The sequence below is a fragment of the Paraburkholderia humisilvae genome (assembly GCF_902859855.1).
GTDB classification, from domain to species: domain Bacteria; phylum Pseudomonadota; class Gammaproteobacteria; order Burkholderiales; family Burkholderiaceae; genus Paraburkholderia; species Paraburkholderia humisilvae.
Map to the genome: position 1 here is coordinate 57,184 of NZ_CADIKH010000002.1, position 57,671 is coordinate 114,854.

Annotated in this window: 46 protein-coding genes and 1 tRNA gene (1 of these 47 running past the window's edge); 30 read left to right on the forward strand and 17 right to left on the reverse strand. The window is 62.6% G+C overall.

Translation table 11 applies throughout. From position 1 onward, the window contains the following. The first annotated feature begins 329 nt into the window (after window positions 1-329). Complete coding sequence (locus HV796_RS01980) at window positions 330-539, forward strand: hypothetical protein (protein ID WP_217477832.1); 210 nt, start codon at window positions 330-332, stop codon at window positions 537-539. Window positions 540-576: 37 nt separating this feature from the next. Here the strand turns inward: HV796_RS01980 and HV796_RS01985 are convergent, their stop codons facing one another. Together HV796_RS01985 and argA are read right to left on the reverse strand one after the other, a co-directional pair. Next, window positions 577-852, reverse strand: coding sequence for an oxidative damage protection protein (locus HV796_RS01985; protein WP_134195193.1), 276 nt, complete (start codon window positions 850-852; stop codon window positions 577-579). 43 nt (window positions 853-895) lie between these two features. Then, the gene (gene argA, locus HV796_RS01990) at window positions 896-2,275 is read right to left on the reverse strand and encodes an amino-acid N-acetyltransferase (RefSeq protein WP_175224661.1); all 1,380 of its coding nucleotides are present in this window, start codon (window positions 2,273-2,275) and stop codon (window positions 896-898) included. A 23-nt stretch (window positions 2,276-2,298) separates the two neighbouring features. Between argA and hrpA the strand changes: the two genes are divergently transcribed. Further along, a complete protein-coding gene (hrpA, locus tag HV796_RS01995) occupies window positions 2,299-6,474 on the forward strand; it encodes an ATP-dependent RNA helicase HrpA (protein WP_175224663.1) in 4,176 nt (1,391 codons plus the stop codon). Window positions 6,475-6,710: 236 nt separating this feature from the next. Here hrpA and HV796_RS45350 read toward each other — a convergent pair whose 3' ends face one another. Beyond that, window positions 6,711-8,303 carry a YadA family autotransporter adhesin gene (locus HV796_RS45350; RefSeq protein WP_175224665.1) on the reverse strand — a complete coding sequence of 531 codons (1,593 nt, stop codon included), beginning with the start codon at window positions 8,301-8,303 and terminating at the stop codon, window positions 6,711-6,713. Between the two features lie 560 nt (window positions 8,304-8,863). On the opposite strand from HV796_RS45350, the gene HV796_RS02005 reads away from it, so the two are divergent. The 4 genes from HV796_RS02005 (at window position 8,864) to HV796_RS02020 (ending at window position 12,858) form a co-directional block, all read left to right on the forward strand. After that, the gene (locus HV796_RS02005; protein ID WP_175224667.1) at window positions 8,864-9,877 is read left to right on the forward strand and encodes a YVTN family beta-propeller repeat protein; all 1,014 of its coding nucleotides are present in this window, start codon (window positions 8,864-8,866) and stop codon (window positions 9,875-9,877) included. Between the two features lie 77 nt (window positions 9,878-9,954). After that, window positions 9,955-10,953 carry a sterol desaturase family protein gene (locus tag HV796_RS02010; RefSeq protein WP_175224669.1) on the forward strand — a complete coding sequence of 333 codons (999 nt, stop codon included), beginning with the start codon at window positions 9,955-9,957 and terminating at the stop codon, window positions 10,951-10,953. 198 nt (window positions 10,954-11,151) lie between these two features. Further along, on the forward strand, window positions 11,152-11,982 hold the full coding sequence (locus HV796_RS02015) for an EI24 domain-containing protein (protein ID WP_175224671.1): 831 nt from the start codon (window positions 11,152-11,154) through the stop codon (window positions 11,980-11,982). Between the two features lie 42 nt (window positions 11,983-12,024). Further along, window positions 12,025-12,858, forward strand: a complete 834-nt coding sequence (locus tag HV796_RS02020) for a competence/damage-inducible protein A (protein WP_175224673.1) — start codon at window positions 12,025-12,027, stop codon at window positions 12,856-12,858. Window positions 12,859-12,998: 140 nt separating this feature from the next. On the opposite strand, the gene HV796_RS02025 is transcribed toward HV796_RS02020, so the two are convergent. Continuing rightward, on the reverse strand, window positions 12,999-13,463 hold the full coding sequence (locus HV796_RS02025) for a rhodanese-like domain-containing protein (protein ID WP_175224675.1): 465 nt from the start codon (window positions 13,461-13,463) through the stop codon (window positions 12,999-13,001). 98 nt (window positions 13,464-13,561) lie between these two features. Here HV796_RS02025 and HV796_RS43335 point away from each other — a divergent pair, with 98 nt between their 5' ends. The 4 genes from HV796_RS43335 (at window position 13,562) to ntrC (ending at window position 18,234) form a co-directional block, all read left to right on the forward strand. Beyond that, on the forward strand, window positions 13,562-13,750 hold the full coding sequence (locus tag HV796_RS43335; protein WP_217477834.1) for a hypothetical protein: 189 nt from the start codon (window positions 13,562-13,564) through the stop codon (window positions 13,748-13,750). A gap of 147 nt (window positions 13,751-13,897) precedes the next feature. After that, on the forward strand, window positions 13,898-15,313 hold the full coding sequence (gene glnA, locus HV796_RS02030; protein ID WP_175224677.1) for a type I glutamate--ammonia ligase: 1,416 nt from the start codon (window positions 13,898-13,900) through the stop codon (window positions 15,311-15,313). Window positions 15,314-15,477: 164 nt separating this feature from the next. Next, entirely contained in the window at window positions 15,478-16,626 is a 1,149-nt protein-coding gene (glnL, locus tag HV796_RS02035; RefSeq protein ID WP_175224679.1) for a nitrogen regulation protein NR(II), read from the forward strand. An 81-nt stretch (window positions 16,627-16,707) separates the two neighbouring features. Beyond that, complete coding sequence (gene ntrC / locus HV796_RS02040) at window positions 16,708-18,234, forward strand: nitrogen regulation protein NR(I) (RefSeq protein ID WP_175224681.1); 1,527 nt, start codon at window positions 16,708-16,710, stop codon at window positions 18,232-18,234. Between the two features lie 60 nt (window positions 18,235-18,294). On the opposite strand, the gene xth is transcribed toward ntrC, so the two are convergent. After that, complete coding sequence (xth, locus tag HV796_RS02045) at window positions 18,295-19,071, reverse strand: exodeoxyribonuclease III (protein WP_175224683.1); 777 nt, start codon at window positions 19,069-19,071, stop codon at window positions 18,295-18,297. A gap of 230 nt (window positions 19,072-19,301) precedes the next feature. Between xth and HV796_RS02050 the strand changes: the two genes are divergently transcribed. Beyond that, window positions 19,302-19,375 (forward strand) — tRNA-Met (locus HV796_RS02050). A 1,329-nt stretch (window positions 19,376-20,704) separates the two neighbouring features. Further along, the gene (locus HV796_RS02060) at window positions 20,705-23,143 is read left to right on the forward strand and encodes an aminotransferase class V-fold PLP-dependent enzyme (protein WP_175225009.1); all 2,439 of its coding nucleotides are present in this window, start codon (window positions 20,705-20,707) and stop codon (window positions 23,141-23,143) included. Between the two features lie 227 nt (window positions 23,144-23,370). On the opposite strand, the gene HV796_RS02065 is transcribed toward HV796_RS02060, so the two are convergent. Further along, a complete protein-coding gene (locus tag HV796_RS02065) occupies window positions 23,371-24,222 on the reverse strand; it encodes a LysR substrate-binding domain-containing protein (protein ID WP_175224685.1) in 852 nt (283 codons plus the stop codon). A gap of 110 nt (window positions 24,223-24,332) precedes the next feature. Between HV796_RS02065 and HV796_RS02070 the strand changes: the two genes are divergently transcribed. Further along, window positions 24,333-24,977, forward strand: a complete 645-nt coding sequence (locus tag HV796_RS02070; protein ID WP_175224687.1) for a LysE family translocator — start codon at window positions 24,333-24,335, stop codon at window positions 24,975-24,977. Window positions 24,978-24,986: 9 nt separating this feature from the next. Here HV796_RS02070 and HV796_RS02075 read toward each other — a convergent pair whose 3' ends face one another. Both HV796_RS02075 and HV796_RS02080 read right to left on the reverse strand, forming a co-directional pair. Beyond that, window positions 24,987-25,361 (reverse strand): hypothetical protein, encoded by a 375-nt coding sequence (locus HV796_RS02075; RefSeq protein WP_175224689.1) that lies wholly within the window; start codon window positions 25,359-25,361, stop codon window positions 24,987-24,989. Between the two features lie 139 nt (window positions 25,362-25,500). Further along, on the reverse strand, window positions 25,501-26,199 hold the full coding sequence (locus HV796_RS02080; RefSeq protein ID WP_175225010.1) for an aspartate/glutamate racemase family protein: 699 nt from the start codon (window positions 26,197-26,199) through the stop codon (window positions 25,501-25,503). Window positions 26,200-26,402: 203 nt separating this feature from the next. On the opposite strand from HV796_RS02080, the gene dinB reads away from it, so the two are divergent. Together dinB and HV796_RS02090 are read left to right on the forward strand one after the other, a co-directional pair. After that, on the forward strand, window positions 26,403-27,650 hold the full coding sequence (gene dinB, locus HV796_RS02085) for a DNA polymerase IV (RefSeq protein ID WP_246355642.1): 1,248 nt from the start codon (window positions 26,403-26,405) through the stop codon (window positions 27,648-27,650). Between the two features lie 77 nt (window positions 27,651-27,727). Continuing rightward, window positions 27,728-29,017 carry an amidohydrolase family protein gene (locus HV796_RS02090; RefSeq protein WP_175224693.1) on the forward strand — a complete coding sequence of 430 codons (1,290 nt, stop codon included), beginning with the start codon at window positions 27,728-27,730 and terminating at the stop codon, window positions 29,015-29,017. 77 nt (window positions 29,018-29,094) lie between these two features. Here HV796_RS02090 and HV796_RS02095 read toward each other — a convergent pair whose 3' ends face one another. The 4 genes from HV796_RS02095 to HV796_RS02110 form a co-directional block, all read right to left on the reverse strand. Next, window positions 29,095-31,197 (reverse strand): M3 family metallopeptidase, encoded by a 2,103-nt coding sequence (locus HV796_RS02095; protein ID WP_175224695.1) that lies wholly within the window; start codon window positions 31,195-31,197, stop codon window positions 29,095-29,097. 371 nt (window positions 31,198-31,568) lie between these two features. Next, window positions 31,569-32,426: a bifunctional methylenetetrahydrofolate dehydrogenase/methenyltetrahydrofolate cyclohydrolase FolD gene (gene folD / locus HV796_RS02100; protein WP_175224696.1), complete on the reverse strand. Its 858-nt coding sequence runs from the start codon at window positions 32,424-32,426 to the stop codon at window positions 31,569-31,571. A gap of 394 nt (window positions 32,427-32,820) precedes the next feature. After that, window positions 32,821-33,798 carry a DUF2950 domain-containing protein gene (locus HV796_RS02105; RefSeq protein WP_175224698.1) on the reverse strand — a complete coding sequence of 326 codons (978 nt, stop codon included), beginning with the start codon at window positions 33,796-33,798 and terminating at the stop codon, window positions 32,821-32,823. 21 nt (window positions 33,799-33,819) lie between these two features. After that, the gene (locus tag HV796_RS02110) at window positions 33,820-35,124 is read right to left on the reverse strand and encodes a DUF3300 domain-containing protein (RefSeq protein WP_175224700.1); all 1,305 of its coding nucleotides are present in this window, start codon (window positions 35,122-35,124) and stop codon (window positions 33,820-33,822) included. Between HV796_RS02110 and HV796_RS02115 the strand changes: the two genes are divergently transcribed. Next, complete coding sequence (locus tag HV796_RS02115) at window positions 35,123-35,263, forward strand: hypothetical protein (protein WP_175224702.1); 141 nt, start codon at window positions 35,123-35,125, stop codon at window positions 35,261-35,263. The two genes, HV796_RS02110 and HV796_RS02115, sit on opposite strands and share 2 nt — an antisense overlap. A 384-nt stretch (window positions 35,264-35,647) precedes the next feature. Here HV796_RS02115 and fixJ read toward each other — a convergent pair whose 3' ends face one another. Both fixJ and fixL read right to left on the reverse strand, forming a co-directional pair. Then, complete coding sequence (gene fixJ / locus HV796_RS02120) at window positions 35,648-36,292, reverse strand: oxygen response regulator transcription factor FixJ (RefSeq protein ID WP_175224705.1); 645 nt, start codon at window positions 36,290-36,292, stop codon at window positions 35,648-35,650. Next, entirely contained in the window at window positions 36,289-38,805 is a 2,517-nt protein-coding gene (gene fixL, locus HV796_RS02125; protein WP_217477836.1) for an oxygen sensor histidine kinase FixL, read from the reverse strand. Before fixL ends, fixJ begins: the two co-directional genes overlap by 4 nt. A 274-nt stretch (window positions 38,806-39,079) precedes the next feature. Between fixL and aceE the strand changes: the two genes are divergently transcribed. The 3 genes from aceE (at window position 39,080) to lpdA (ending at window position 45,532) form a co-directional block, all read left to right on the forward strand. Then, window positions 39,080-41,791: a pyruvate dehydrogenase (acetyl-transferring), homodimeric type gene (aceE, locus tag HV796_RS02130; protein ID WP_175224708.1), complete on the forward strand. Its 2,712-nt coding sequence runs from the start codon at window positions 39,080-39,082 to the stop codon at window positions 41,789-41,791. 81 nt (window positions 41,792-41,872) lie between these two features. Beyond that, a complete protein-coding gene (gene aceF, locus HV796_RS02135) occupies window positions 41,873-43,531 on the forward strand; it encodes a dihydrolipoyllysine-residue acetyltransferase (protein ID WP_175224710.1) in 1,659 nt (552 codons plus the stop codon). 210 nt (window positions 43,532-43,741) lie between these two features. After that, complete coding sequence (gene lpdA, locus HV796_RS02140) at window positions 43,742-45,532, forward strand: dihydrolipoyl dehydrogenase (RefSeq protein ID WP_175224712.1); 1,791 nt, start codon at window positions 43,742-43,744, stop codon at window positions 45,530-45,532. Between the two features lie 383 nt (window positions 45,533-45,915). On the opposite strand, the gene HV796_RS02145 is transcribed toward lpdA, so the two are convergent. Beyond that, on the reverse strand, window positions 45,916-46,503 hold the full coding sequence (locus HV796_RS02145; RefSeq protein ID WP_175224714.1) for a phasin family protein: 588 nt from the start codon (window positions 46,501-46,503) through the stop codon (window positions 45,916-45,918). Between the two features lie 803 nt (window positions 46,504-47,306). Between HV796_RS02145 and pbpG the strand changes: the two genes are divergently transcribed. Further along, entirely contained in the window at window positions 47,307-48,500 is a 1,194-nt protein-coding gene (pbpG, locus tag HV796_RS02150; RefSeq protein WP_175224716.1) for a D-alanyl-D-alanine endopeptidase, read from the forward strand. Between the two features lie 105 nt (window positions 48,501-48,605). Here pbpG and HV796_RS02155 read toward each other — a convergent pair whose 3' ends face one another. Beyond that, entirely contained in the window at window positions 48,606-49,412 is an 807-nt protein-coding gene (locus tag HV796_RS02155) for an IclR family transcriptional regulator (RefSeq protein ID WP_175224718.1), read from the reverse strand. A 190-nt stretch (window positions 49,413-49,602) separates the two neighbouring features. Between HV796_RS02155 and HV796_RS02160 the strand changes: the two genes are divergently transcribed. Both HV796_RS02160 and HV796_RS02165 read left to right on the forward strand, forming a co-directional pair. Then, on the forward strand, window positions 49,603-50,325 hold the full coding sequence (locus HV796_RS02160) for a (Fe-S)-binding protein (protein ID WP_175224720.1): 723 nt from the start codon (window positions 49,603-49,605) through the stop codon (window positions 50,323-50,325). Window positions 50,326-50,414: 89 nt separating this feature from the next. Continuing rightward, the gene (locus tag HV796_RS02165; RefSeq protein ID WP_175224722.1) at window positions 50,415-51,827 is read left to right on the forward strand and encodes a LutB/LldF family L-lactate oxidation iron-sulfur protein; all 1,413 of its coding nucleotides are present in this window, start codon (window positions 50,415-50,417) and stop codon (window positions 51,825-51,827) included. 23 nt (window positions 51,828-51,850) lie between these two features. Here the strand turns inward: HV796_RS02165 and HV796_RS02170 are convergent, their stop codons facing one another. Beyond that, complete coding sequence (locus tag HV796_RS02170) at window positions 51,851-52,318, reverse strand: hypothetical protein (RefSeq protein ID WP_175224724.1); 468 nt, start codon at window positions 52,316-52,318, stop codon at window positions 51,851-51,853. A gap of 274 nt (window positions 52,319-52,592) precedes the next feature. On the opposite strand from HV796_RS02170, the gene HV796_RS02175 reads away from it, so the two are divergent. From HV796_RS02175 to hscA, 8 genes are all read left to right on the forward strand, one after another. Next, window positions 52,593-52,829, forward strand: coding sequence for a hypothetical protein (locus HV796_RS02175; RefSeq protein WP_175224726.1), 237 nt, complete (start codon window positions 52,593-52,595; stop codon window positions 52,827-52,829). A gap of 139 nt (window positions 52,830-52,968) precedes the next feature. Beyond that, complete coding sequence (locus tag HV796_RS02180; protein WP_175224728.1) at window positions 52,969-53,454, forward strand: low molecular weight protein-tyrosine-phosphatase; 486 nt, start codon at window positions 52,969-52,971, stop codon at window positions 53,452-53,454. A 144-nt stretch (window positions 53,455-53,598) separates the two neighbouring features. After that, the gene (iscR, locus tag HV796_RS02185; protein WP_175224730.1) at window positions 53,599-54,132 is read left to right on the forward strand and encodes a Fe-S cluster assembly transcriptional regulator IscR; all 534 of its coding nucleotides are present in this window, start codon (window positions 53,599-53,601) and stop codon (window positions 54,130-54,132) included. Between the two features lie 94 nt (window positions 54,133-54,226). Then, complete coding sequence (locus HV796_RS02190) at window positions 54,227-55,450, forward strand: IscS subfamily cysteine desulfurase (protein ID WP_175224732.1); 1,224 nt, start codon at window positions 54,227-54,229, stop codon at window positions 55,448-55,450. Between the two features lie 70 nt (window positions 55,451-55,520). Beyond that, a complete protein-coding gene (iscU, locus tag HV796_RS02195; protein ID WP_175224734.1) occupies window positions 55,521-55,940 on the forward strand; it encodes a Fe-S cluster assembly scaffold IscU in 420 nt (139 codons plus the stop codon). 231 nt (window positions 55,941-56,171) lie between these two features. Next, complete coding sequence (gene iscA / locus HV796_RS02200; RefSeq protein WP_175224736.1) at window positions 56,172-56,495, forward strand: iron-sulfur cluster assembly protein IscA; 324 nt, start codon at window positions 56,172-56,174, stop codon at window positions 56,493-56,495. Window positions 56,496-56,653: 158 nt separating this feature from the next. Next, window positions 56,654-57,181 (forward strand): Fe-S protein assembly co-chaperone HscB, encoded by a 528-nt coding sequence (gene hscB, locus HV796_RS02205; RefSeq protein ID WP_175224737.1) that lies wholly within the window; start codon window positions 56,654-56,656, stop codon window positions 57,179-57,181. Between the two features lie 120 nt (window positions 57,182-57,301). Then, on the forward strand, window positions 57,302-57,671 hold the beginning of the coding sequence (hscA, locus tag HV796_RS02210; RefSeq protein ID WP_175224739.1) for a Fe-S protein assembly chaperone HscA. The gene runs 1,502 nt beyond the window's last position; 370 of the gene's 1,872 nt are visible here — the first part of the coding sequence; its start codon is at window positions 57,302-57,304; the stop codon falls past the right edge of the window.

Here is a 57,671-nt window from a genome sequence, read left to right on the forward strand (position 1 = left end):
ATGGCGCGTGCAAAACGGCGGGTTGCCGGAATTGCTGTGCGCCCGTTTTGAAGGGCTTGAAAAAGACCGCTAAACGGACCGCTTAGCGAACCGGCGCGGACCGGTTACGACGCGCACGGACGGTGACGTCCGGCGCAAAGGCCGACAAGCCCTCTGGTTGAAAACGATTCGATACCGGAAGCGGGCAATGCGGCGAGCGGGCGCGCAAAGGACGCGCCGATTCCGGGGCGAACGGCGAAATGCAGGTGACTTACTGTTAGAACGATGAACATGTTAGCACGATGGCAGAGGATCGTGCAAACCCCTTGTCCGACAAGGCTCGGCCGGGAATGCTGTATCCTTTGCTGGGCGGGGATGCAGCGGAATTGCAAGGCCGTGGCGCGAACCAGACCAGCTTAGGCGGTTCGGCATTAAAAAATAAAAAAAATCCGCGCATGGCGCGCGGATTCGATCGGCTTTGGGTTGGCGTCGAGTGGCGGTTTGATCGCCTGTTCAGGGCGCCATTGGCAGGCAGCGGCTACCGGGCTAACGACGACTAGCGGTCGCCAGCGCCAGTAAGCCTCAGCGCCACCCGGCTTAGCCTTGGGACGGCGGCACGTACCCCGACGCCTGATCGGCGCCTTCGCCGAAGAAGAATTTTTCGGTCTGCTTCATCAGGTACTGGCGCGCGCGCGGGTCGGCCATGTTCAGGCGGTTCTCGTTGATCAGCATCGTTTGCTGCTTGAGCCACGCCTGCCAGGCTTCCTTCGACACGCTTTCATAAATCCGCTTGCCGAGTTCGCCCGGCAGCGGCGGGAAATCGAGGCCTTCGGCTTCCTTGCCGAGCTTCGTGCATTGAACCATGCGAGCCATGCTGTGCTTCTCCTGATAGATAGGGGGGCGATCGCGGTGACGCTCACAGCTGCTTCATCAGCACGAGCGATTTGCGTTGCCAGTTGTAGAGGCGGCGGCGGTCTTCCGGCAGGTCGTCGACCGTTGCCTTCACGAAGCCGCGTTTGAGAAACCAGTGTTCGGTGCGCGTCGTCAGCACGAAGATGCGGTTCAGGCCGCGTGCCCGCGCGCGTTGCTCGATCCGCCGCAGAAGCCGTTCGCCGTCGCCGGAATTCTGCGCTTCCGGCGCGACCGTCAGGCACGCCATCTCGCCGATCTTTTCCTGCGTATACGGGTAGAGCGCCGCGCAGCCGAACAGCACGCCATCGTGCTCGATCACCGAGAAGTGGTCGATATCGCGCTCGATCTGATGCCGCCCGCGGCGCACCAGTGTGCCATCGGTTTCGAGCGGCTCGATCAGCGTCAGAATGCCGCCGACGTCGTCCGGTGTCGCTTCGCGCAGGCTCTCGAGGTTCTCGTAAGAGATCATCGTGCCGACGCCATCGTGCAGGAACAGCTCGAGCAGCAGACTGCCGTCGAGCGCGTAAGGAATGATGTGCGCACGCGCCACGCCGCCGCGGCACGCACGGATAGAGTGCTTCAGATAGAACGCCGCGTCGCCTTGCACCTGGCCGCTTTCCTGCAGCTTGTAGGCGTCGTCGAGCGACATTTCACGGACCAGCTCGCCGCCTTCGACCAGCCCGTCGGTCTCGGTCAGAAACACGAGCTTGTCCGCGCGCAGCGCAATCGCCGCGGCCGATGCGACGTCTTCCATCGCCAGATTGAACGCTTCGCCGGTCGGCGAAAAGCCAAGCGGCGACAGCAGCACCAGCTTGCGGCTCGCGAGCGAGTGGCGGATCGACTCGGCATCGATCTTGCGCACCACGCCGGTATGCTGGAAATCGACCCCGTCGAGAATACCGACCGGCCGCGCGGTCACGAAGTTGCCCGACACGACGCTGATGTGCGCGTGCGCCATCGGCGTGTTCGGCAAACCTTGGCTGATCGCGGCCTCGATATCGAGACGCACTTCGCCGGCCGCTTCCTTCGCCGATTCGAGTGCGCGCGCATCGGTAATGCGCATGCCCTGCGAGAATTCGGATTGCACGCCGTGCAGGCTCATCTGTTCTTCGACCTGCGGGCGCGAGCCATGCACCAGAACGATCTGAATGCCCATCGCCTGAAGCAGCGCGATATCGGACACCAACGCGTTGAGGAGCCCCTCATGCACCACTTCGCCGCCGAACCCGACGACAAACGTCTTGTTGTTGAACGCGTGGATGTACGGAGCGACCGAGCGCATCCAGTCGACGAATTGCGCATGTTGCGCGGGACTTGCGATCGCGCCGCCGGCAGGGGCCGGGGCGCTCGCGGATGCGGAGTGAAGGTCGGTTTGGGAATTCATGCCCGGGATTATAATGCGCCCCCATGTCGAATGTACCCAAAAGTCCCGTCGCTTCTGACGTGAAAACCACGCCCGAGCGAGGACCCGAAGAGTCGCGTGACGTGCGCGACGACGCACGACCGCCCCCGCAGCGCTCGCCCGGGCAGGCGCGTGCCCCGCAAGGTCGACGCGACGCACAAGCGGGTCCACGCAACGCGCAAGGTTCACGAGAGGCGCATACGCCGCGCGCGGCCGCACCGAATCCGATCCCGCCGATTACGTTCCCCGAAGCGTTACCGGTGTCTGGTCGGCGCGACGAGATCGCGCGCGCGATTGCCGGCCATCAGGTCGTTATCGTGAGCGGCGAAACCGGTTCGGGCAAGACGACGCAGCTGCCGAAAATCTGCCTGTCGCTCGGGCGCGGTCTCGGCGCCGGCGGCAGCGGGCTGATCGGTCACACGCAGCCGCGCCGGATCGCCGCGTCCGCAACGGGCCGGCGCATTGCCGATGAACTGGGCACGCCGTTCGGCGAAGTGGTCGGCTACAAGGTGCGCTTCACCGACAATCTCGCGCCGGGTGCGTCGGTCAAGCTGATGACGGACGGCATTCTGCTTGCCGAGACGCAAACCGACCCGCTGCTCAAAGCGTACGACACGCTGATCATCGACGAAGCGCATGAGCGCAGCCTCAATATCGACTTTCTGCTCGGCTATCTGAAGGAAATCCTGCCGAGGCGGCCGGACCTGAAGCTGATCGTCACATCCGCGACCATCGATGCGGAGCGCTTTGCGCGACATTTCGCGAGCGGGGACCAGCCCGCGCCGGTGATCGAGGTGAGCGGGCGGTTGTATCCGGTCGAACTGCGTTATCGGCCGGTCGCCGAGGAGAGCGCGGCGGTCAAGTCCGCGCAAGGCACGCTGTCACGCGAGCGCGCGGAGCGCCAGAAATCGCAGCGCGAGACCGACCGCGACCTGATCGACGCGATCGTCGATGCCGCCGACGAGCTGTGCCGCGAAGGCGCGGGCGACGTGCTCGTGTTTCTGCCCGGCGAGCGCGAGATTCGCGACGCCGCGGAAGCGCTGCGCAAGCATCATCCGCCGCACACCGAGATCCTGCCGCTGTTTGCGCGGCTCTCCGCGGCCGAGCAGGAGCGCGTGTTCCGGCCGTCGAACGCACGCCGCATCGTGCTCGCGACGAACGTCGCGGAAACGTCGCTGACGGTGCCGGGTATTCGCTATGTGATCGATACGGGTCTGGCCCGCGTGAAGCGCTATTCGTATCGCAACAAGGTTGAGCAGCTGCAGGTCGAGCCGATTTCACAAGCGTCGGCGAACCAGCGCGCGGGCCGCTGCGGGCGCGTTGCCGATGGCATTTGCATTCGTCTGTACGACGAAGCCGATTTCGCCGCGCGGGCGCGCTTCACCGACCCCGAAATTCTTCGTTCGTCGCTCGCTGCGGTTATTTTGCGGATGAAGTCGCTGCATCTGACGGAGATCGAGACCTTTCCGTTTATCGAGCCGCCGCCTGGCCGCGCGATCGCGGACGGCTATCAGCTGCTCAACGAGCTGGGCGCGGTCGACGACGACAATGCGTTGACACCGCTAGGGCGCGAGCTGGCGCGGCTGCCGCTCGATCCGCGCGTGGGGCGGATGATCCTCGCCGCGCGCGACCAGCAGGCGCTGCGTGAAGTGCTGATCATCGCGAGCGCGCTGTCGGTGCAGGACCCGCGCGATCGGCCGAGCGAAGCGCAGGAGCAGGCCGACCAGGCGCATCGGCGTTTTGCCGACGAGCGCTCCGAATTTCTACAGTGGCCGAAGATCTGGGCGTGGTTCGAAGAAGCGATTGCGCATAAGAAGTCGAACCGGCAGCTCACCGACGCGTGCCGCGCGACCTTTCTGTCGCATCTGCGGCTGCGCGAATGGCGCGATGTGCACTCGCAGTTGCTGACTGTCGTGCGCGAGCACGGCTGGCGGCTCAATGAGTCCGACGCGACCTTCGAGCAGATCCATCTCGCGCTGTTGACCGGGCTGCTCGGCAACCTCGGTCTCAAAGCGGACGACGAACCGTATTTCCTCGGGGCGCGCGGCATCAAGTTCTATCTGTGGCCGGGCTCGGCGCTCGCGAAGAAAGCCGGGCGCTGGGTGATGGCCGCGGAACTCGTCGAAACGAGCCGGCTGTACGCGCGCGGCATCGCGAAGATCGAGCCGGAGTGGGTCGAAAAGGTCGGCGCGCATCTGCTGAAGAAGTCGCTGTCCGAACCGCATTGGGAAAAGCGCGCGGCGCAGGTGAGCGCGTACGAGCGCGCGATGTTGTATGGCCTGCCGATCTATCACCGGCGGCGCGTCAGTTTCGGCAAGCAGGACCCGGCGCGCGCGCGGGCGCTGTTTATTCGCGGTGCGCTGGTCGAAGGCGAATTCGACACGAAGCTTGCGTTCTTCGCGCACAACCGCAAGCTGCTCGCGGAGATCGAACAGCTCGAGCACAAGTCGCGCCGCCAGGACGTGCTGGTCGACGACGAATTGATCTTCGCGTTCTACGATAAGGCGATTCCACCGGGCATCCACACCGGCGCCGCCTTCGAGCGCTGGTATCGCGATGAGCTGAAGAAGAGCAGCCAGCCGGAGGACAAGTCGCGCTTGCTGTATCTGTCGCGTGACGACCTGATGCGCCACGAAGCGGCGGGCGTGACCACGGACCTGTTCCCGAAGCGGTTGACGATGGCGGGCAACGAGATGGCGCTCACGTATCACTTCGAGCCCGGCTCGCCGCGCGACGGCGTGACGCTCGCGGTGCCGCTCTATGCGCTCAATCAGATCGATGCGCGGCGCACCGAGTGGCTCGTGCCCGGCATGCTGAAGGAGAAGGCGCAACTCCTGCTGAAGTCGTTGCCGCAGAAGCTGCGCCGGCACGTCGTGCCGCTGCCGCAATACGCGGCGGGGTTCGCGGAACGTACGAGCGACGGCGCGCGCTTCGGCGCGGGCAGCCTCGTCGATGCGCTGATTGCAGACGTGCGCGGCGAGACGCAGGTCGCGCTCAAGCAATCGGACTTCAAGCTCGAAACCCTGCCCGCGCACCTGTTCATGAACTTCAAGGTGATCGACGAACACGGGCGGCAGCTCGCGATGGGGCGCAATCTTGCGCAGTTGCGCGCGGAGCTCGGCGGCGAAGCGCAGCAGCAGTTCCAGAAGCTGGCGGCGAGCGCGACGCTCGTCGATCAGGCCGGCGATGCGTTGAGCCGCGCAGTGGCTGGCACGGGTGCGGCGGGGGCGTTGAACACATCCAGGGCGTCGGACGCGGCGCGCAGCGCCGGTGGCACGCCCGTTCCGCATACGGCGCCGCAAGACACGGGCGCCGCGCCCGCCACGGCGCTCTATGAAAACCTGACGACGTGGAACTTCGGCAAGCTGCCCGAACTGCTTGAAATTCGCCGGCGCGGGCAAACGCTGTACGGCTATCCGGCGCTTGTCGATCGCGGCACGCATTGCGATGTCGAAGTGTTCGATGCGCCGGACGAAGCGGCGCGAATTCATCGCGCCGGGCTGCGGCGGCTGTTCGCGCTGCAATTGCGCGAGCCGATCAAATACCTCGAAAAGAATCTGCCGGGCGTGCGCGAAATGGCGATGCAGTTCATGGCGCGCGCGACCCAGGAAGAGCTGCGCGATCAGCTGATCGACACTGCGCTCGACCGCGCGTGCCTGCAAGACCCGCTGCCCGACGACGACGCGGCCTTTCACGCGCGGCGCGACGAAGGCCGCAGCCGGTTGACGTTGCTTGCCCAGGAAATCGCACGGCTTGTCGGACAGATTCTTAACGAGTACGCGACGGTGCTGAAAAAGCTTGCGCAGGCGAAGCCGTTCGCGGCGGCGTATGCGGATCTGCAGAGTCAGCTCGATGCGCTAGTCGGTAAGCGCTTCGTCGTCGATACTCCGTATGCGCAGTTGACGCATTTCCCGCGCTATCTGAAAGCGATCGGCTTGCGTATCGACAAGCTGAAAGCCGATCCGGCGCGCGATGCACGGCAATTCGCGGAGTTTCATCCGCTGCTGCAGCACTATCAGCGTGCGCTGGCGCAGCGAGGTGGCGTTGCCGATGCGCGGCTTGCCGAGTTTCGCTGGCTGCTCGAAGAACTGCGCGTGTCGCTATTCGCTCAGGAACTGCGCACGCCGATGCCGGTTTCGGTGAAGCGGCTGTATAAGGTCTGGGAATCGTTGCAGCGCTGATCCGCGTGGTTAGACTGCGCGTCGCGTGGGGTCGGGCGCAGGGCGGCGGCCGGCGCGATCGCGCGCGAAGCGAAACCTCGAAGCGACGTGAGGATGCGACGCGCGCAGCCTCCAAAAAAGGACGCGATGCCGTCAGACGAGGAAGCCGGCATCGCGCCAAAAAGATGCAGGCACATGGGGGCATGCCTGCATCCGTCCCGCCAATCCCTCCCAGGCTTTGGCGGGGGCAGACGCGCTTACCAGTGCGTGCCGGCGCCAAGCGCCACGCCCGCTTCGCCGCGCGAGCTCGCGGTGCCTTGCACCCGGTACGCCCACGTGCCGGTTTCCGACAGTTGCGACACGCCGAACGCCAACGCCGACTGTCCGCCGTAGGTTCCGCCCGCGATCGCGATCATCCCGCGGCCCGGTATAGCCGCCTGCGGCAGCGCGGCGACCGCGAGTGCGGCAGCCGTGCCGCCGTATGCGTCGCGGCGTACCGAACGGACCTTGTCGTCGGTATAGCGGTTGGCGGCGCCGAGCGTGCCGCTCATCGTTTGAGTCAGCTGATTCAGGTTGACCGCATCGGTTCCCTCGATGGCTGGCGCGACATGCGTGATGTGCCGTTCGTTGCCCGTCGTGCCGAGCGACACGCTGTTTGCGCGGTCCGCGTTTGAGCCGTAACCGAGCGCGACCGAATTGTCCGCGCTCGCATTCGTTGCTGCGCCAAGCGCGAGCGAGTTGCTGCCGCTTGCGCGTGCGTCGGCGCCGATCGCGATGGCATTCGTGCCGTTTGCGCGCGCATGGGCGCCGATTGCGACGGCACTCGGCCCGTCCGCCTGGGCGTTCGCGCCGAATGCGACCGCCTGCGCGCCGGCTGCCCGCGCGCTTGCGCCGGCGGCGATCGAGTGCGCGCCGCTCGCGAGCGCAGCTTCAGCCGCCGGATCTCCGGCGGCACCGAACAATGGGTTCGCGCCGGTGCTCGCGCCATTGCCGACCGCGCCGGCGAGCATCGTCGAAAGCTGTCCGAGGTTGACCGCATCGTGCGCATCGTGCGCGTCAGCGACGTTGTGAATCTGCGTGCCGCCGCTGTCCGGGTCGCCGGTAAGCACGATGCTGTTGCGGTTGACTGAGCCGTCCGCATTCGACTCGTAGCCCAATGTGTCGGCAAGCCGCGCCGCGGCGGCGTCGATCTTGCTGTCGAGCGCTCTCAGTTGCGCGACGTTGACCGCATCCTGGTCCGCCGCGCCGGCCGCGACACCGCTGACCGTGCGTTGACCGACGTTGACTTCGCCGAGCGACGTTTGCGCTGCCGACAGGCCGTACGCGAGATAGCCGGCGCGCGCGCCGACCTGCGTCGCCGAACCTGCGCCGAGCGCGACGCTGTTGTCGTGCGCGGCGAGCGCGTTCTGGCCGAGCGCAAGCGCCGCTCGACCGCCTGCGCCCGAGTACGCGCCGAATGCAGACGACATGTCGCCGGTGGCGGCGGAGTATGCGCCGATGGCCGTCGCGAGCAGGTTCGCGCGCGCATTGACGCCGCCGGCGAACGCACCGGTCGCGGTGCCGAGCGCTTGCTCGCCGATGGCGACGCCGTCGTAGCCGGCGACGCTCGCGCCGCTGCCGACCGCGATGCCCGCCCAGTTGCTGACTGCCGCGCCCCAGCCAATCGCTATTCCCCGGCTGGCGAGCGCGTGTGCGCCCGCACCCACGGCGAGCGCCTTACTGCCTGGCAGGATCGTGACGCCGTCGCTGCCGTCTTGCAGTCCGTCGGCATCGAAATATTGCTGCGCGGCCGGAATGCTCGCGTGCGCGGGCCGTGCCGCGCCAATCGCGAGCAGACCCGCGAGCGCCATTTGCACAACGATCAGATTGCGCGGTTGAGTTAGCCTGATTCCCGCCGCTAAACATGCGGGCTGCCGAATTTTAATCGTGCGATTCGAATGACTTCTATTGATAGCGTTCATGCGTCAAAGCCTCCGGGGTGTGCTCAGGCCGCGCGCTGCCGGGCAAGCGGGCGCGTGTGCGGGCTGAATAGGCGGGTGATCGGGAGAGGCGATTTTCCGGCGCCGACGCGTGCGTGCGATATGAGTAAACTCTTAAAATGGGTTTAGCCAATCGTAATAGGATGGTTCTTTTAATTCGAAAATTTCGACATCGATTTTCAGATGATTATCTGATTAACCGGAGCACGATAAAGAGAATCCGATTTGAATCAACAAAATCACTATTCGGTCACGGGCATCCGATCGGAACAATCGGAAATCACCGCGATAGGCGTTACTGCTTCTGATATCCACGCGCCGCGGCCAAGGTGTTGCGGCGACGCGCCGCGCTTGGGAAATTCCTGCGCGCCGTCAACCGTTTGGCGCCGCAAACGTTCTACAATGGCGGCTGTCTTCGGTTGTGAGTCTTCATGCGCAAATTTTCCCTCCCCGGCTTGGCCAGCACGTTTTCGGCAGGCGCGGCGCTCGCCGCGGCAGCGGTCCTGTTCTCCCCGGCAGTCCACGCGAACAATGTGATCGTGCTCAATTCCGGCGAAGCGACGCTGAGCCTGATCGACGAGGCGACGCGGCAAGTGGTCGACACCGTGCCGACCGGCAAGGAACCGCACCACCTGATGGCGACGCCGGACAATTCGTCACTGATCGTCGCGAATTCCGTGTCGAACAATCTGCTGTTCGTCGACCCGAAGACCGGCAAGGTGCAACGCTGGATCGAAGGCATCGAGGATCCTTACCAGATCGGTTTTTCGCCAGATCGCAAATGGCTGGTCACAACCGGTCTGCGGCTGGACCGGCTCGACATCTATCACTATGACGGCCACAATCTCGCGCTCGCGCAGCGCCTGCCGCTCGCGGTGATGCCAAGCCATATGGCGTTCTCCGCGGATAGCAAAACGGTGTTTGTCACGCTGCAGGTGTCCGGCGAACTCGCGGCGGTCGATCTGCCGACGCAGACGGTGAAGTGGAAAATGAAGGTCGGCAAGGTGCCGGCGGGCCTGTGGATGACGCCTGGCGAAAAATATCTGCTGGTCGGCATGACCGGCGCCGATTACGTCGCGGTGGTCGACTGGAAGAACCAGAAAATCGTGAAGACGATCCCGACCGGCAAGGGCGCGCACAATTTCCGCTCGCTGGCGGACGGCCGGCACGTCGCGGTGTCCAACCGTGTCGCGAACACGATCAGCATCATCGACGAAGAGACGCTGACCAACGTCGGCGACATCACCGGCCTGATGCCCGGCCCCGACGACATGGAACTTTCCGCGGACAAACGCTATCTGTGGGTAACGTTCCGCTTCGCGAAGCACATCGGCATCATCGATCTGTCGCAGCGCAAGCTGATCCAGACCATTGCGGTCGGACGTTCTCCGCATGGCATCTATTTTTACGACCGCGCGCCGGTCACCGCACCGAACGGCGCCTGATGCAGGTGGATCAGGCGGGCGGTTGAATCAGGCGACACGGCACGACCACACAACGGTTTAGACGAACAGCGAGCATCATGTTCCATCTGATCTTCTCCACGCTCGATAGCGCCGTGTCGGCGCTGCAAACCGCGTTGTACGAGAGCGTCGTGCAACCGTTGCTGTTTCACTTCGGCCTGATGGACTACGACGAAGACACGTACGACAGCCTTTACTGGGTGATCGTCGGCGTGTTCGAAGTGCTCGCGATGTATGCGATCTTGCGGCCGCTCGAAGCGCTGCGTCCAGTCGAGAAGTGGCAGGACCGCAAGGCGGTGCGCGTCGACGTGCTGTACACGTGGATTGCGAAGCTCGGCATTCTGAACCTGTTCTTCTTCTTCGCGCTGCAGCCGTTTTTCGACGCCGTGCAAGGCTGGCTGCGGCTGCACAATATCGCGAACCTCGAAATCGACAATCTGTGGCCCGGCGTCACGACCATCCCGGTCGTGACGTTTGTGATCTATCTGCTGGTTCTCGACTTCGCCGGCTATTGGTATCACCGATGGGAACATCGCTTCGGCGTCTGGTGGGAGCTGCATGCGGTGCATCACAGCCAGCGGCAGATGTCGCTGTGGTCCGACGATCGCAATCACCTGCTCGACGATCTGTTGCAGGCGTGCTTTTTCGCGCTGATCGCGCTCTTTATTGGTGTGCCGCCTTCGCAGTTCGTCGTGCTGGTCGCGATCACGAACCTTGCGCAAAGCGTGCAGCACGCGAATATACGTCTGTATTACGGTTGGCTCGGCGAGCGCCTGCTGGTCAGCCCGACGTTCCATCGTCGTCATCATGCGATCGGCTACGGTCACGAAGGGCTCAAGTACGGCTGCAATTTCGGCGTCCTGTTTCCATGGTGGGACATGCTCTTCGGCAGTGTGTCGTGGAGTCGCGAGATGGAGCCGACCGGCATTCGCGACCAGCTCGATGGCCACCGCTACGGTGACGGCTTCCTCGCGCAGCATTGGCTCGCGTTCGTACGCATCGCACGGCGCGTCGTGCCGAAGCGCCGCGCACCGGGCAATGACGCCGCAGCGCTCTGACCGCGCGTTTCGTTTGGCGAAGCCCGCGGTAGTCTCGGGGGCTAGCACGCAAGCGCTCGCCTGATCCGGCTTGACCCCTCCCAGCGCTGCTTTCCGCGTTCCGGCACCGTCAGTTACCGTTGACGTACCGCGTGGTTTATCCTTTCCACGTTCGTACGGTTCCTTTTCCCAACGTTTCTTTCACCGGCACCCGCTCGCATGAATGACCTGTTGCGCTCGTTCGGACGCGCGCTCGCCAGCGTGCTCCACCCGCGCATGCTCTGGCTGACGTTTATGCCGTTCCTCGCGGCGGTGGTGGTGTGGGGCGCGATTCTGTGGTTTTCATGGCAGACGCTGATCGGCGCGACGCGCACGTGGCTTGACGGCTGGTCGTTTACGACCACGCTCTACCATCTGTTCGACTGGCTCGGATTTTCGTCGCTGCACGCGGCGGTTGCGCCGTTTATCGTGATTGCGATCGCGATCCCGCTGATCGTCGTGTCAGTGCTCCTGCTGATCGCGACGCTGTCGATGCCTGCGGTCATCAAGCACTTGTCCGCGCGGCAGTTCGCCAGCCTTGAAATGCGGCATGGCGGCACCTGGTACGGCAGCCTCGCGCATTCGCTGTGGACGACATTCGTGTGTCTGGTCTTGCTCGTGATTACGCTGCCGCTGTGGCTGATTCCACCGTTCTTCGCGCTTATTCCGCCGCTGCTGTGGGGCTGGCTCACCTATCGCGTGATGACCTATGATGCGCTCGCGCTGCACGCGAGCAGCGACGAGCGGCGCATTCTCGTGCGGCGGCACCGGTTGCCGCTGCTGCTGATCGGCGTGGCGAGCGGTTTGCTCGGTTCGCTGCCGACGCTGCTATGGGCATCGTCGGTGTGGCTGATCGTGCTGTTTCCCGTGATGACCGCGGCGACTATCTGGATTTACGCGTTCATCCTCGTTTTTTCGGCGCTCTGGTTCGGCTACTACTGTCTGCGCGCGCTGCAGCGTCTGCGCGCGGAACAGCAAGGGCCGCATGGCACGGCGCCGGTTCCCTACTGATCCTGCTATTCAATTCGGGCATCCCACTTTCGCGAGGCGGCAATGGCATTTGGCGTGATCATCATCGGCGACGAAATCCTCTCGGGCAGACGGGTCGACAAGCATCTGCCGAAGGTCATCGAACTTCTGAAGGCGCGCGGCCTGTCGCTTGGCTGGGCCGACTATATCGGCGACGAGCCGGAGCGAATCACCGCGACGCTGCGCCGAACCTTCGCGAGCGGCGACATCGTGTTTTCGACCGGCGGGATCGGCGCGACACCCGACGATCACACGCGCCAATGCGCGGCCGCTGCGCTCGCGGTGCCGCTGGAACTGCACCCGGAAGCCGCGGTGTTGATCCGCGAGCGGATTCGCGAGATGCATCCGGCCGATGCGCCCAAGCCCGTCGACTACAACTCGCCCGACAATCTGCACCGGCTCAATATGGGCACCTATCCGCGCGGCGCATCGATCATTCCGAACGGCTACAACAAGATTCCGGGCTTTTCGATCAACCATCATCATTTCGTGCCGGGCTTTCCGGTGATGGCGTGGCCGATGATCGAATGGGTGCTGGATACCAGGTACGCACACCTGCACCATGCGACGCCGCACGCGGAAAAATCGTTGCTGGTATTTGAGTTGCCGGAGTCGACGGTGACGCCGTTGATGGAGAAGATCGAGCGCGATTTCCCGGGGGTGCGCGTGTTCAGCTTGCCGAGTGTCGGCGATGCGGAGCGGGGCGGCATTTACGCACGGCGCCACATTGACCTGGGCGTGAAGGGCGAACCCGAAGCGGTCGCGGCCGCGTTCGTCAAGCTGCGCGAAGGCGTGCACCTGCTTGGCGGCGATATCGTCGAAATAGATGCGGCCGCGCCGCCGAAGCCGCGCGGGTGAGCGTCGCCGGGAATTGCGGGATATCGCCGGGTATTGCTGGGTATCGCTGAGCGGAGTGTTGCTGGAATCGCGGGTGCGTGTCGCAGGCGCGCGAGGCAAGCGGCTTCACGCGCCCGTTGGGCGTTCTGTCAGGTTCGCTGTCAGGCGCCGATCCATGGCAAGCCGCGGAAGCACCAGCCCGACACGGTCTTCCTGTGTCCCTGGCTGTCCTTGTCGCCTTCGAACCCTTCGAGCAGATCCATCATTTTCGTGAACCCGGCCTGCGCGGCGGCGACGGCCGCGAGCTTCGAACGCGCGGCGCTGCGGCATAGCAGCAGCACCGGCGTGTCCGGCTTGGCGACCTGGCGCAACTGATCGATAAACTCGGCGTTCGGCACACCGCCCGGATAGCGGGTCCATTCGATATGCGCATACTGGCCGTCGCCAACGAGCGGGCGGCCGACCCAATCGAGTTCAGCGCGCGTACGCACGTCGATCAGCCGCACGCGCGGATCCAGTTCGAGAAGCTCGAATGCCTCAGCGGGGGACAATGCGCCCGCATAGGGAAGCTGATTGTCGACGCGGCGCTTTTCGGCCTGTGCGTATAACTGTTCGAGCGTGGTCATGACAGCGTGTCTCCTTTGAACCAAAAGACCATTCTAGCGCGCCGCGCATCGCAAGCGCGCCCGCACCGGTCGCCTTATATCATTCAGAGCGAAGCACGATGACTGCCCCGGAAAAGTGCAAAATAAGGACTCTGCACCAAAGTGAGGATTTAAACGGTCACGCACATTTTTTCCGCACATTGGTGGTGCGTATGCTTGCACGTCGCGATTTCGCGAGTCGCGCAAAACGTGCGACGATTCACGGCAACGGCGCGCCGTTCAATCCGACGCGCGTTGTTGGCGCATGATTGGCACGGAAGCTGCTTTAATCCGTGCCGTTCGATTCGACCCGCGTCGGTAAATTAAAGCTTCGGAACCCTGTAGACGCGCGGGAACGGGTCAGCTAGATTGGGCGGCGGCTAAAACCGCCGAAATCGTTAATCAGGAGATAGGTTATGAGTAAATCCGTGGCCGACGTCATGCAGCTCGTCAAGGACGAGGACGTCAAGTTTGTCGACTTCCGTTTCACCGACACGCGCGGTAAGGAACAGCACGTTTCGGTGCCGGTGTCGGCATTCGATGACGACAAGTTCGAAAGCGGCCATGCGTTCGACGGTTCCTCGATCGCCGGCTGGAAGGGCATCGAAGCGTCGGACATGCTGCTCGTGCCGGATCCGGACACCGCCTTCGTCGACCCGTTCTACGAAGAATCGACGCTCGTGCTGACCTGCGACGTGATCGAGCCGTCGGACGGCAAGGGGTACGAACGTGATCCGCGCTCGCTGGCAAAGCGCGCCGAAGCGTACCTGAAGAGCACCGGTCTGGGCGACACCGCATTCTTCGGTCCGGAACCCGAGTTCTTTATTTTCGACTCGGTGCAATGGAGCAGCGATATGTCGGGCTGCTTCGTGAAGATCGGCTCGGAGGAAGCACCGTGGTCGTCGGCGAAGGAATTCGAAGGCGGCAACACCGGCCACCGTCCGGGTCCGAAGGGCGGCTACTTCCCGGTTGCTCCGGTCGATACGTTCCAGGACATGCGTTCGGAAATGTGTCTGCTGCTCGAGCAGATCGGCATTCCGGTCGAAGTGCACCACCACGAAGTGGCGGGCCAGGGCCAGAATGAAATCGGCACGAAGTTCTCGACGCTCGTGCAGCGCGCGGACTGGACGCAGAACCTGAAGTACATCGTGCACAACGTCGCGCACACGTACGGCAAGACGGCGACCTTCATGCCGAAGCCGGTGGTCGGCGATAACGGCTCGGGCATGCACGTGCACCAGTCGATCTGGAAGGATGGCCAGAACCTGTTCGCAGGCAACGGCTATGCTGGCCTGTCGGAATTCGCGCTGTACTACATCGGCGGCATCATCAAGCACGCTCGCGCGTTGAACGCGATCTCGAACCCGACGACGAACTCGTACAAGCGTCTCGTGCCGCACTTCGAAGCGCCGGTGAAGCTCGCCTACTCGGCGCGCAACCGTTCGGCATCGATCCGTATTCCGCACGTGAGCAATCCGAAGGGCCGCCGTATCGAAACGCGCTTCCCGGACCCGATGGCGAACCCGTACCTGCTGTTCTCGGCGCTGATGATGGCGGGTCTCGATGGCGTGCAGAACAAGATTCATCCGGGCGAAGCCGCTGACAAGAACCTGTACGACCTGCCGCCGGAAGAGGATGCCAAGATCCCGACCGTGTGTGCCGGCCTCGATCAGGCGCTCGAAGCGCTCGACAAGGACCGCGAGTTCCTGACGCGCGGCGGCGTGTTCACCGACGGCATGCTCGACGCCTACCTCGAACTGAAGGAAGCGGAACTGCAGCGCGTTCGCATGACCACGCACCCGGTCGAATTCGAACTGTACTACTCGCTGTAAGCGGCGATGCGCTTCGCCGCAGGTCGGCGAAGCGCGCGTCCCACGCTCGCGATTAGAAGGACCCAAGGGACGGCGCTGCCGTCCCTTTTTGTTGGGCCACGCGCAACGTTTGCGGCGCACGAGGCGTGCGCTTCTTCATCGTCTGATCCACGCCGGACTGCAAGATGGTACTGAAGAATCTGATCAAGGCTAGAAAAGGGCACGGCCACGGCGAGCCGTTGTCGGAAGACGTGCAACTGGTCGAGTCCGGGTTGCTGCCGGGCTTCGAAGCGTTGCCGACGGTGGTGCTGGTACTGGAAAAGCGTACGCTGCGCGTGGCGTTTGCGAATCCTTCGGCCGAATCGATGCTCGAATTATCACGCCGGCAGCTTACGCAGATGGCATGGCACGACGTGTTTTCGAATGCCGATGAATTGATGGAGACGATTGCCGCTATCGCCGATCATCGATTCAACGCGACGCATCTCGACGCGGTGCTCGAACGACCGGGTCATGAGCCGTTGCACGTGCATGCGGTCGTCGGCTTTCTCGAAAGCGCGCAGGACTACGTGCTGCTCGAACTGTTCGAAAACGAACGGCATCTGCGCACCGACCGCGAGGAGCGGATTCATGATCTGACCGCGGTTAACAAGCAACTGATCCGCAATCTCGCGCACGAGATCAAGAACCCGCTAGGCGGCATCCGCGGCGCCGCGCAGTTGCTGGAGTTCGAACTCGGCGTGCGCGAGCGCGACGAGCTGCGCGAGTACACGCAGGTGGTGATCAAGGAGTCGGACCGGTTGCAGACGCTGGTCGATCGTCTGCTCGAACCGCACCGTCATCCGCATATCGTCGGCGACGTGAATATTCACGAGGTCTGCGAACGCGTGCGCGCGGTGATTCTCGCGGAGTTTCCGCGCGGGCTCACGGTCGTGCGCGACTACGACGTGAGCGTGCCGGACTTGCGCGGCGACAAGGAGCAATTGATCCAGGCGGTGCTGAATATCGTGCGCAATGCGGCGGAAGCGTTGCGCGAGAGGATCTCGCAGGGCGATGCGCGCATTGAATTGCGTACGCGCGTGGCACGCAAGGTGACGATCGCCAAGCGCTTGTGCAAGTTGGCATTGGACTTGCATATCATCGACAACGGGCCGGGCATTCCCGAGGAGATTCGAGACCGCATCTTTTATCCGCTCGTGTCGGGGCGCGAGGACGGCAGTGGTCTCGGATTGACGCTCGCGCAGACTTTCGTGCAACAGCATGAAGGGCTGATCGAAGTGGAGAGCCGCCCGGGGCATACCGAGTTTCAGATATTGCTGCCGCTCGACTGCTAACCCGCATGTGCCACAAGCGCGCCACCGTGCAATGCGCGTCAATGCTGAGTGTGGCGCACCACAAGACTTCTGACGACCTATATGAAGCCGATCTGGATAGTAGACGACGACCAATCGATCCGTTGGGTACTTGAAAAAGCGCTCGCGCGCGAGAACTTCGCGACGCGCAGCTTTGCGAACGTGCGTGAAGCAGCGGGCGCACTCGAGCACGACAGTCCGCAAGTGCTCGTATCCGATATCCGGATGCCGGGCGGCTCCGGGCTCGAATTGCTGCAGACTGTGCGAGACCGCGTGCCTGGCCTGCCGGTCATTATCATGACCGCCTTTTCGGACCTCGATAGCGCAGTGGCCGCGTTTCAGGGCGGCGCGTTCGAGTATCTTGCGAAGCCGTTCGATGTCGACAAGGCGGTCGAGCTGATCCGGCGCGCGGTCGACGAAAGCATGCGCGGCGAGCATACGTGGGACGAACGCGTGCCCGAGGCGCCGGAGATGCTGGGCCAGGCGCCTGCGATGCAGGATATGTTCCGCGCGATCGGGCGGCTGTCGCATTCGGCGGCCACCGTGCTCATTACCGGCGAATCAGGCACCGGTAAGGAACTCGTCGCGCGCGCGTTGCACCGACATAGCCCACGCGCGAGCGGCCCCTTCATCGCGTTGAACACGGCAGCCATCCCGAAGGATCTGCTGGAATCCGAACTATTTGGCCATGAACGCGGCGCATTCACCGGCGCGCAGGCGATGCGCCAGGGACGCTTCGAGCAGGCCGAGAACGGCACGCTGTTTCTCGATGAAATCGGCGATATGCCGTTCGATCTGCAGACCCGACTATTGCGGGTGCTGTCGGATGGGCAGTTTTATCGGGTCGGCGGGCATAACCCGTTGCGCGCGAACGTGCGCGTCATCGCGGCGACGCATCAGAACCTCGAAGCGCGCGTGCGGCAAGGGTTGTTTCGCGAGGACTTGTATCACCGGCTCAATGTGATCCGGCTGCGCTTGCCGGCGTTGCGTGAGCGCAGCGAGGACATTCCGTTGTTGACGCGGCATTTCCTGCAGAAGAGTGCGCGCGATCTGGGCGTCGAACCGAAACGCGTATCGGACGAGGCGCTTGCTTATCTGACGTCGTTGCCGTTTCCGGGGAACGTGCGGCAGCTCGAAAATCTCGCGAACTGGCTAACCGTGATGGCGCCTGCGCAGACGATTGAGATTAAAGACCTGCCGCCGGATCTGGTATCGACGCAACAGTCGCCGGTTGAAGCGGCGAGTGGCGCTGTGCTGACAGGGGGCGCGGCGGATGTTGCCGCGGTCAATGGTGTGGGGGCAAGCGCCACCTCCGCGCACACGGGTGGAGTGGTGGTGACGCCTGGTGTGGCGTCGACGGCGTCGGCGTCCGCGAGCGCGTGGGAAGGCGGTTTGCGTACTGAAGTTGCGCGGTTGCTGCGCGAGAATTCGCCGGATGTGATGGACGAGTTGTCGCGCCGTTTCGAAGCCGCGGTGATACGCGAAGCGCTCGATTTCACGCGTGGACGGAAAGTCGAGGCGGCGGAGCGGCTGGGCATCGGCCGCAATACGATTACGCGCAAGATTCAGGAGTTGAATCTCGAGCCTTGATGGTTCTTCACGCGCAAGCAGCAGACGGCGGCTCGATGGATGGCTCCATCGAGCCGCTTTTCATTCAGTGAGCGCAACGACTGGCGCGTGATCGGACGGTTGGTCCCATTTGCGCGGCGTCTTGTCGACGTCGCAATGCGTGCAGCTTTCCGCAAGCGGCTTCGACAGCAGGATATGGTCGATGCGTAGGCCCGCGTTGCGGCGGAACGCGAGCATCCGGTAGTCCCACCACGTGAAGGTTTTCTCGGGCTGATCGAACAGTCGGAACGAATCGACGAGGCCCAGTTCGATCAGACGCGCGAAGCTCGCGCGCTCTTCGGGCGATACGAGGTTCTGGCCTTCCCAGGCATTCGGGTCGTGCACGTCGCGGTCTTCCGGCGCGATGTTGTAGTCGCCGAGCAGCGCGAGCTTCGGATGCTGTGCGAGTTCGCTCGCGATCCAATCGTGCATCGCGTCGAGCCAGCGCAGCTTGTACGCGAACTTGTCGGTGCCTGGGGCCTGGCCATTCGGAAAGTACGCGCTAATCACGCGGATGCCATTGATGGTTGCGGCAATCACGCGTTGTTGTGAATCCTCGAAGCCGGGAATGTTTCGCACAATCGTCGCTTCGTCCACCTGCAGGCCGTTTCGCACGAGAATGCCGACGCCGTTATATGTCTTCTGGCCGGCGAACCAGCTGCGATAGCCCTTTTCCTCGAGCTCCGCGCGCGGGAATTTTTCGTCGGGCAGCTTGAGCTCCTGAAGACACAGCACGTCGGCCTGACTCAGTTCGAGCCAGTCGATCACGTGCTGCTGACGGACCTTCAGCGAGTTGACGTTCCAGGTGGCTAACTTCATTGCTGTTCTCGTTGATGTAGGGGCGACGGCGGGAAACGCGCGCGCTATGGCGTGTTGAGTGGGACTCGATACATCCGAATCTTACCGCGATCAGGTGGGGAGACCGTCGAAGGTCGTTTGATCAGGCACGCTGGCACGTGTGTTCGCGTGTTCTTCTCATTCTTTTGCGAAGAATCCGAATTTTGGTTTGACGAATTGCAGACTGATTCAGTACAATTCGCTTCCTCTGACGCGGGGTGGAGCAGTCTGGCAGCTCGTCGGGCTCATAACCCGAAGGTCGTAGGTTCAAATCCTACCCCCGCAACCCAGTGCAGCAAGCTTTCTAGCCGGTTTATATACCCAGTGAAACTTGTCCCGTTGTTCGTTTAGGGCAATCCTGGCGCATTTTGGGCGAACTCTCGCCACTCGTGAACCCGCCCTGTGCGGGTTTTTTGTTGCCCGTCCGTTTTACGTGTACCTGCGCTACGCGTACGGACCATCTGGTGTCCTGATGGTTTGTCCGGGTCACACTTCAACCTGAAACGTCATCGAACGAGCCACCAAACCGGCGACCGGTGCGTCCCTGCCTGTGTCAATTCCTGCACTCGTCAGACACCAGAAAAAGATCTGGCCTGCCGCGTCGAGCCGTCCAGTTGAAGTGGCCGTCCACCCCGGATTCGCTGGGGCGATCCCGAATCCGTCAGTGTCGAACAGTTCGATGCGCACACAACTACCTGTCATTGAGCGAGCGTGAGGACGACAATGAAGAAATCGCAATCTCCGAAGAACCCAACAGACAACCGCGTGCAAACGAACGCTATACGCGGCTTCCAATGTCGTCGCTGAATCACTGCAACCGCTCAATCGAGCAGCTACGCTGCGGTTTCCTTACTGGTCGCAACAGTTCCGCGCAAACCATGCGGTCATGGACGCCGATCGCCGCGCCGAGCATACCCGATACGCGATTGAACGCGGATGAAGCATTGCGGCTAATGGAGGGAGGCGAATTACTATCCGACGCGTGCAACACGATGCTTTACTTTGGCGATTCGTCGAAAGTGAGTCAGATTTAAATCGGCAAAATGCAGGTGGAGTATACATCCTCTTAAAGTAAACTCATTTAAAATAATGGGCGTTTACCCCATCTTATAACAGAAAAATATTGAAAATAATGCATGCAATAATTATGATCGAAAATGCCGGGGCGCATGGACCACACTATGGTGATGGTGGCGATGTTGCACATGATTTATGAAATTAAGGAAGAACCGTAGTTGCTTCGTCAGCATACATCCAGATCCTGATTAAATGAGTTATCAAACTTATTTTCTGGTTACCTCGGGCAGGCAAATCACGCGTGACTGCGGTTTACGGAATTCAAATTATCGCCGAATCCAGGCTCATTCACCTGACTGCGTTTATCAGACTCAGTGAAGTTTTGCGTTGTATAAATTAATTTGAGAAAATATTTTTGATGAAAGCTGTGCTTTCCCACATCATGCGCAAGAAATGGGGATATGCAGTATTTCCTTTATTTGATTGCCTGCGCGACGAAAGACTACCTGCGCCGTGAGGCCAGGTTCCATGCCCGGATTTGCGTTTTTCATCATGGCGTTCGGCGATCTCAATCGATATATCCTGCTCGGAGCCAGCAATGCATGACGCAGCGCCGCACCACTGCAAGACAGTATCGGACCAACAGTGGTCTCTAAGTACGTTCACGGAATTCTACGAGCGCGTCCTGGGCCCTCGGCTCTTTAAACCCTACGGCGAACTGCTCGTCCGGGAGATTCGCAAGGACATACATCCAGAGCCCGCCCTCACGAGCGTCCTTGAGGTTGCTTGCGGGACCGGCCGCATCACCACCCATCTCTATGAAGACGTGGCCAAGCCATTGAACCTGCGGCTCGTCGCCACGGACCTTTCGAAAATCGCCATCGACATGGCCAGGAAAGTGGTCAGCGAGGATCTTCGACGAAACGTCACCTTCCATTTCGACGTGGACATGGCGGACATGCCCTTCGCGGACAATAGCTTCGACATCGTCGTCTGCGGCTTCGGATTGATGTTTCCTCCGGACAAGGCCCGGGTCGCCCGGGAGTTCAAGCGGGTGCTGCGTCCGGGAGGGAGGATCTACGGCACTGTCTTCCATTACAACGAGCTGTTCGACCTGGCTTGGCGGCAATCTCAGAAGCACTTCGGGACCCCCTCGGCCATCCTGGACGCGGCCCTCAGTCTGACCGACCCCACCGCGATCATTGACGCCTTCTCCCGTGAGGGGCTCTGTCGGGGCATTAGCGAGGTCGCAACCTCCTGCCCCCTGTCCTTCTTCCTGGACGACTCTGACACCCGCGAGTTTCTCTTCAATGCCTGCATCCTCCTTGAGGAGTTCAACCAGTCCGACACACTCAGCCGGGAGAGGTATCTGAACGCGATGCTGCGGGAGATCCACGCGCAGGTCCCCACCCGAAGCTACCAGGTCAAGGCGTGGCTTTTGCGCGGGCAGGTCGATCAGGCCTGCAAGGAGTTCGTCGCTCTGAGCTCGCCACCCGATTTCTCAGCACTGAGCGCCTTCCGTCAGATGGCTCCGGAGGTCGTCGAGAATTGCGCGGACAGACCGCCGCTGCTCAGAGACTCGCAACTGATGCAGTCCTATCTAGTGATGAAGGCGGCCTTCCTGGTCGAGTATCCGAGGTATCCCGACGCCGAGGTCGAAGCGCTGCGCAGGAGCGATTTCTCACGACTGGATGCCCACCAGGCCACCTACCTGGACCATGTGGGTGGCACGCTCGCCCCGGAGAGCCTCCTCGAGGAGGACTATCAGGTGCTCAAGAGCACGATTCTTGGCAACCCGCACAGCGGCTCAAAGTCCTCCGATGTGGCCTATAAGAAGGCCCGAGCGGAAATCTATCGGTACTTCCGGTGTGCGCCGGACGAGTACGAAATCATATTCACGCCCAACGCCAGCGGCGCCATCCGCCTGGTGGCGGAGTCATTCCCCTTCGATGGCCGCTCGCAGGTCCTGCTCACCAAGGACAACCACACCTCGGTCCACGGCCTTCGGGAGTACGCGAAGGCCAAGGGCGCCTCGGTAAAGTACATCCCGCTGGACAAGGATCTGCTGATCAACGGCAGCTCGATGCAGCGCGCGATCGCGAAGCTCGCCCCCGGACACTCGCACCTGCTGGCCTACCCTGCGCAGTCCAACGCCACGGGCGCGAGGCACGACCTGAAGTGGATTCAGCTCGCGCAACAGCGGGGCGCAATGGTGCTTTGTGACGCGGCAGCACTCGTCCCTCAGTCCAGGCTGGATTGCTCAGTGCATCACCCGGATTTCATCGCGGTCTCCTTCTACAAGATTTTCGGCCATCCGACCGGAACCGGGTGCCTCATCGCCAGGAGGTCCTCGCTGCGCAAGCTGGCCCCGCCGTCTTTCGCGGGAGGGGCTGTGTGCTACTACTCGGGCCCTTGGTCTGCCACAGACCGGCTGCTGCGCTATGACGACGAGCAGCGGTTCGAGGTCGGCACGCCCAATTACGCGTCCTTCCATGCTATCGCACAGGGATTCGAGTTCATCTCCCGGCTAGGGCTTGAACACCTTGGCGCGCGCTCGACGGCGCTGGCGAGGTGGCTGGAGAAGCGGCTCCTGGAGTTGCGGCACGACGTCAGGAGCCAGACCCCGCTCTGCCGCATCTACGGGCCTCCGGCGGAGCACAAAGGCGCGACAGTCATGCTGAACTTCTTCGATTGCTACAACGCCATCTTCCCGCACGCGCTCGTCAAGCGGGTCGCCGAGTCCTTCGGCATCATTGTGCGCAACGGGTGCTTCTGCAATCTGGGCGCGGTGCAGCAGGCCACATACACCACCGCCGGCGCGGAGCACTGCGAGCTCGACAAGAAGGAGAAGATCATCGACTGCAAGACCTTCGACGACAAGATTCTCAACAAGGGCAACTGCGGAGCCATCCGGGTCTCGTTCGGCCTCGGCTCGAACTTCCGGGACGCCTACTGCTTCTACCTGTTCGCGAAGTGCCTGCTGAACACCGAGTGCGCGGGGCTGGAGGACACGCTGTCCCACTCGCTGGTGAACTGACCACGCCGAGTCCCCCGTTGCGTTGTCTCTTCGCACTCCACCGAGGACTGTGGATCGTGCAGCCCGGGGCGCCATCCCATAGCTGGACCGTCACCGCGCCGGCAGGTGTCGTTAAACAACACGAACCCCGCGCAGAGGAGGCTTTCCTCACCCCCATAGAATCGGCCAAAAATCGACCGACCACCCGTTTGATTTTGGTGCGCACATCGCCCGCGCTTGCAACGCCATCAAACGCTCAAATCCGCCAGCATCTGCCGAGCCAGAAAATCACACGGCGGCCTCGCCGACCGCGCACTACGCGCCAGTATCACTTCCAACGCCGCCAGCGGCGGCAGCCCCTCAGCCTCTCCCAGTTGCACAAGGTGTTTCGGCACGCTGCACAGCGCGAGCGGCGCGACAGCGAGTCCCGCTTCGACCATACTGAACAAACCGAGCAGACTCGGGCTTTCGTAGGACATCCGATACCGGATGCCTGCCTGCTGCAATGCCGTGGTTGCGTTCGCACGCGCCGCACTGCCTTGCGCAAACACGGCGATCGGCAACGGGCGCTCTTTCCACACCTGCTGATTGCCGCGTGCCGCGGCCCAAACCATCGGCTCGAAACGGATGAAGTCACCCGCTATGCCGCGAGCCTTCGTGATACAGGCCAGATCCAACGTGTTGTCCTTGAGCAGGGGAATCAGCGCGCTACTCGGCAGCCCGATTACGCGGATCTCGACGCGTGGGTGAGCCACCGCGAATTTCCGCAGCACAGGAGGCAGCAACGACGATGCGAAGTCATCGGGCACGCCTATCGTGACTCGCCCGCGCATTTCAGGGCGCACCACGGACGCCCACGCTTCCTCACGCATCGCGAGCATCTGTCGGCCGTAGTCGGCAAGCGTCCGGCCTTCCTGAGTCACGACGACGTTGCGCGTGGTTCGCGTGAAGAGAAGTTTGCCGAGCGCGTCCTCGAGTGCTTTGATCTGCATGCTGACCGCCGACGGCGAGCGACTCACGGTTTGCGCCGCACGGGCGAACGAACCGGTTTCCGCCACCGCGACCACCATTTCCAGCACGTCGAGATCGAGCTTTTTCATGCCGTCAGAAAATCTGAATAATGTGCTCAGTTTAATCCGTTTTACTTGTCTGTCGGGTCATCCGATACTCGCATCGTGATCGGGAGCGGACGGACGTCCACGGAGTGGGAATGGGAACGATGGTCGAATTCGTGACAGTGGGCGGCATGCTGGCTGTGACGCCCGGCCCGAATATGGTCTACGTGATGTCGCGCTCGGTCGGGCAGGGGCCGAAAGCGGGCTTGATCTCGCTTTCGGGTGTAATGCTCGGATACCTGTTCTATATGTTCAGCGCCGCGTTCGGGATCACTGCGCTGTTTGTTGCGATTCCCGGTGCGTGCCGCATCCTTGCGGCCGGTGGCGCGCTTTATCTGCTTTATCTGGCGTGGCAGGCACTCAGGCCCGGTGGCCGGTCGCCGCTGCAAATCACGCAGGTCCAGTTCGACAGGCCGCGGCGCCTGTTCACAATGGGCGCCGCGACGAGCTTGCTGAATCCGAAACTCGCGCTGATTTTCCTGTCGCTGCTGCCGCAGTTCATCAACTACGGCGCCGGTAGTGTGCTTCGGCAGTCGTTAGCGCTGGGCGGCACGCTCATTCTTGCGTTCGCATCCGTCAATGCGTTGGTCGCCGTATCGTCAGGCAGCGTAGCGGGTTTGATCGCGCACCGTCCGGGTTGGCTCCTCGCGCAACGTTGGCTTATGGGCACGATGCTTTTGCTGCTCGGCTTCAGGATGGGCTTCGACGCATGGCATTGGACAACCCGGATTGCGGCATAGGCGAGTTGCCTAGTGCTTAGTGACGTTCGCGTCGGAAGCCGCACCCGCACACGTATCCTGAACGGCGCCGCGCCTGCCTGCCATTCGGACGAGTCGACCAATGACCTGGCCTGCACGAACGCCTCCGAAAAATTCCACATCAAGTGTCGCGTCGAGCTCCGCGTGACGAGCAATGTTCTCTACGACTCCGATAAGCGTCGTGCGGTCTTCGGACGAAATGTGCTCGTTCGCGATCGCGCGTGCCAATGCGGCAAGTCTCGCGAACTGTTCGACATGCCGATGTCCGGCGATCAGCGCACTGTCGACGATGCGCTCAAGCAGTTCGACGCGCGCGTCGTGCTGCTCCAGATGCGGTGCGGGCTGGGGCGACGGGTTGATCGTCATCGTCTGATCTCCTTGGGCGAAATACAGGCATGCGCCCGTTTGCGATGGTGAGCGTGTCAGCAACCGACGCGGTGCATCGCGTCGATACGTGATCCTTATCAATTGGTCGGGATAAAAGAAGCTCGGGCCGAAGTGGAGTTTATCGGTTTTGTATGGCCCAATCCACTGCTCTTTGCGCGTGCAGAGCAGTGGTATCGAAAACCGGCAGCGAGGTGTCTTCCTGTTTGATCAGCAGCGTGATTTCCGTGCATCCGAGAATCACGGCCTGCGCACCGCGCGCGGCCATTCCGTCGATCGCGCGCTGATAGATTGTTCGCGATTGTGCGTCGATCACGCCATGGCACAACTCGTCGTAAATGATCCGGTGCACGTCGTGCCGTTCATCGTCGTCCGGGACGAGCGTGTCGAGCCCGAACCGCTCGCGCAATCGGCCCGCGTAGAAGGTTTGCTCCATCGTGTATCGCGTGCCTAGCAAGCCGACCCGTTCGACGCCCGCCGCGCGCAAGGCTTCGCCGGTCGGATCGGCGATGTGCAGGAACGGAATGCGAATGGCCGCTTCAATCGGCTCATACACGCGATGCATCGTGTTCGTCGCGAGCATCACGAGATCGGCCCCGCCGCGCTCGAGGCGGCGCGCGGCCTCGGCCATCTGCTCGCCAAGCCTGTCCCACGCACCGGCGCGCTGGTCTGCTTCGATCGACGCGAAGTCCACCGTCAGCATCAGGCTGCACGCGTTGTGATGCCCGCCAAGTTGCGCCTTCGCATAGCGGTTCAGCAACCGGTAGTATTCGGCCGACGATTCCCAGCTCATGCCGCCGATCACGCCAATGGTTTTCATCATCGTCTGTGCGCCCTGATTATCGACAGCGGCGAGTATAGGCCGCGGTGGTGCCCGCGCAGCGGTACGGATCGACGTGTTTCCACCAATACACGAGCGAAAAAATTCACGCGGCATCGCTTGATCAAACTACTGTATTTTTGTACAGTATTCGTATCTTGAACCCGCCCGATGCCCTGCTGCCGCCGGTTGAAGCGCAGCTCATGAAGCCGCTTATGGCGCTACCCACCGAGCCGCCTGCGTCGCCTGTTCGCAAGATCATCCATTGCGACTGCGACTGCTTCTACGCGTCGGTCGAAATGCGTGACAACCCGTCGTTGCGCGGGCGCCCGCTGGCCGTGGGCGGCCGGCCCGAACAGCGCGGTGTGGTGGCCACCTGCAACTATGAGGCGCGACGCTTTGGCGTGCATTCGGCGATGTCGTCGGCGCTCGCGTTGCGCAAGTGTCCGGATCTGCTGATCCTGCCATCGGCGATGGAGAAATATCGCATCGCGTCGCGGCAAATCATGGCGATCTATCGCGACTACACGCCGGATGTCGAACCGCTGTCGCTCGACGAAGCGTATCTGGACGTCACCCACGCCGATCGCTGCAAGGGCAGCGCCACGCTGATGGCCGAGGAAATTCGCGAACGCGTGCGTGAGACAGTCGGCGTGACGGTGTCGGCGGGCGTTGCACCAAGCAAGTTCGTCGCGAAGATCGCGTCGGACTGGAACAAGCCGGATGGCCTGTACGTCGTGCGACCGTCGGAGGTCGACGCGTTCGTCGCCGCGTTGCCGGTGCGCAAGATATTCGGCGTCGGCAAGGTCACGGCGGCGAAACTCGACAAGCTCGGCGTGTCGACTTGCGCGCAATTGCGCGAATGGCCGCTGGTCGATCTGCATCGGCATTTCGGCGTGTTCGGCAAGCGGCTGTACGAGTTGTCGCGCGGCATTGACGAGCGGCCGGTGTGCGCCCACCTGGAACGCAAGTCGATCAGCGTCGAAACCACGTATGTCACCGATCTACGCACGCTCGACGCGTGCTCGAACGAATTGCGCAGTCTCGCTGAGCAACTGGATGCGCGCGTGGCGCGCGCTCAGGCGGCGGCTGCGGTTCGCAAGCTGTTCGTGAAGATCCGGTTTGCGGATTTCCAGCGGACGACGGTCGAGTGTGTCGGCACCGTCACGCATCTGCCGACGCTGCTCGCGCTGCTGGAAAAGGGCTTCGCCCGGCGCAGCAAGCCGGTGCGACTGCTCGGCGTCGGCGTGCGCCTTGAGGAAGACGCCGTCGCGACGCACGGCCAGTTCGACCTGTTCGACGACGAAGCGGTGGAGGAAGACGTAGACGAGAGCGCAGACGACACCGCAAACCAAACCGCGAACGAAGCCGGACCAGCGGACGAAACGCTCGAATCCGATATGCATGCCGGTTCGCTGCGGAACATTGGCGACCCGCCCGCGCCGGCGTAGTCAGATTGAAATCTGTCTGTCCACGCTTTTTTGCCACCGATAGAATCGGTGAGAACCAGAAAAGCAGGGGGACCCGCATGGATCTGATTATCCGTGGCGCTATGTTGCCGCGCCGTGCCGCACGTCGCGAAGGGCCCGTCGATATCGGCATCGAAGGCGCGCGGATCGTTGCGGTCGAACCGCATCTTGCCGCGCACGCGCCGGAGGAAATCGACGCGAATGGCTTGCTCGTCACGCCGCCGTTCGTCGACGCGCACTTTCACATGGACGCGACGCTGTCGTACGGCTTGCCGCGTATCAATGCTTCCGGCACGCTGCTCGAAGGCATCGCGTTGTGGGGCGAACTAAAGCCGCATCTGACGCAGGAGGCACTGGTCGAACGGGCGCTGCAGTATTGCGACTGGGCAGTCGCGCGCGGCTTGCTGGCGATCCGCACGCATGTCGACGTCTGTGACGAGCGGCTGCTTGCCGTTCACGCACTGCTCGAAGTCCGGCGCCGGGTTGCGCATTACATGGACTTGCAACTGGTCGCTTTTCCGCAGGATGGCCTGCTGCGCAGCCCGCGCGCGTTTGACAACCTGAAGCGTGCAATCGACCTTGGCGTCGACGTCGTCGGCGGCATTCCGCATTTCGAGCGGACCATGGCCGATGGCGCCGAGTCTGTGCGCCTGCTCTGCGAGTTCGCCGCTCAGAAGGGACTGCGCGTCGATATGCATTGCGACGAATCGGACGACCCGCTGTCGCGTCATATCGAAACGCTTGCCGCACAGACGCATCGGCTGGGTTTGCATGGCCGCGTCGCGGGTTCGCATCTGACGTCGATGCATTCGATGGATAACTACTACGTCAGCAAGCTTTTGCCTTTGATGCGCGAGGCGGGCGTTGCGGCGATCGCGAATCCGCTGATCAACATCACATTGCAGGGCCGTGCCGACACATATCCGAAGCGGCGCGGCATGACACGCGTGCCGGAGATGCTGGCGGCGGGCATCGACGTCGGGTTCGGCCACGACTGCGTGATGGACCCGTGGTACAGCCTTGGTTCCGGCGATATGCTGGAAGTCGCGCATATGGGGCTGCACGTCGCGCAAATGACGGGCATCGATGCGATGCGCGCGTGCTTCGACGCGGTCACGGTCAACGCCGCGCGCATTCTTGGTCTTGAGGGCTATGGCATCGAGCCGGGCTGCGCGGCCAATTGCGTGGTGCTCGACGCGCGCGATGAAGTGGAAGCGATTCGCTTGCGCGCGGCGCGTCTCGCGGTGGTGAGCCGCGGCAAGGTCGTGAGCCGGTCGCCGGCCGCGCGCGCGACGCTCACGCTCGAGGGCCGTCCGCGGCAGGTCGATTTCAAACTGCATCGGACATAAAAAACCGGGGCATTGCATAGGCTGCAATGCCCCGGTTTCACGGCAATCACGCGCACACCGTGCGCGGCACCTGGCACTCAATGCGCGGCTGTCTGTGTCATCCCGTTATGACGCAGCAGCGCGTCGATAGTCGGCTCGCGTCCGCGGAACGCCTTGAACGACTCCATTGCCGGCCGGCTTCCGCCCACTTCAAGAATCTCGCGGCGATAGCGTATGCCGGTATCCGCGTCCAGCACGCTGCCATCCGACGCTTCGGCCGCTTCTTCAAATGCCGCGTACGCGTCCGCTGACAGCACCTCCGCCCACTTGTAGCTGTAGTACCCGGCCGCATAGCCGCCCGCGAAAATATGGCTGAACGTGTTCGGCCAACGCGAGAACGCCGCTTGCGGTATCACGTGGAACTGCTCGTTGATCTCGCGCGCAAGATCGTTCGCGCTTTTCGGACCGGCTGGATCGAAGTCCACATGCAGTTTCATGTCGAACATCGAGAACACGATTTGCCGCAATGTGCCGAGGCCGCTCTGGAAGTTCTTCGCGGCGAGCATCTTGTCGAACAGATCCCGCGGCAACTGCGCGGCGGTGTCGACATGCGAGGTCATGTCGCGCAGCACGTCCCACTCCCAGCAGAAGTTCTCCATGAACTGCGACGGCAGTTCGACGGCATCCCACTCGACGCCGTTGATGCCCGACACGCCGAGCTCGTCCACACGCGTCAGCATGTGATGCAGCCCATGGCCGAACTCGTGGAACAGCGTGATCACTTCGTCGTGCGTGAAGCACGCAGGCTTGCCGCCGATCGGGGCCGAGAAATTGCATGTGAGGTAGGCAACCGGCGTCTGCACCGGGCCGTGTACCGGCTTGCGGCGCGTGCGCGCATCGTCCATCCATGCGCCGCCGCGTTTGCCTTCGCGTGCGTACAGGTCGAGGTAGAACTGCGCGACCAGTCCTCCATCCGAATTTTCAACACGGAAGAAGCGCACGTCGGAATGCCAGGTGGCCGCTTGATCAACGCGGATGCGCACGCCGAACAGCGTTTCGGTGACCTTGAAGAGGCCCTTCAGGACCGCGTCTTCAGGGAAGTACTGCTTGACCTCGTTCTCCGAGAACGAGTAGCGCTTCTGGCGCAGCCGCTCGGACGCGAATGCCATGTCCCATGGCTGGATGTCGGCAAGGCCGAGCTCGCCGGCGGCGAACTCGCGCAGTTCCTTCCAGTCCTGCTCCGCATGTGGCCGCGCGCGCGCCGCAAGGTCTTCGAGGAACGCCATCACCTGTGCCGGCGATTCGGCCATCTTCGGGGTGAGCGACACTTCCGCGAAGTTGCGGTAACCGAGCATCTTCGCTTCCTCGTCGCGCAGCTTCAGATGCTCCGCGACGTTCGCCGTGTTGTCCCAATCGGGGTTGCCCTTGCCGTACTGTGGGCCCAGGTCCGACGCGCGCGTGACATACGCGCGGTACATCGCTTCGCGCATCGGCCGGTGCTCCGCATATTGCATCACCGGAAAGTACGACGGGAAGTGCAGCGTGAACTTCCAGCCGGCCTTGCCGTCGCGCTCGGCGGCTTCACGGGCGGCGGCGATCACGTCTTCGGGCAGGCCCGTCAGTTCCGCTTGCGTTTCGACGAAGATCGCGTAAGCGTTCGTCGCATCGAGCACGTGATCCGAGAAGGCCTTCGACAATGCCGCCTGGCGTTCCTGCAGTTCCGCGAAGCGCGGCTTCTGGTCTTCCGGCAGTTCGGCGCCCGACAGGCGGAAGTCGCGCAGCGCGTTGTCGAGGATCTTCTTGCGTTCGCCGGTCAGCGTCGTGAAATCGCCGCTTGCGGCGATCGCCTTGTACTTCTCATACAGTGCAAGATTCTGACCGACACTCGACCAGAACTCGGTCACGCGCGGCAGGTTCTCGCCATAGACCGCGCGCAGTTCCGGCGTATCGGCGACCGCGTTCAGGTGACCGATCACCCCCCATGCGCGCGACAGCGGCTCGGTCGCGCGTTCGACCGTTTCGACGACATCCACCCACGACGCCGGTGTCGCGGGTTCGCTCGCGCGTTCGACCGCGGCGCTCGCGTTGGCAAGCAGCACGTCGAGCGCGGGCGTCACATGTTCAGGGCGGATTTCGCCGAAACGCGGCAGATCGGTGAAATCGAGGAGCGGGTTGTCTGATGTCGGTTGGGTAGTGGACATAGTGCTTCCTGTCTGTCGCGTGATGTTGGAGAAGCTGAAACTAGCGCTTGCAGGGCGCGCGGCCGCGCCCCGTTATCGGACTATGGGGGCGGTGCCTGCCGTTTCCAGTGCGCCGGCCCGGACAAATAGCAGAGACAGCCGAAAGGTGATCGTGTGCTGCCGCCAAACCAAACCCAAGGATACGCATATTTGCACTGCAACGGGACCACGCCGCCGCCACGCTACGTGCGCTGCTGCACGGTGGCGGCCGATAGGCGTGCACGCGGGCGCCGCGGCATACGGCGTATCGACAGCGGGTACGCGGAGGCGTCCGTCGGGTAGCATGCCCGCTGCGCGTCGTCGCACTTAGTGACGTTCGGTCGCGGACCACGTCACGCGTCGCGGGCCGCGCGTTCGGCGGCTTCGATCGTGTTCACGAGCAGCATCGTGATCGTCATTGGCCCGACGCCGCCCGGCACCGGTGTCAGATAGCCCGCCACTTCCTTCACGCCGGCGAAGTCGACATCGCCGCAGAGCTTGCCCGCATCGTCGCGATTCATGCCGACGTCGATCACCGCGGCGCCCGGTTTCACCATGTCGGCGGTCAGGATGCTGCGCATGCCGGTTGCGACGACCACGACATCCGCTTCGCGCGTATGCGCGGCAAGATCGCGCGTCTTGCTGTGACAAATGGTCACGGTGGCGCCGGCGTCGAGCAGCAGCATCGCCATCGGCTTGCCGACGATGTTCGAGCGGCCGATCACGACCGCATTCGCACCCTTCAGCGCGATGCCATACGCGTCGAACATTTTCATGATGCCGTACGGCGTGCATGGCCTGAACAGCGGTTTGCCGGTCATTAGCGCGCCCGCATTCGCGACATGGAAACCGTCGACGTCTTTGTCCGGCGCGATCGCTTCGATCACCTTGTGGCTGTCGATGTGCGCGGGCAGCGGCAGTTGCACGAGAATGCCGTTGATCTTCGGATCGCGGTTCAGTTCGTCGATGCGCGCGAGCAGGTCGGCTTCGGACAGGGTCGATGGATAGCGGTCGTATGACGAGTAGAGGCCGTTGTCCTCGCAGGCCTTCACTTTGTTGCGGACATACACCTCGCTCGCCGGATTGTCGCCGACCAGCACGACCGCGAGGCCGGGCTGACGGCCGCGGGCGGCGAGGGCAGCGGCGCGCGATGCGACGTCGGCGCGAAGCGTCTTCGAAAGGGCGGTTCCGTCGATCAGTTTGGCTGTCATGGTGAATCGAGAATGGATAGTGTGGAGCGCGGCGCGCCTGACTCCGGGACTTGCAGCAGGGCTCACAGCGGGCTCACGGCGGGCTCACGGCGGAACCGGCGCGTGCACGCGACTGCGGCACATCAGGTCGCTGCGTGGCGGGATTGACCCGTGATAGCCGTGACGACCGCGAGCCGTGTTGGCCGCGATCGTTTGCCATCGCCGACATGACGATGCCGAATCGGCAACCCGCCGGCGGTGCCGGAGTGGCCGCGCGAAAAACATTCGCGGCGCAAAAACTGCGCCGCGATCTCAAGACGAGATTATACCGTCGCTGCCTCGCGCTCCGCGCGACGCAGCGACCTGTGCGCAGCGCAGGAGCGGGGCAGGAGTGCCGTGCGTCAACGCATGACGTTCAAGGCTGCGCCGGCTGCCACGACGTATCCGGATCGAACGAACGAATTGCGTCGACCGCGCTCGCGGTGTGCGGCCCCAGGTCCTTCTGGTAGACCTGACCGTCCTGATTGACGATAAAGCTCATCACGCCGGTCTTGCCGTATTCGGCCGGCCACGCGACGAGCGCGAAGCCTTTTTTCAGCACGCCGTCTTGCAGATAGCTTTGCGCGCCGCCCTGTGCATGCGTGCCTTGCGCGGTCAGAATCCGGAAGTGATACCCGTGATACGCCTCGCCCGGCGCGATATGGCGCTGCATCGTCGCGGCAAGCGGGCCGAGCGGGCTTTCCTGTTCGCCCGGCGCCGTGTCCCAGTACAGCCCGTCGTGCTGGCCGGGCGCGCTGATGAACTTCTGCGCGTAGTGCTGCGTCAGGTTCCGGTAGTCATTCTGCGCATCGACATACGCCTGCGACGTCAGGATGGCCGAGCGCTCGTTGCGGCCGATGCGACGCGTGAGCATCTCGTCGGTCGCCGCCGGCGTATCGAAGCGCCAGCCGCCTGCGACCTTCTCGAGCGGGATAGGCAGCGTCCAGCCGTCATTGCCGACTTCAAGATGCGCGCTCGGGTGGCCATTGCGCGGCGTTGCATCTTCGACAATCTTATGGCCTTTGGCCCACTCGCCGAGAAACCCGTAGATATCGTCCTGGCCGATATCGGTGGTCGGAATGAAGCGCGTGTAGTGGTCGCCGAGCACATGCTTCATCGCGCCGTGATCGTTTGTCGCGAGCGCGTTCGTGAACGCGTCAGCGGCTGCGTCAGCCGTCGGATAGACGGCTTGGGCATGCGCGGCGGGCGCGCTGCACAGCAAGGCGGCTGCGGCGACGAGCGCGGCGGCTGTGGCGCGCACGATGCCCGGTGCGGCGTTACGTGCCACGTTGTGTGTCGCGCGCTGCGCCACACAGGTTGCGCGTGCTGCGTGCGATACGGGATAGCGGGTCATGTTGGGCTCCTTGTCGAATGTTCAGCGGCGGCCAAAGTGACGTCCACCGCCACCGCCACCGAAACCACCGGGCCTTCCGCCGCCTTGATACCCACCGCCTTCGAAGCCGCCGTGCTGGGCGCCTGCGCCCTGGAACCCGCCGTGTTGCCCCGCGCCACCTCCGCCGAAGCGCTCGCCGCCGTTATTCGCGAGCGATTGGCGGCTCGCCTGTCCGCGTTGCATATCCGCCCGCGCGCCGCCGGCGTCGCCGGCGCCACGCAGCGCGTTGTCGCGGTTCAGGTTCTGCGCGCTGTTGCGAATTTCGCCCGGATTGGTGCCGCCGCTATGGATGTTCTGTAGCCGCTGGCTGGCCGAGCCGCTCACGTTTTGCCCGGTGCGGTTCTGCAACGCCTGTTCCGCCTGCTGGCGTGATGCATCCCGGCCGCGATACGCATCGCGCTGCGCGGCCAGATTCGCATTGTTGAAGTTCGCGTTGTTGCGGTTCAGATTCGCGTTCGTCCGATTGATGCTCTCGTTGCGATTCCAGTTCGTGTTGGCCGTATTGGCGTTGATCCGGTTATTGACGTTGATGTTGTTGTAGCGATTGACGTTGACGTTCACATCATGCGAATTCCAGTTGAAACCGCCCCACAGCGAATTCGCGACAGCGATGCCCGCGCCGAATGCGAGGCCGGTCGCGAAGCCCGTCGCGATCGCGTAACCCGGCGGCGGCGGCACGTAAACCGGCGGATAGGCGGGGTAGGGCCACGCGCCATACACCACGGTCGGGTTATAGGTCGGTACGTAGACGACCTGCGGATTGGCCGGCACGATCTGGATCGTGCTCTGCTCGACGATGACCTTCTGCTGCTCGGTGGTCTTCAGATTGCCCGCTTGCTGTGCCTGCTTGCGCAAGCGCTGCACCGAATCCATCACGTCGTTCGGCTGCGCGAGAAACGCGTTGCCCAGTTGCGTGACCCAGTCGGGCTTCGATGCCATGGTGGCGAGCACTTGCGGAAACGCGACGAGCGACTGCACGCTCGGGTCCCACGGTTCCGATGCGACCGCCTGCACGGCGGCGTCACCTTGCTTTTGCGAATTGGCTTTCGACCACTGCGCGGCCTCCTGGATCTGCTGCGGGAAGGTCGAGGCCATCAGCACCTGCGCGAGCAATGCATCGGGGTAGAGCGCGATCGGCGCGGTCAGCGAGTCGAGTTGCTGGCTGGACACCTTCGCCGGCGTCTGCGCGTGCGCGGCAGTGGGTGCTGCGATGCCGACGACGAGCGGGGTGCCGGCGAGCGCCGCACAGATGAGCAGCACACGCTGACATGTTCCGGGACGTTTCATGTTCATGTTCTCCTTGCTGCGCGACGACGAAGCAGCGGACCAGGAAGCGGATGGAGACGCGGATGGAGCAGTGGAGCGCGATGCGGCAATGCAAAAGCGGCACGATCGGATTCGCGCGTCGGTGACGCAACAGGTTTGACAACTGACGGGGCCGATCTTGGCCCCGAGGCGCTGTGCGCGGTTGTCGAAACAGAGCGGCGTGCTGCGGCGTGACGCCGGTCAATCATGAGGTATTCCTGACGATGAGGGAATACTTAAAATTAGGGGGCGGAGAAACGACTGTCAATCGGTACGGCACGAAGTTTTACGTTTTGCCGTTTATGCGATAAGTCGATGGTGATACGTTGGTCATATCCATCGCGCATGTGTCAAAGAGACATGCGCGATGAGCCGGCTCGATGCCGATTATGTTTGGATAGCTAATTAACTAACCGAACCCCGCGGCGCAAAGAAAAAGCGGGCTCACAGGCCCGCTTCCTTTTAGCGAAAGAGTGCAGTGTTACAGCGACCGCGCTCGCTACCGCTACTGCGTTTGCTGAGGCTTGTTCGACAGCGCCAGCCGCAGCAGATCCGCCACGGTATTCACGTTGAGCTTTTCCATGATGTTCGCGCGGTGCGCTTCCACCGTCTTGATGCTGATGCCGAGGTCGTCGGCGATCTGCTTGTTCAGACGTCCCGCGATGATCCGCTCGAGCACCTGATGCTCCCGTGCGGTGAGCTTGCCGAGGCGTTCGGCGGCCGCGCGCTGCTGCTGCACGCTGGTGCTTTCGCTGCGCGCCTTGTCGAGCATGCGCTCGACCAGCTTGCGCAATTCCGCTTCGTCGAACGGCTTCTCGATGAAATCCATCGCGCCTTTCTTCATTGTCGACACGGCCATCGGCACGTCGCCGTGGCCGGTGACGAAGATGATCGGCAGCGATGCGTTGTCAGCGATCAGCCGCTCCTGCAATTCGAGCCCGCTCATGCCGGACATCCGCACGTCGAGGATCAGACAGGCGATCTGCCCCGGGTGCTGATGCGGCTGCCACGCTTCGATGAACTGCTCGGCGCTCGAGAAGCATTGCACGCGATAACCGTTCGCTTCCAGCAGCCAGCGCAGCGAGTCTCGCACCGCCTCGTCGTCATCGACGACAAACACGGTTTCCTGTGTGGTGACTGGGGTGTTCATAGCTCTCCCGTAACGGTTTGTGGTGTCGGCGCCTCGTGCCCGCCGTTGCTCGGGCCGTCGGGTTCGCCGATGGGCAGACTGCAGTGGAAAGTGGCACCGGTGATGTGGCCGTCCGCTTCGACGTTGTTCACCACCCACAGGCGGCCGCGGTGAGATTCGATGATCGAACGGCAAATATTGAGTCCCATGCCCATGCCGTCCGACTTCGTGCTGTAAAACGGTTCGAACAGATGCTCGGCCGTTGCTTCGTCGACGCCCGGGCCCTGATCGACCACGCTGATGCACACATTGCCCGCTTCGAGCCGCGCGACCACGCGAATCACTGGGTCGACCGCATCGGGCCGCGCGTCGTGCATCGCCTCGGCGCCGTTCTTCAGCAGGTTCACGAGTACCTGCTCGATCAGCACCGGATCGACGTAGATGACGGGCAGCCGCGAGCGGATATCGGTGACGATGCGAATGCGGCGCTTGCGCGCTTCGAGTTCGGCGAGCCCGACCGCATCCGCGACGATATCGGCGACGCGGGTCGCCTGACGTTTCGGTTCGCTGCGTTTCACGAATTCACGGATCCGCTTGATGATCATGCCGGCCCGCACCGCCTGCTGCGCGGTCTTTTCGAGTACCGGCAGCAGATTGTCGGGCGTTGTCCGCCCAGATTTAACCAGTGCAACCGCGCCAGAGCAATAGTTATTGATTGCGGCGAGCGGCTGGTTCAGTTCATGCGCGAGCGACGACGCCATTTCGCCCATCGTCATCAGGCGGCTCGTGAACTGCAGTTTCTCGTCCTGCTGGCGTGCGAGTTCCTGTGCCTGCTTGCGGGTCGTGATGTCGGTTGCGATCTGCATCTGCGCGAGGTGGCCGTCGACCCACTGGATGTACTGGCGACGCACTTCGAACCATTTTTGTATGCTCTGCACATACACTTCCTGCGCGTCGGCGGTGCTATCCGTCAGCGCGGCGGCGGGCAGACCCGCATAGGTGTCGACCATGTCGATCGAATCCGACGACGCCTGCGAGCTGTCGAATCCGCCGCCGCCGGCCAGTTCGAGGTGGCCGTCCGGGCGAATGCCGAACAGGTGCCGGTAGTAGCGGTTGGCGAACAGCAGCTCGGCTTCGTCGGCGGCCAGCACCGACACCGCCGCATCGAGACTTTCGAGCACCGTGGTGAAGCGTTCGTGCGCGGCGGCGAGTTCTTCGCGTGCGCGCTTGGGTTCGGTGATGTCGGTCATCGACGACATCCAGCCCGTCTGACGCCCCGAACTGTCGATCAGCGGCGACACATACAGCCGCGCATGGAACAGCGATCCGTCCTTGCGCCGCACGCGCAGCTCGAAACCCGACGACGGCGCCTTGCCGCGCAGCGTCATATCGAGCTGGCGCTGCATTTCCGGATAGGAGTCGCGCGGCCAGTACGGGAACGGCGCGGTCTTGCCGACAAGGTCGATTTCGTCCCAGCCGGTCATCCGGCAGAAGGCCGGGTTCACGTGCGTAATGCGGCCGTGCATGTCGAGCACGCGCATGCCGATCAGCACCGAGTTTTCCATCGCGCGCCGGAAGAAGGCTTCCGCATAGAGCGCCTGCTGCGCCTCGAAGCGCTGCCGCGTGTGCTTCCACAAGCTCCACAGACTCCACAGCACGAAGCACGACAGGCCCGCGACCAGCCACACGAGCGTGTTGTTCGTGAAGTTGGTCATCTGCGGGTACGCATAGACGCGCACCGAGATGCCCTGGCCCGGCGGATCGAGCGGCAGGTCGTAGTACGCGTCACGCGGCAGGCGCGGGCGCGTCGACGTGGTCGCGAGCTCGCGGTTGTTGATATCGACAATCGATATCTTGTACTTCGCGGAAAGCTCCGGCGGGATGTCGCGCTTCAACATGCCTTCGATCGAGAACACCGCGGCGATGCTGCCCAGAAACTCGCGGTCGCGATAGACGGGTGTCTGCAGCGTGATATAGCCGTTGCCGAGATCGTCGTAGAGAAGCGGCGAATACACCTGCCGGCGCGTGTTGCGCGCTTCGGCGAACGCGGCCTTGACGGCCTCGTCCATCTGCTGGTCATTCGGTTTCGCGAGGCGCTGGCCGAGCACCGGGAGCGGCGTGTTCGGCCAGCGCGGCTGCAGCTCCGACGTGTACCAGTTCATGTAGAGGATCTCGGGATGCCCCTGCATGATGTCCGCGGTGGATACCTGGAAAGAGTGCGGGTCCGCGCGGCCCGTGACGAGATCGCGCGCGAGCGCCTGAATCTGCTCCTGCGCGCCCGTCATCGACAGACGGATTTGCTGCTGCGCCCACGCGACGTTGCGGTACAGCGTGTCTTCCTGCTGCTGCTGCTCGCGGCGGTTGAGACTCCACAGAATGAGGCTCATCACGACGAGGAACACCAGGATCGACAGCAGCGGCGTCAGCAAATAGGAATTCGACCACCATGGTCCGTGGTGCCAGCGGGACGGCGAGGTATCCGCCGGCGAACCGGACGGCCGCGCCGAACGTGCGAAAAGCCGATCGGTCAACATGGGTCGCATTGTAGCGCAGCAGGTCCGCACGAATTGGCGCAGAAAAGCGGCGAAACTCACATTAACAGGAGCAAACTACTCGACGTACCCGCAGATGGGCAGTCAAACTAGGGTGCGCCGCAGCAATTTTCCGCATTATGAGAAAGCATCTCGCAATTCGAAAATTTTGTTGCGCGGATGTCGGGGGCATCATTAAAATCGGCCGAAACTGCCGCGGCCGAGCTTCGTCCGCGTCGTCCACTCACGAGCGTGCCTCTATATCCAGGAGACGAGCATGTCCGCTGTACCCGACGAAGTCCTGAAGTACGTCGCTGCGTCACAAGACGACAGCGATCCGCAAGAAACGGCTGAATGGCTCGAAGCGCTGGATGGCGTGATTTCTGCAGTGGGCCCGAACCGTGCCCACTACCTGATCGAGAAGCAGATCGAATTCGCGCGCGTGCACGGCGAACATCTGCCGTTCTCGGCGAACACGCCGTACATCAACACGATTCCGGTCGCGAATCAGGCGAAGATTCCCGGCGACCAGGACATCGAGCACCGCATCCGTTCGTACACCCGCTGGAATGCGATGGCAATGGTGCTGCGCGCGGGCAAGGACACCAATGTCGGCGGCCATATCGCGTCGTTCGCGTCGGCGGCGACGCTTTATGACGTCGGCTTCAATCATTTCTGGCGCGCGCCGACTGCCGAGCACGGTGGCGATCTCGTGTTCGTGCAAGGCCACTCGTCGCCGGGCATCTACTCGCGCGCGTTCCTGCTCGGCCGTCTATCGGACAAGCAGGTCGACAACTTCCGCCAGGAAGTGGGGGGCGAAGGCATTTCGTCGTATCCGCACCCGTGGCTGATGCCGGACTTCTGGCAATTCCCGACCGTGTCGATGGGCCTCGGCCCGATCATGGCGATCTATCAGGCGCGCTTCATGAAGTACCTGCAGGCGCGTGGCATTGCGAACACCGTCGGGCGCAAGGTGTGGGCGTTCCTAGGCGACGGCGAAACCGATGAACCGGAATCGCTCGGCGCGATCGGCATGGCCGGCCGTGAGCGCCTGGACAACCTCGTGTTCGTGATCAACTGCAACCTGCAGCGTCTGGACGGCCCGGTGCGCGGCAACGGCAAGATCATCCAGGAACTCGAAAGCGAATTCCGCGGCGCCGGCTGGAACGTGATCAAGGTGGTCTGGGGCAGCCGCTGGGATGCGCTGTTCGCGCGTGACAAATCGGGCGCGCTGATGCGCCGGATGATGGAAGTCGTCGACGGCGAATATCAGACGTACAAGTCCGAGTCGGGCGCGTTTGTGCGCGAGCACTTCTTCAATACACCGGAACTGAAGGCGCTGGTCGCCGACTGGTCGGACGAGGAAGTGTGGAACCTGAACCGCGGCGGCCACGATCCGCACAAGATCTTCGCGGCCTACAAGGCGGCGACCGAGGCGAAGAACCAGCCGACCGTGATCCTGGCGAAGACGATCAAGGGCTACGGGATGGGCGAAGCCGGTCAGGCGATGAACATCACGCATCAGCAGAAGAAGATGCAGGTCGAGGCGCTCAAGAAGTTCCGCGACCAGTTCCGCCTGCCGATCCCCGACGACGACATCGCACACGTGCCGTATCTGAAGTTCGAGGAAGGCTCGAAGGAACTCGAATACATGCGCGCCCGCCGTCAGGAACTGGGCGGCTATCTGCCGGCGCGTCGCCAGAAGGCGGAATCGCTGCCGGTGCCAGAGCTCGCCGTATTCGAGCCGCTGCTGAAGGGCACCGGCGAAGGCCGCGAGATTTCGACGACGATGGCGTTCGTGCGGATTCTGAATATCCTGCTGAAGGACAAGGCGCTCGGCAAACGTGTCGTGCCGATTGTGCCGGACGAGTCGCGCACGTTCGGCATGGAAGGTCTGTTCCGTCAGATCGGCATCTGGAATCAGGACGGGCAGAAGTACGTGCCGGAAGACTCCGACCAGCTGATGTTCTACAAGGAATCGGAAACCGGTCAGATTCTGCAGGAAGGGATCAACGAAGCCGGCGGCATGTCGGACTGGATCGCGGCCGCGACGTCTTACTCGACGCATGGCGAGATCATGATCCCGTTCTACATCTACTATTCGATGTTCGGTTTCCAGCGGGTCGGCGACCTCGCGTGGGCGGCCGGCGACATGCGCTCGCGCGGCTTCCTGCTGGGCGGCACCGCGGGCCGTACGACGCTGAACGGCGAAGGCCTGCAGCACGAAGACGGCCACTCGCTGCTGTGGGCGTCGTCCATTCCAAACTGCATCAACTACGACCCGACTTTCGGCTACGAGCTCGCGGTGATCATCCAGGACGGCCTGCGCCGCATGGTGCAGGAGCAGGAGGACGTGTTCTATTACCTCACGGTGATGAACGAAAACTACGAACACCCGGCGATTCCGCAGGGTGAAAACGTGGCGCAGGACATCATCAAGGGCATGTACGCGTTCCGCAAGGCCGAAGCCGACGCCGCATCTGACAAAAGCGCGCCGCGCGTGCAACTGATGGGCGCAGGCACGATCTTCAACGAAGTCATCGCCGCGGCCGACCTGCTGAAGAACGACTGGGGCGTTGCCGCCGACCTGTGGAGCGTGCCGAGCTTCACCGAACTCGCGCGCGAAGGCCACGAAGTGCAGCGTTGGAATTTGCTGCATCCGACCGAACAGAAGAAGGTTTCGCACGTCGAGAAGCTGCTGAAGGATGCGAAGGGTCCGGTGATCGCGTCGACCGACTACGTGCGCGCGCTGACCGAGCAGATCCGCGCATTCGTGCCGCAGCGCTTCGTCGTGCTGGGCACCGACGGCTTTGGCCGTTCGGATACGCGCGAACAGCTGCGCCACTTCTTCGAAGTCGACCGCTACTGGGTCACCGTTGCCGCGCTGAACGCGCTGGCCGATGAGGGTACGATTGAGCGCAAGGTCGTGGCCGACGCGCTGAAGAAGTACAACCTCGACCCGTCCAAACCCAACCCGATGACCGTCTAACTCGTCGCCCCCCGGCGACGCCGCGCGCACTCCGTTCTCGATGTCGGACGGAGTGCGCTCGGCCCTGGAGACAGAAAACAAATGAGCCAAGCGATCGAAGTCAAGGTGCCGGACATCGGCGATTACAAGGACGTTCCTGTGATCGAGGTGCTGGTGAAGGCGGGTGATACCGTCGAGAAAGAGCAGTCGCTGATCACGCTGGAATCCGACAAGGCGACGATGGATGTGCCGAGCCCGGTCTCCGGCACCGTCAAGGAATTGAAGGTGAAGGTCGGCGATTCCGTGTCGGAAGGCACGCTGATCATTCTGCTCGACGGCGCAGGCGCGGCTGCCGCGCCCGCGCCGGCCGCCGCAAAGCCCGCGCAGGGTAACGGCGCCGCGCAGCCGGCTGCGGCCCCGGCGGCTCCCGCTGGCGGTGGCGGCGTGCAGGAAGTGAAAGTGCCGGACATCGGCGATTACAAGGACGTGCCGGTCATCGAGATCGCGGTGAAGGTCGGCGACCGCGTCGAGAAGGAGCAGTCGCTGATCACGCTCGAATCGGACAAGGCGACGATGGATGTGCCGAGCCCGGCCGCGGGTGTCGTCAAGGAACTGAAGGTGAAGGTCGGCGACACGGTGTCCGAAGGCACCGTGATTGTGCTGATCGAAGGCGCGGGCGGGGCAGCCGCGGCTCCCGCACCTGCTGCGGCCGCCGCACCGCAGAAAGCGGCTGAAGAGCCGTCCGACGCGCCGCAAAAGCCGGCCGCCGCGCCGGCCACGGCGCCGTCCGCACTCGCGCAGGCGCCGGTGATTCCGGCCGGCGAAGGCGGCGCATACAAGCCGAGCCATGCGTCGCCGTCGGTGCGCAAGTTCGCGCGCGAACTGGGCGTGGACGTGTCGCGCGTGCAAGGCACCGGTCCGAAAGGTCGTATCACGCAGGATGACGTAACCGCGTTCGTGAAGGGCGTGATGACGGGCCAGCGCGCCGCGCCGGCCGCGGCCGCGGGCGCACCGGCGGGTGGCGGCGAGCTGAATCTGCTGCCGTGGCCGAAGATCGATTTCACGAAGTTCGGTCCGGTCGACCCGAAGCCGCTGTCGCGCATCAAGAAGATCTCGGGCGCGAATCTGCATCGCAACTGGGTGATGATCCCGCACGTCACGAACAACGACGAGGCGGACATTACGGATCTCGAAGCATTGCGTGTGCAACTGAACAAGGAGCACGAGAAGGCGGGCGTGAAGTTCACGATGCTCGCATTCGTGATCAAAGCCGTGGTCGCCGCGCTGAAGAAATTCCCGACCTTCAATACGAGCCTCGACGGCGATAACCTCGTCTACAAGCAGTATTTCCATATCGGGTTTGCCGCCGATACGCCGAACGGCCTCGTCGTGCCGGTGATCCGCGATGCCGACAAGAAGGGTCTGGTCGATATCGCGAAGGAAATGGCGGACCTGTCGAAGCTCGCGCGTGAAGGCAAGCTCAAGCCCGAACAGATGCAAGGCGGCTCGTTCTCGATTTCGTCGCTGGGCGGCATCGGCGGCACGCATTTCACGCCGATCATCAATGCGCCTGAAGTCGCGATTCTCGGTCTGTCGCGCGGTGCGATGAAGCCGGTCTGGGACGGCAAGCAGTTTGTGCCGCGCCTTACGCTGCCGTTGTCGCTGTCGTATGACCATCGTGTGATCGACGGCGCGGAAGCGGCGCGCTTTAACGCGTATCTCAGTGCGATCCTCGGCGACTTCCGGCGGGTCATTCTTTGATTTTTGCAGCGCGTGGGGCGTGGGCTTGCGGTTCCCGTCGACGCTCTCGTTGTTGAACCTGGCTGAATCTGACTTGGGCGCCCGTTTGACAAGCGCCGTTCCGCAACGGGGCGGCGCTTGTTGTTCGAAGCGACCGCGAGTCGACCGCCTCCGGTTCATCGGCCGCGCAGCAATCCCTCATCAACACGGCAACAAGAGAAGGGGACACTTATGAGTCTCGTCGAAGTTAAGGTGCCGGACATCGGCGACTTCAAGGACGTCGATGTCATCGAAGTCAATATCAAGCCGGGCGACGTCATCGAAAAAGAACAGGCGCTGATGACGCTCGAGTCCGACAAGGCATCGATTGAAGTGCCGAGCGATACCGCCGGCACGGTCAAGGAAGTGCGCGTGAAGGCGGGCGACAAGGTGTCGGAAGGCACGGTGATCGCGCTGGTCGAAACGTCGGGTGAAACCGCACCGGCGAAGGAAGAGACGAAGACCGCGAAGGAGCCGGCAAAGGCCGCCGCCGCTGCGTCGCCACAGCCGGCCGCACAGCAGCCGCAAAAGCCGGCCGCCGCGCCGCAAGCGGGCAGCTTCTCGGGCACCGCGGATATCGAATGCGACATGGTCGTGCTCGGCTCGGGCCCGGGCGGTTACTCGGCCGCGTTCCGTGCCGCGGACCTCGGCATGAAAACCGTGCTGGTCGAGCGCTACGCAACGCTGGGCGGCGTGTGTCTGAACGTCGGTTGCATTCCATCGAAGGCACTGCTGCACACAGCGCTCGTGATCGATGAAGCCGCGGCGCTCGGCGCGCACGGCATCACGTTCGCGAAGCCGCAAGTCGATCTCGACAAGCTTCGCGAGTTCAAGTCGGGCGTCGTGAAGAAGCTGACCGGCGGTCTCGGCGGGATGGCCAAGGCACGCAAGGTCGAAGTGGTGACCGGCGTCGGCGCGTTCGTCGATCCGCATCATATGGAAGTGCAGACCGAAAGCGGCAAGAAGGTCCTCAAGTTCAGGAACGCGATCATCGCGGCGGGCTCGCAGGCGGTGAAGCTGCCGTTTATTCCGGAAGATCCGCGTGTCGTCGATTCGACCGGCGCGCTTGAATTGCGCCAGATTCCGCAACGCATGCTGGTGATCGGCGGCGGCATTATCGGCCTTGAAATGGCGACCGTGTATTCGACGCTCGGCGCGCAGATCGACGTTGTGGAAATGCTTGACGGGCTGATGCTGGGTGCGGACCGCGATCTCGTGAAGGTGTGGGAGAAGTTCAACAGCAAGCGTTTCGCGAACGTGATGCTGAAGACGAAAACCACCGCCGCCGAAGCGAAGCAGGACGGCATCTATGTGTCGTTCGAAGGCGAGAAGGCGCCGGCTGAAGCGCAGCGTTACGACCTCGTGCTGGTCGCGGTCGGCCGCAGCCCGAACGGCAAGAGGATCGGCGCGGACAAGGCGGGCGTCGCGGTGACCGAGCGCGGCTTTATCGAAGTCGACAAGCAGATGCGCACGAACGTGCCGCATATCTACGCGATCGGCGACATCGTCGGTCAGCCGATGCTGGCACACAAGGCGGTGCACGAAGGCCACGTCGCAGCCGAAGCGGCGCACGGCGAGAAGGCATATTTCGACGCACTGCAGATTCCATCGGTCGCGTATACGGACCCGGAAGTCGCATGGGCCGGCAAGACCGAAGACCAGTGCAAGGCCGAAGGCATCAAGTACGGCAAGGCCGTGTTCCCGTGGGCGGCATCGGGCCGCGCGATCGCGAACGGTCGCGACGAAGGCTTCACGAAGCTGATCTTCGACGAAGAAACGCATCGCGTGATCGGCGGCGGGATTGTCGGCCTGAATGCGGGCGACCTGATTAGCGAAGTGTGTCTGGCGGTCGAGATGGGTGCGGATGCAACCGATATCGGCAAGACGATTCACCCGCATCCGACGCTGGGCGAGTCGATCGGTATGGCCGCCGAGCTTTATGAGGGCGTGTGCACGGATTTGCCGCCGCAGCGCAAGAAGTAAGGCTGCGCGGTCCGTCCGCGCAAGCGTGGTGCGCTTGCTCAAGCGCCCGCGCAAAAGAAATGGCGCGCTCCTGCGAAAGCAGGGCGCGCCATTTTTTTCGAGCATGCCGGAGACAAAAAAATCCCGGCCGGAGCCGGGGGAACGATACGCTGTTTCACGTATCGGAGCGTCTGGTCGCGACAGCGGAGTCTGCGCGACGCTATAGCCTCTTGTCAGTGAAACTCAATGACTCGGGGCAGCGCCGGCAGGAACGTGTTCGTCTTGCTGAACGTGGTTCGGCCGGCGCCTGTTCGAAGCCCGATGCGTTGAAACTGGATCGATCTGTAACACGTTGATGCTCAGCTGGGTGATCGACTTAGGGGTCAATCCACCGGGAGGTCAACTTAGGCAGCGGCAGCCTTCTTCGTTGCCGAAGCCGAGCGCGACACTTGAGCGGCGGCTTGCGAAGCGGCCTTCGACGCAGCGGTAGCGGCCGCGTTGAAGTTGCTTTCAGCGATTTCGACCGCTTGCTTCGTGGCCTTGTGGACCGTCTCGTACGTCGTGTTCGCAGCGGTGATCGCCGACTTGATCACAGCAACCGCGGTTTCCGAACCAGCCGGCGCGTTCTTCGCGACGTTCTCGACGAGCGCCTGCACCTTGCGGTTCTGCTCTTCGTACTGCGCTTCCGCAACGCGGGTGAATTCCGCCTGCGTAGCCGACGCGATTTCATACAGGTGACGGCCATACGACAGCACCTTCTCGGCAACCGGCTGGGTGAAGCTAGCCTGCAGCGCGAGGAGTTCTTGCGCGTCCTTCACCGACAGTGCGCGCTGTGCGTTTTCCTGGCCTTCCGCGAGCGTCGACTTGACGACTTGCAGGTTCAGTTCGACCAGCTTCTCGATACCTTCGAATGCCTTGTTGGTGAGACCGAAAAGGGTTTCGAGGTTGGCCTTCTGGGCTGCAGCGAATTGCTCAGGGGTCAGCAGAGTCATGTTTACGCTCCTGAAGTACCGGTCCGTCTGGCGCGGACCGAGTTGGGTTAATCAGTTTGATCCATCAAAACCGACGTAAAAAACCAGGCCGGTCAGGTATTGGGTACGTCGCACGGTGGGAGGGCGATGAAACATTGTGCGTCGCAACAATGGTTCCCATTTTAGGATAGCGCCCATCGTTGTCAAGTACTTTTTGTGCGTCGCACAATGGTGATAATTTATCGAGAAAACAATACGTTATGAAACGTTTATGGAATTGTGAAATCGCATGCATATTGCGTGTTCGCACCGTAATAGTGCGTTTATTTGTTGCGATTAAGGCAACAATGGTCCACTCAGTGAGTTACCTAACAAAGTTCGGCTGTCGCGGTAGAATCGCGACGTACACTAAAACCGTGGCGGAACGTTAAACCTCTATCCCGGTCTCACGCGCGATGCGCCAGTTTGCAGTGTGTGCTTAAGAGCAATCTGACCGACTGCGATGGCGTTCACGCACCGCCTCCAAAACATCCAGGGGCTCGAGCGAAGCGCCCGATGTGCTGGTGTCGTGACCGTACTTCCCCTGATCAAGCCGTACGTGGAAGCTGCCGTTAAGCATGGAAATCGTTTCCATCGCTAACGGCCGGGTTGATTTGTTTGTCTGATTGATCTTTTCGATGGGAGCAGCGTTAGTCATTGTGTTGCGGCAATTGAGTCTTACAACTCGGTTTAAAGAGTGCTGGTAAGTGCTTATATTTGCTAATTTTTCGTTGATTCACTACACTGGCGGACAATTCCCTGCCGCATTACCCCCCAGAACACCAATGAAAACCGACATGTTTTCGTCACTGAAACTGATGCACGGCGTGGCGCTCAGCGCCGCGTTGTCGGTGGCCGCGACCATGGCCATTGCTGCGGCATCAGTCACGCCGGTCGACGCGTTTGCCGCGTCGACGGAGGCCACGGCCAAGTCCGAGAAGCACGCCAAGGCCACGAAGAAATCGGCGAAGAAGGCGGCCGACCCGGCCGCGGATGTTTCAAGCCGAGGCGCGGCGAAGGGCGCGAAAGTCGCTGCCGCGAAGCGCGACGACGATGACGACGCGCCGCGCGCCGTCTCGAAGAAGAGGCGCGTGAGTTACACGATGAACGGCCGTCACCATTCGGTGGTGCGCCGTGTCGCGTTCGAGCCGCGCTCGCCGACGGCGGGCCAGGCGTTTGGCTTGCGTGAGTCGCCGGAAGGTGTCGCATTGCGCTCGAGCGTCGCGTACGTGGTTGATCAGAACACGCAGGAGTCGGTCTTCGACAAGAACTCGCGCGCCGTCGTGCCGATCGCGTCGATTACGAAGCTGATGACCGCCATGGTCGTGCTCGATTCGAACGAGCCGATGACCGAGTCGATCGAAGTCACCGATGAAGACCGCGACTACGAAAAGAACACGGGCTCGCGGCTGTCGGTCGGCTCGGTTCTGTCGCGTGAAGACATGCTGCATATCGCGCTGATGGCGTCGGAAAACCGCGCGGCGGCCGCGCTGTCGCGCTATTACCCGCGCGGCCGGCCGGCCTTCATGGCGGCAATGAATGCGAAGGCGAAGGCGCTCGGCATGGTCGACACGCACTTCGAGAACCCGACCGGCCTTACCAGCCAGAACGTGTCGACCGCGCGCGACCTCGTGAAGATGGTGAGCGCCGCGTATCAATATCCGCTGATCCGTCGTTTCTCAACCGATCGCAGCTACGAGGTCTACACGGGCAAGCGCACGCTGGCGTACAACAGCACGAATGCACTCGTGCGCAACCCGACGTGGGATATCGGTTTGCAGAAGACGGGCTTCATCAACGAAGCGGGTGAATGTCTCGTGATGCAGGCCACGATCGACAATCGTCCGATGATCATGGTGTTGCTCGATTCGGCGGGCAAGTACTCGCGCTTTGCGGATGCGACGCGCTTACGCACGTGGATCGACAACGGCGGCGAACAACGCGTGACGAGCGCGGACGCAAACGGCGCGGGGACCTGATTCGACGGGTTTCGTTGTCGCAAGCTCACGCAGTACAGCGAAAAGCCCCGCAAGCGGGGCTTTGTCATTGCGACAACGCGTGTCAAGCCATTCAGCGTTGACTCATCAGGCCGGATGCGCCGCCGCATCCGGCTGCGCGGCCTGAGGTTGATAGCCGAGCGATTCAGAAATGACCAGCGCGGTCTTGCTCAACTGGCCGAGCCACGAATCCTGCAGCCGGTCGGCCGGCGCCGACAGCGACAGCCCGGCGACCAGCTTGCCGGTATCGTCGTAAATGCCCGCTGCGATGCAGCGCACGCCAAGCTCCAGTTCTTCGTTATCGCGTGCGCAGGACTGCTGCCGCACGTGCGTGAGCTCGCGTTCGAGCTTCCCGAGGTCCGTAATGCTATTTTGCGTATGGCCCGAAAGGCCGGTGCGCGTCGCGTAGGCGCGCACCCGCGACGCCTCGTCCGCGGCCAGAAACAGCTTGCCGACCGACGTCAGATGCAGCGGCGCGCGTCCGCCGATCGCGCGGACCACCTGCATGCCGGAGCGCTCCGAATACGCGCGCTCGATATAGACGATCTCGTCGCCCTGTCGTACCGACAGATTCACCGTCTGCCCGGTTAGCCGATGCAGCTCGCGCATCGGCATCAGCGCGGCGTCGCGGACCGACAGCCGCGCCTTCACGAGGTTACCGAGTTCGAGCAGACGCATGCCGAGCCGGTAAGTGCCGGGATCGGAACGGTCAACCAGCCGGCAGGTCACCATGTCGTTGAGGATGCGGTGCGCGGTCGACGGATGCAGTTCAGTGCGCTTTGCGAGTTCTTTCAGGCTGACCGGGTCGCTGTGGGCAGCGAGCGCGTCCAGCAGGCGCATCATGCGCTCGATCACCTGGATCGAGGTTTTGGGATCCGGGTTTGTATCGCTCATGGGGACAAATCATTGATGCGTCAACCGACGGAAAGTCGATTGTATCTCGTATGGTGAAAAAAGCGAACGGCGGCGGACGCGTGTGGCGGGTCCATTTTTAGCTGCCATTTTTAGCTGATTAGGGACGCCACGCGTTGGTATCGCATCACAAACGTCGGATAATCGGGGACGTTTCCCCGGAGGAGGACTCATGCGAGTCGGATTTTTCGTCACCTGCCTGATCGACCTGATGCGCCCGGAAATCGGTTTCTCGGCGATCAAGCTGATCGAGCGTGCCGGTTTTGAAGTCGTCGTGCCGCCTGCGCAGACCTGCTGCGGACAGCCGGCGTACAACTCGGGCGAACGCGGCATCGCGCGCGATCTTGCCGAGAAGATGCTGCGCGAGTTCGAGCAGTTCGACTACGTGGTCGTGCCGTCGGGCTCGTGCGGCGGGATGATCCGTGCGCACTACGGTGATCTGTTCCGTGACGATCCTGAACTGATGGGACGTTTCGGGCGCTTGCGCGCGAAGGTGTTCGAGCTGACCGATTTCCTCGTCAACGTCGCGAAAATCGAGTTGAGTCCGGGGGAGTTTACCGGACCTGTCACGTATCACGATTCGTGTTCCGGACTGCGCGAACTGGGCGTGAAAAGCCAGCCGCGCGCGCTCCTCGCGCAGGCGGGCGTCGACGTGACTGAAATGAACGGCTGTGAGCAATGCTGCGGGTTCGGCGGCACCTTCGCGATCAAGTTCGGCGACATCTCGACAGCGATCGTCGACGAGAAGTGCGAAAACATCCACGCGAGCGGGATGCCGGCGGTCGTGCTGGGCGACCTCGGCTGCATGCTGAACATCGAGGGACGCTTGCGCCGCACCGGCGACACGACGACGCGCGTGCTGCACATCGCGCAGGTGCTGGCCGGCGACGTGTAACTCAGGCGCGACGGTCGGTGCCGCGTTCAGCGCGACCACGTTCGATCCGCAACGCCTGTTCATTTACTCCTGATTCAAACAAGGCCGTCATGCAAGTTCAATCGATGCAGTTCAAGGCGCGTGCGGGCCAGAAGCTTGCCGATCAGCGCCTGCAACAGAACCTCAAGAAGCTGTCGACGAGGATCGTGGCAGCGCGCGCGCAGGTGATGACCGAGATCGACTTTCAGGCGACCCGCATGGCGCTGAAGGAGCGCCGCAATCGCGCGCTCGAAAACCTCGACGTCTGGCTCGAGACCTTCGAGCGCGAAGCGACGCGGCGCGGCGTCACGGTGCTGTACGCCGAGACCACGCAGGACGCGGCGAAGCTAGTCGCGGACATCGCGCGCAAGCACGACGTGAAGAAGGTGATCAAGTCGAAGTCGATGGTTTCCGAGGAAATGCGACTGAACGAAGTGCTCGGCAAGATGGGCGTGCAGTCGGTTGAAACCGACCTCGGCGAATACATTCTGCAGATCAATGACAACGAGCCGCCGAGCCACATCATCATGCCGGTGATTCATAAAGATAAGGACGAGATCGCGGACCTGTTTGCGAAGACGCACAACAAGCCGCGGCTCACCGAAATTCCGCAGATGACGCGCGAAGCGCGCGAAACGCTGCGTCCGCACTTCATGTCGGCCGACATGGGCGTGACGGGCGCGAATTTCGTGATTGCGGAAACCGGCTCGATCGCGGTCGTGACGAACGAGGGTAACGAAGGGATGTGCACGGTGATGCCGCGCGTGCACGTCGCGGTGACCGGCATTGAAAAGGTGCTCCCGACGCTCGAAGATCTGGCGACCGCACTGCGTCTGCTGCCGCGCTCGGCAACGGCCCAGAGCATGACGAACTACGTCTCGCTGCTAACCGGCCCGCGTCTTGCCGGCGATCAGGATGGCCCGGAGCATATGTATGTGGTGCTCGTCGATGGCGGGCGTACCGGGCTGATCGGCGGCGATTTCCAGGAGATGCTGCGCTGCATCCGCTGTGGCGCGTGCATGAACCATTGTCCGGTGTACCAGAAGGTCGGCGGGCACGCATACGGCTGGGTCTATCCGGGACCGATGGGTTCCGTGCTGACGCCGAGCTACCTCGGCATCGAAAAAGCACTCGATTTGCCGCAGGCGGCGACGCTATGCGGCGCATGCAATAGCGTGTGCCCGGTCGGCATTCCGCTGTCGGATCTGCTGCGCAAGTTGCGCGAGCGGCAGGTCGAACGGCACCTGCGTCCGTGGCGCGAGCGGATGGGGCTGGCGGTGTGGGGCTACTTCGCGCTGCATCCGGCCGCTTATGCGCTCTTCACGAAGCTGGCGGTGCGCCTGCTCGAGAAGATCGGCGGCGAAAAGCGCTCAATTGCCCGCCTGCCGTTTGGCGGCGGATGGACGAACACACGGGATATGCCGGCGCCGGTAGGCAGGACATTTCGTGAACTGTACGCCGCGCAACGTAGCCATCGTGGCTGAGCGTAGTTGAGCGCGGCGTTGCGTCAATGGTTGGTCGCCCGCGATCCGTTGTTCGGTGAGACATCCACCGCCCGGCCGGCCGGAGCCCGTCCGCCACCGCCGCCATGACCCGCCTGCGGCGGTGGATGACCGCCACCGCCGCCCGGCCCTCCGCCGCCTCCGTGTGCAGGGGGCGTACCTGGCTGCGAGTGCGGATTGCCGCCCCCGCCCGAATGTCTGCCGTCGTTCCAGTCGGCGCGCTCGCGATAGCCGCGTCCCCAATACGGGTCTCGATAATTCGGCCCCGAATAGCCGCCAAAGCCGAGGTAGACATTCGACTGAGGCGGCGGATACCCATAGCCATAGGTGTCGTAGCCGGTATAACCACCGTAGCCGCCGTCCTCGTAGCCATAACCGTACGCGGGCGGCGCATTGGGATAGACCGCGCAGCCGCCGCACAGAGCGGCAGCCGCGACGGCTGAGACAAAGAGAAGCGTAGTGCGCGGGTTCATCGGGTCGGGTCGCTCAGCGATGCAAGGTTGATGTAACGTGGTTCATCCTCCCACAATGCATCGTTACCTTTGTATGTGTTTGTAAGGATTCCTTTCGCCGAATGGCTCAACGCTCGATGTTCTCCCTGCGTTGACCTGTTTGCCGTCACTGTTCATGAAAGCAGAACGGTCTATTCCGCGGGGCTGGGTTTTTCCGGATTGCGTCGTTATCTACAATTGCATCAAGGCAAAGTGGGCTAACTGTTTTTGCCTGATCCTTTGAGAGAACGCCATCATGAGAAAGACAATATCGACATACTGGCCTTTGGCGATCGTTCTGCCGCTTGCTGCGGCTGCGTTTCTGCATCTGTGCAGCAGTGCTGTGAAGCACGCGAGCGCCGCACCGCTTGCCGCAAGCGAAGTGACCGCCGAATTGGCACGCACCGCGTCATTTGGATTCGTCGGCGACGAACATGCGGCGCCGGCGGAGGCTGCGCACTCGAACGTGACCTTGCAGACCCAGCCGCTGTAATCGCGGCGCCGCGGTGGTTGGTGCGGTGCTTTGCATAATCGCGCCAGCTTGGCCGTCGTCCGCATGAATTTGGACTCCGCGACGTTTGCGAACGCATCACCGGCCGAGAGGTCATCGGCACTCGCTCATACGCTATCGAATGAAAACCATCGCCGTCTGCTTCGTGTGTCTGGGAAATATCTGCCGCTCACCCACGGCGGAAGGGGTGATGCGCCACCAGCTGGTCGGAGCGAATCTGACCGACCGCGTGATCGTGGATTCAGCCGGCACCGGTAACTGGCACGTGGGTGAAGCGCCCGATGAGCGGGCTCAGCAGGCCGCGCGCCAGCGCGGTTACGATCTGTCGCCGTTGCGCGGCCGTCAGATTACCGTCGGCGATTTCGAGCGTTTCGACCTGCTGATCGCGATGGACGACGCGAATGTCGACGCCCTCCATTTGATCTGTCCCCCAGTGCAACGCGACAAGATTCGTTTACTGATGGAATTCGCGCCGCAAGCGGACGCGCGCGAAGTCGCCGATCCGTACTTCGGCGGCGCGGCCGGTTTCGAACTCGTACTGGACCAATGCGAGGCGGCGTGCCGCGGACTGATCGCAGCGCTTGGCAACCAGCTGCGGGGCGAGTAGTGCGAGTAGTGCGAGTAGCGCGCGAAATCGTGCGACCCCGAAATTTTTAAGCAAATAACCAAAATCGAGATAGGGATACTTGACTATATTGCTCATGTATTTATACTTGACCAAACTTGTCGAGAATTGCGGTTCCCACACATTATGAGACTCACCACGAAAGGCCGTTTCGCCGTCACGGCGATGATTGACCTGGCATTGCGCCAGGAGCAGGGCCCGGTGACGCTTGCGGGTATCAGCCAGCGCCAGCACATCTCCCTGTCCTATCTCGAACAGCTGTTCGGGAAGCTGCGCCGTCACGAGATTGTTGAATCGGTGCGCGGCCCGGGCGGCGGCTACAACCTCGCGCGCCGCGCGGAAGATGTGACGGTGGCCGACATCATAATCGCGGTCGATGAACCGCTCGATGCGACCCAATGCGGCGGCAAAGGCACGTGTGAAGGCACGAAGCAGCGCGACGGCCATTGCATGACCCACGAACTGTGGTCGACGCTGAATCAGAAGATGGTCGAATACCTGGATTCGGTTTCGCTGAAAGACCTGGTCGATCAGCAGCGCTCGCGTGAAGCGGCGCCGTCTGCGGTGCTGCGGGACCGGCGCACTGAAGCGCCCGCGGCCGAGCCGGCGCGCGTCGTGCCGAAAGGGCCGAATTCCGTTTTCAATATGGCCGGTTCGTGAAACAGGGCACCGTCAAAACGCACGAATAGCGTACGGCGGCGCGCCAGCACACGAACGTGGCAGCCAAAAAGCAATGATGTCCCCGGAGCGATTGATGAATAACGACATTCCCCACCTGCCCATTTACATGGACTACAGCGCGACGACGCCTGTCGACCCGCGCGTGGTGGACAAGATGATTCCGTATCTGCGCGAGCAATTCGGCAACCCCGCGTCGCGCAGCCATGCGTACGGCTGGGAGGCCGAGCGTGCGGTCGAGGAAGCGCGTGAACACGTCGCCGCGCTCGTCAACGCGGACCCGCGCGAAATCATCTGGACGTCGGGTGCGACCGAATCGGACAACCTCGCGATCAAGGGTGCTGCGCACTTCTACAAGAGCAAGGGCAAGCACGTGATCACGGTGAAGACCGAGCACAAGGCCGTGCTCGACACCTGCCGCGAACTCGAGCGCGAAGGCTTCGAGGTCACGTATCTGGACGTGAAGGACGACGGCCTGATCGACATCGACGTGTTTAAGGCGGCGCTGCGCCCCGACACGATCCTCGTGTCGGTGATGCACGTGAACAACGAAATCGGCGTGATTCAGGACATCGCGACGATCGGCGAAATTTGCCGCGAGAAGGGCATCATTTTCCACGTCGACGCCGCGCAGGCGACCGGCAAGGCCCCAATCGACCTGCAGAAGCTGAAAGTCGACCTGATGTCGTTCTCGGCGCACAAGACGTATGGCCCGAAGGGCATCGGTGCGCTGTACGTGCGCCGCAAGCCGCGCGTGCGCATCGAAGCGCAGATGCACGGCGGCGGCCATGAGCGCGGTATGCGCTCAGGCACGCTGGCGACGCACCAGATCGTCGGTATGGGTGAAGCGTTCCGGCTGGCGCGCGAAGAAATGGCCACCGAGAACGAGCGTATCCGTATGTTGCGCGACCGTCTGCTGCGTGGCCTGTCGCAGATCGAGGAAGTGTATGTGAACGGCGACATGGAACAGCGTGTGCCGCACAACCTGAATATCAGCTTCAACTTCGTCGAAGGGGAATCGCTGATCATGGCGGTGAAGGACGTCGCGGTGTCGTCGGGTTCGGCGTGCACGTCGGCGTCGCTCGAACCGTCGTATGTGCTGCGCGCACTCGGTCGCAACGACGAACTCGCGCACAGCTCGATCCGTTTCACCGTCGGCCGCTTTACGACGGAACAGGAAGTCGACTACGTGATCAACCTGCTAAACACGAAGATTGCCAAGCTGCGCGACCTGTCGCCGCTTTGGGAAATGCACAAGGACGGCATCGATCTGACGACGATCCAATGGGCCGCGCACTGACGCGCCGCGCAGGAAACGTCGGAAGACGGGTTGCATGAACGCAGGTTGAATCGAATCAAGGAGTGTAAACATGGCTTATAGCGACAAGGTTCTGGACCACTACGAAAACCCGCGCAATGTCGGCTCGTTCGCAAAGGACGACGACGCGGTCGGCACGGGTATGGTCGGCGCGCCGGCATGCGGCGACGTGATGAAGCTGCAGATTCGCGTCGGCGCGGACGGCGTGATCGAAGACGCGAAGTTCAAGACTTACGGTTGCGGCTCCGCAATCGCATCGAGTTCGCTCGTCACCGAATGGGTCAAGGGCAAGACGCTCGATCAGGCGCTCGAGATCAAGAACACGCAGATCGCCGAGGAACTGGCGCTGCCGCCGGTGAAGATCCACTGTTCGATTCTCGCGGAAGACGCGATCAAGGCAGCGGTCGCCGACTACAAGCAGCGTCACGGCGGCGAAACCGTCGCGGCCGCCGGCGACAAGCAGGCGGCTTGAGCGGCGCGGGCGCCGGGCGAGGCGCACTGGGGCGGCACAGCGGGACGATAGCCGCACACGCGCAACGCTCGCCGGGGTTGAATCGCCGACGGTTTGATCGCAAATAGAAGACGAGGGCGGCGCACAGTGCGCAAAGGCGCAAGCCGCCCGGGATCGCGGCAGGCGAAGGTTTGAACGCAGGTTGGGTCGTGGCGCAATGTGCAAGCAACGCACCACGCAATGAGAAACGCTATGGCAATTACGTTGACCGAAAAAGCAGCACAACACGTGCAGAAGTATCTGTCACGGCGCGGTAAGGGCGTCGGGCTGCGAGTCGGCGTGCGCACGACCGGCTGTTCGGGCCTTGCGTACAAGCTCGAGTACGTCGATGAACTCGCGCCGGAAGATGAGGTGTTCGAATGCAACGGCGTGAAGGTCGTTGTCGATCCAAAGAGCCTCGCGTATATCGATGGCACCGAGCTCGATTTCGCACGGGAAGGGTTGAACGAAGGCTTCAAGTTCAACAATCCTAACGTCAAGGACGAGTGCGGCTGCGGCGAGTCGTTCCGCGTGTGAGCACGCAGAAAGGATCGAAAAGGGCGGCCTGTGCCGCCTTTTTTCAATTCGCGGCGGCGTGAGGCTGCGCGAATTTCCGAAGCTTGTCCGCTAGCCGTTTCACCCGCATCGGCTGTTTCGCTGTGAAGTAGCACGCTTTAGACAGACAAAGTATTCCGATGGCAACGCTGAACGACAGTCACTTCGAGCTGTTTCATCTGCCGGCGCGATTCGCGCTCGACACGCAGGCGCTCGACGACGCGTACCGTACCGTGCAGGCGCAAGTGCACCCGGACCGCTTCGCCGCGGCGGGCGACGCGCAAAAGCGCATCGCGATGCAATGGGCGACGCGTGCAAACGAGGCGTATCGCACGTTGCGCGATCCGTTGCGACGCGCGACGTATCTGTTGTCGTTGCGTGGTATCGATGTCGGCGCCGAGAACAACACGGCGATGGAGCCGGCTTTCCTGATGCAGCAGATGGAATGGCGCGAACGCATCGAAGACGCGGCGGGCGCGAAGAACACCGGTGCACTCGATGCATTGCTCGCCGAACTACGGGACGAAGAACGGGTTCGCTTCACGAGGCTCGCGGCGCTGCTTGATAGCGGCTCGGATCAGGCAGCCAGCGAAGCGGTGCGGCAACTGATGTTTATCGAGCGCGTCGCATCGGAAATCGGCGTGCAGATCGAGAAGCTAGAGAACTGAGCGCGGCGGGTGCCCTCACGCGTAACATCGTGGCCGTGCGCTGCGCCAATCGCCGTCTCTACATTCCGCAAACGAAAATAATCCAGCACGGGGCGCAACGCTCCCCGAAGAAGACTCCAGATGGCTTTACTGCAAATCTCTGAACCCGGCATGGCGCCCGCGCCGCATCAAAGGCGTCTGGCGGTTGGGATCGATCTCGGCACGACCAACTCTCTCGTCGCCGCGGTGCGCAACGGCGTGCCCGACGTATTGCCCGACGCGGAAGGGTACGCGCTACTGCCTTCGGTGGTCCGCTATCTGGAGAAAGGCGGCCGCCGGATCGGCCGTACCGCGAAAGCCGAAGCGGCGAGCGACCCGCGCAACACGATCGTGTCGGTCAAGCGCTTCATGGGCCGCGGCAAGCGCGAAGTGGAGGGCGCCGAGAACGCGCCTTACGATTTCGTCGACGCGCCCGGCATGGTGCAAATCCGCACCGTCGATGGTGTGAAGA

Coding starts and splice junctions, on each gene's coding strand:
- HV796_RS01980 (WP_217477832.1), top strand. CDS start 330: ATGCTGTATCCTTTGCTGGGCGGGGATGCAGCGGAATTGCAAGGCCGT.
- HV796_RS01985 (WP_134195193.1), bottom strand. CDS start 852: ATGGCTCGCATGGTTCAATGCACGAAGCTCGGCAAGGAAGCCGAAGGC.
- argA (WP_175224661.1), bottom strand. CDS start 2,275: ATGAATTCCCAAACCGACCTTCACTCCGCATCCGCGAGCGCCCCGGCC.
- hrpA (WP_175224663.1), top strand. CDS start 2,299: ATGTCGAATGTACCCAAAAGTCCCGTCGCTTCTGACGTGAAAACCACG.
- HV796_RS45350 (WP_175224665.1), bottom strand. CDS start 8,303: ATGGCGCTCGCGGGTCTGCTCGCGATTGGCGCGGCACGGCCCGCGCAC.
- HV796_RS02005 (WP_175224667.1), top strand. CDS start 8,864: ATGCGCAAATTTTCCCTCCCCGGCTTGGCCAGCACGTTTTCGGCAGGC.
- HV796_RS02010 (WP_175224669.1), top strand. CDS start 9,955: ATGTTCCATCTGATCTTCTCCACGCTCGATAGCGCCGTGTCGGCGCTG.
- HV796_RS02015 (WP_175224671.1), top strand. CDS start 11,152: ATGAATGACCTGTTGCGCTCGTTCGGACGCGCGCTCGCCAGCGTGCTC.
- HV796_RS02020 (WP_175224673.1), top strand. CDS start 12,025: ATGGCATTTGGCGTGATCATCATCGGCGACGAAATCCTCTCGGGCAGA.
- HV796_RS02025 (WP_175224675.1), bottom strand. CDS start 13,463: ATGACCACGCTCGAACAGTTATACGCACAGGCCGAAAAGCGCCGCGTC.
- HV796_RS43335 (WP_217477834.1), top strand. CDS start 13,562: ATGACTGCCCCGGAAAAGTGCAAAATAAGGACTCTGCACCAAAGTGAG.
- glnA (WP_175224677.1), top strand. CDS start 13,898: ATGAGTAAATCCGTGGCCGACGTCATGCAGCTCGTCAAGGACGAGGAC.
- glnL (WP_175224679.1), top strand. CDS start 15,478: ATGGTACTGAAGAATCTGATCAAGGCTAGAAAAGGGCACGGCCACGGC.
- ntrC (WP_175224681.1), top strand. CDS start 16,708: ATGAAGCCGATCTGGATAGTAGACGACGACCAATCGATCCGTTGGGTA.
- xth (WP_175224683.1), bottom strand. CDS start 19,071: ATGAAGTTAGCCACCTGGAACGTCAACTCGCTGAAGGTCCGTCAGCAG.
- HV796_RS02060 (WP_175225009.1), top strand. CDS start 20,705: ATGCATGACGCAGCGCCGCACCACTGCAAGACAGTATCGGACCAACAG.
- HV796_RS02065 (WP_175224685.1), bottom strand. CDS start 24,222: ATGAAAAAGCTCGATCTCGACGTGCTGGAAATGGTGGTCGCGGTGGCG.
- HV796_RS02070 (WP_175224687.1), top strand. CDS start 24,333: ATGGGAACGATGGTCGAATTCGTGACAGTGGGCGGCATGCTGGCTGTG.
- HV796_RS02075 (WP_175224689.1), bottom strand. CDS start 25,361: ATGACGATCAACCCGTCGCCCCAGCCCGCACCGCATCTGGAGCAGCAC.
- HV796_RS02080 (WP_175225010.1), bottom strand. CDS start 26,199: ATGAAAACCATTGGCGTGATCGGCGGCATGAGCTGGGAATCGTCGGCC.
- dinB (WP_246355642.1), top strand. CDS start 26,403: ATGAAGCCGCTTATGGCGCTACCCACCGAGCCGCCTGCGTCGCCTGTT.
- HV796_RS02090 (WP_175224693.1), top strand. CDS start 27,728: ATGGATCTGATTATCCGTGGCGCTATGTTGCCGCGCCGTGCCGCACGT.
- HV796_RS02095 (WP_175224695.1), bottom strand. CDS start 31,197: ATGTCCACTACCCAACCGACATCAGACAACCCGCTCCTCGATTTCACC.
- folD (WP_175224696.1), bottom strand. CDS start 32,426: ATGACAGCCAAACTGATCGACGGAACCGCCCTTTCGAAGACGCTTCGC.
- HV796_RS02105 (WP_175224698.1), bottom strand. CDS start 33,798: ATGACCCGCTATCCCGTATCGCACGCAGCACGCGCAACCTGTGTGGCG.
- HV796_RS02115 (WP_175224702.1), top strand. CDS start 35,123: ATGTTCATGTTCTCCTTGCTGCGCGACGACGAAGCAGCGGACCAGGAA.
- HV796_RS02110 (WP_175224700.1), bottom strand. CDS start 35,124: ATGAAACGTCCCGGAACATGTCAGCGTGTGCTGCTCATCTGTGCGGCG.
- fixJ (WP_175224705.1), bottom strand. CDS start 36,292: ATGAACACCCCAGTCACCACACAGGAAACCGTGTTTGTCGTCGATGAC.
- fixL (WP_217477836.1), bottom strand. CDS start 38,805: ATGTTGACCGATCGGCTTTTCGCACGTTCGGCGCGGCCGTCCGGTTCG.
- aceE (WP_175224708.1), top strand. CDS start 39,080: ATGTCCGCTGTACCCGACGAAGTCCTGAAGTACGTCGCTGCGTCACAA.
- aceF (WP_175224710.1), top strand. CDS start 41,873: ATGAGCCAAGCGATCGAAGTCAAGGTGCCGGACATCGGCGATTACAAG.
- lpdA (WP_175224712.1), top strand. CDS start 43,742: ATGAGTCTCGTCGAAGTTAAGGTGCCGGACATCGGCGACTTCAAGGAC.
- HV796_RS02145 (WP_175224714.1), bottom strand. CDS start 46,503: ATGACTCTGCTGACCCCTGAGCAATTCGCTGCAGCCCAGAAGGCCAAC.
- pbpG (WP_175224716.1), top strand. CDS start 47,307: ATGAAAACCGACATGTTTTCGTCACTGAAACTGATGCACGGCGTGGCG.
- HV796_RS02155 (WP_175224718.1), bottom strand. CDS start 49,412: ATGAGCGATACAAACCCGGATCCCAAAACCTCGATCCAGGTGATCGAG.
- HV796_RS02160 (WP_175224720.1), top strand. CDS start 49,603: ATGCGAGTCGGATTTTTCGTCACCTGCCTGATCGACCTGATGCGCCCG.
- HV796_RS02165 (WP_175224722.1), top strand. CDS start 50,415: ATGCAAGTTCAATCGATGCAGTTCAAGGCGCGTGCGGGCCAGAAGCTT.
- HV796_RS02170 (WP_175224724.1), bottom strand. CDS start 52,318: ATGAACCCGCGCACTACGCTTCTCTTTGTCTCAGCCGTCGCGGCTGCC.
- HV796_RS02175 (WP_175224726.1), top strand. CDS start 52,593: ATGAGAAAGACAATATCGACATACTGGCCTTTGGCGATCGTTCTGCCG.
- HV796_RS02180 (WP_175224728.1), top strand. CDS start 52,969: ATGAAAACCATCGCCGTCTGCTTCGTGTGTCTGGGAAATATCTGCCGC.
- iscR (WP_175224730.1), top strand. CDS start 53,599: ATGAGACTCACCACGAAAGGCCGTTTCGCCGTCACGGCGATGATTGAC.
- HV796_RS02190 (WP_175224732.1), top strand. CDS start 54,227: ATGAATAACGACATTCCCCACCTGCCCATTTACATGGACTACAGCGCG.
- iscU (WP_175224734.1), top strand. CDS start 55,521: ATGGCTTATAGCGACAAGGTTCTGGACCACTACGAAAACCCGCGCAAT.
- iscA (WP_175224736.1), top strand. CDS start 56,172: ATGGCAATTACGTTGACCGAAAAAGCAGCACAACACGTGCAGAAGTAT.
- hscB (WP_175224737.1), top strand. CDS start 56,654: ATGGCAACGCTGAACGACAGTCACTTCGAGCTGTTTCATCTGCCGGCG.